Origin of the sequence: Xylophilus ampelinus (genome assembly GCF_003217575.1) — a bacterium.
In the GTDB taxonomy this organism is placed as follows: Bacteria; Pseudomonadota; Gammaproteobacteria; order Burkholderiales; family Burkholderiaceae_C; genus Xylophilus; species Xylophilus ampelinus.
This window is the reverse complement of sequence record NZ_QJTC01000004.1, coordinates 1-56892: the sequence shown is the minus strand read 5'-3', so window position 1 is coordinate 56892 and position 56892 is coordinate 1. Positions and strand designations below refer to the sequence as shown.

48 protein-coding genes and 2 pseudogenes (1 of these 50 only partly in view) are annotated in these 56892 nt (G+C 68.3%); 27 read left to right on the top strand and 23 right to left on the bottom strand.

Translation table 11 applies throughout. The features are described 5' to 3' along the window. Both DFQ15_RS04345 and DFQ15_RS04340 read right to left on the bottom strand, forming a co-directional pair. A protein-coding gene (locus tag DFQ15_RS04345) for a ribonuclease catalytic domain-containing protein (protein WP_110464802.1) crosses the window boundary here: on the bottom strand, positions 1-243 show its start. The gene continues 1833 nt to the left of window position 1, outside the view; the window shows 243 of its 2076 coding nt (coding positions 1-243); it begins with the start codon at positions 241-243; the stop codon falls past the left edge of the window. A 197-nt stretch (positions 244-440) separates the two neighbouring features. Further along, positions 441-1028: a YqiA/YcfP family alpha/beta fold hydrolase gene (locus DFQ15_RS04340; protein ID WP_110464801.1), complete on the bottom strand. Its 588-nt coding sequence runs from the start codon at positions 1026-1028 to the stop codon at positions 441-443. A gap of 297 nt (positions 1029-1325) precedes the next feature. On the opposite strand from DFQ15_RS04340, the pseudogene DFQ15_RS17680 reads away from it, so the two are divergent. The 4 genes and pseudogenes from DFQ15_RS17680 to tldD form a co-directional block, all read left to right on the top strand. Beyond that, positions 1326-1916, top strand: a pseudogene (locus DFQ15_RS17680) (HDOD domain-containing protein); the annotation flags it as partial. A gap of 535 nt (positions 1917-2451) precedes the next feature. Next, a complete protein-coding gene (locus DFQ15_RS18175) occupies positions 2452-2895 on the top strand; it encodes a GAF domain-containing protein (protein WP_374941005.1) in 444 nt (147 codons plus the stop codon). Positions 2896-2933: 38 nt separating this feature from the next. Beyond that, a complete protein-coding gene (rodA, locus tag DFQ15_RS17675; protein ID WP_233504280.1) occupies positions 2934-4088 on the top strand; it encodes a rod shape-determining protein RodA in 1155 nt (384 codons plus the stop codon). Positions 4089-4488: 400 nt separating this feature from the next. Next, the gene (tldD, locus tag DFQ15_RS04330; protein WP_110464799.1) at positions 4489-5949 is read left to right on the top strand and encodes a metalloprotease TldD; all 1461 of its coding nucleotides are present in this window, start codon (positions 4489-4491) and stop codon (positions 5947-5949) included. Positions 5950-5958: 9 nt separating this feature from the next. Here tldD and DFQ15_RS04325 read toward each other — a convergent pair whose 3' ends face one another. Then, positions 5959-7803: an acid phosphatase gene (locus DFQ15_RS04325; RefSeq protein WP_110464798.1), complete on the bottom strand. Its 1845-nt coding sequence runs from the start codon at positions 7801-7803 to the stop codon at positions 5959-5961. A 347-nt stretch (positions 7804-8150) separates the two neighbouring features. Between DFQ15_RS04325 and DFQ15_RS04320 the strand changes: the two genes are divergently transcribed. Next, positions 8151-9281 carry a 3-deoxy-7-phosphoheptulonate synthase gene (locus tag DFQ15_RS04320; RefSeq protein ID WP_110464797.1) on the top strand — a complete coding sequence of 377 codons (1131 nt, stop codon included), beginning with the start codon at positions 8151-8153 and terminating at the stop codon, positions 9279-9281. Between the two features lie 419 nt (positions 9282-9700). After that, entirely contained in the window at positions 9701-11269 is a 1569-nt protein-coding gene (locus DFQ15_RS04315) for a gamma-glutamylcyclotransferase (protein WP_233504273.1), read from the top strand. A gap of 127 nt (positions 11270-11396) precedes the next feature. Here DFQ15_RS04315 and mpl read toward each other — a convergent pair whose 3' ends face one another. Beyond that, positions 11397-12911: a UDP-N-acetylmuramate:L-alanyl-gamma-D-glutamyl-meso-diaminopimelate ligase gene (mpl, locus tag DFQ15_RS04310; RefSeq protein WP_110464795.1), complete on the bottom strand. Its 1515-nt coding sequence runs from the start codon at positions 12909-12911 to the stop codon at positions 11397-11399. 288 nt (positions 12912-13199) lie between these two features. On the opposite strand from mpl, the gene DFQ15_RS04305 reads away from it, so the two are divergent. The 7 genes from DFQ15_RS04305 to DFQ15_RS04275 all read left to right on the top strand — a co-directional run bounded on the left by DFQ15_RS04305 (position 13200) and on the right by DFQ15_RS04275 (position 19674). Continuing rightward, positions 13200-13790 (top strand): hypothetical protein, encoded by a 591-nt coding sequence (locus tag DFQ15_RS04305; protein WP_110464794.1) that lies wholly within the window; start codon positions 13200-13202, stop codon positions 13788-13790. Between the two features lie 29 nt (positions 13791-13819). Then, on the top strand, positions 13820-14413 hold the full coding sequence (locus DFQ15_RS04300) for a TlpA family protein disulfide reductase (protein ID WP_110464793.1): 594 nt from the start codon (positions 13820-13822) through the stop codon (positions 14411-14413). Between the two features lie 154 nt (positions 14414-14567). Then, complete coding sequence (gene accB / locus DFQ15_RS04295; protein ID WP_110464792.1) at positions 14568-15017, top strand: acetyl-CoA carboxylase biotin carboxyl carrier protein; 450 nt, start codon at positions 14568-14570, stop codon at positions 15015-15017. 15 nt (positions 15018-15032) lie between these two features. Next, the gene (gene accC, locus DFQ15_RS04290; protein WP_110464791.1) at positions 15033-16382 is read left to right on the top strand and encodes an acetyl-CoA carboxylase biotin carboxylase subunit; all 1350 of its coding nucleotides are present in this window, start codon (positions 15033-15035) and stop codon (positions 16380-16382) included. Between the two features lie 102 nt (positions 16383-16484). Further along, positions 16485-17375: a 50S ribosomal protein L11 methyltransferase gene (prmA, locus tag DFQ15_RS04285; protein ID WP_110464790.1), complete on the top strand. Its 891-nt coding sequence runs from the start codon at positions 16485-16487 to the stop codon at positions 17373-17375. 58 nt (positions 17376-17433) lie between these two features. Continuing rightward, entirely contained in the window at positions 17434-18741 is a 1308-nt protein-coding gene (locus DFQ15_RS04280; RefSeq protein WP_110464789.1) for a zinc-ribbon and DUF3426 domain-containing protein, read from the top strand. A gap of 48 nt (positions 18742-18789) precedes the next feature. Beyond that, a complete protein-coding gene (locus tag DFQ15_RS04275; protein ID WP_110464788.1) occupies positions 18790-19674 on the top strand; it encodes a carbohydrate kinase family protein in 885 nt (294 codons plus the stop codon). An 83-nt stretch (positions 19675-19757) separates the two neighbouring features. Here the strand turns inward: DFQ15_RS04275 and DFQ15_RS04270 are convergent, their stop codons facing one another. The 8 genes from DFQ15_RS04270 to DFQ15_RS04235 form a co-directional block, all read right to left on the bottom strand. After that, entirely contained in the window at positions 19758-20462 is a 705-nt protein-coding gene (locus tag DFQ15_RS04270) for a histone (RefSeq protein ID WP_110464920.1), read from the bottom strand. Between the two features lie 179 nt (positions 20463-20641). After that, positions 20642-21808, bottom strand: coding sequence for a ribonucleotide-diphosphate reductase subunit beta (locus DFQ15_RS04265; RefSeq protein WP_110464787.1), 1167 nt, complete (start codon positions 21806-21808; stop codon positions 20642-20644). Positions 21809-21974: 166 nt separating this feature from the next. Then, positions 21975-24848, bottom strand: coding sequence for a ribonucleoside-diphosphate reductase subunit alpha (locus tag DFQ15_RS04260; protein ID WP_233504279.1), 2874 nt, complete (start codon positions 24846-24848; stop codon positions 21975-21977). A gap of 314 nt (positions 24849-25162) precedes the next feature. Then, positions 25163-25789: a 1,6-anhydro-N-acetylmuramyl-L-alanine amidase AmpD gene (gene ampD, locus DFQ15_RS04255; RefSeq protein WP_110464785.1), complete on the bottom strand. Its 627-nt coding sequence runs from the start codon at positions 25787-25789 to the stop codon at positions 25163-25165. Beyond that, entirely contained in the window at positions 25776-27311 is a 1536-nt protein-coding gene (locus DFQ15_RS04250) for a sigma-54-dependent transcriptional regulator (RefSeq protein ID WP_110464784.1), read from the bottom strand. The genes ampD and DFQ15_RS04250 overlap by 14 nt, the downstream gene beginning before the upstream one ends. After that, positions 27308-29002, bottom strand: a complete 1695-nt coding sequence (locus DFQ15_RS04245; RefSeq protein WP_233504272.1) for a sensor histidine kinase — start codon at positions 29000-29002, stop codon at positions 27308-27310. Before DFQ15_RS04245 ends, DFQ15_RS04250 begins: the two co-directional genes overlap by 4 nt. After that, the gene (locus tag DFQ15_RS04240) at positions 28999-29238 is read right to left on the bottom strand and encodes a PP0621 family protein (protein ID WP_110464783.1); all 240 of its coding nucleotides are present in this window, start codon (positions 29236-29238) and stop codon (positions 28999-29001) included. Before DFQ15_RS04240 ends, DFQ15_RS04245 begins: the two co-directional genes overlap by 4 nt. Continuing rightward, the gene (locus DFQ15_RS04235) at positions 29235-30035 is read right to left on the bottom strand and encodes a cytochrome C assembly family protein (protein ID WP_110464782.1); all 801 of its coding nucleotides are present in this window, start codon (positions 30033-30035) and stop codon (positions 29235-29237) included. Before DFQ15_RS04235 ends, DFQ15_RS04240 begins: the two co-directional genes overlap by 4 nt. Before the next feature lie 133 nt (positions 30036-30168). On the opposite strand from DFQ15_RS04235, the gene ffh reads away from it, so the two are divergent. Beyond that, complete coding sequence (gene ffh, locus DFQ15_RS04230; RefSeq protein WP_110464781.1) at positions 30169-31548, top strand: signal recognition particle protein; 1380 nt, start codon at positions 30169-30171, stop codon at positions 31546-31548. A 135-nt stretch (positions 31549-31683) separates the two neighbouring features. Here ffh and mdoH read toward each other — a convergent pair whose 3' ends face one another. The 7 genes from mdoH to DFQ15_RS04195 all read right to left on the bottom strand — a co-directional run bounded on the left by mdoH (position 31684) and on the right by DFQ15_RS04195 (position 40157). Further along, positions 31684-33741, bottom strand: coding sequence for a glucans biosynthesis glucosyltransferase MdoH (gene mdoH, locus DFQ15_RS04225; RefSeq protein WP_110464780.1), 2058 nt, complete (start codon positions 33739-33741; stop codon positions 31684-31686). A gap of 276 nt (positions 33742-34017) precedes the next feature. Continuing rightward, on the bottom strand, positions 34018-35436 hold the full coding sequence (locus DFQ15_RS04220; protein ID WP_110464779.1) for a sigma 54-interacting transcriptional regulator: 1419 nt from the start codon (positions 35434-35436) through the stop codon (positions 34018-34020). An 11-nt stretch (positions 35437-35447) separates the two neighbouring features. After that, positions 35448-36182 (bottom strand): hypothetical protein, encoded by a 735-nt coding sequence (locus DFQ15_RS04215; protein ID WP_146228643.1) that lies wholly within the window; start codon positions 36180-36182, stop codon positions 35448-35450. Then, positions 36172-37644, bottom strand: a complete 1473-nt coding sequence (locus tag DFQ15_RS04210; RefSeq protein ID WP_110464777.1) for a sensor histidine kinase — start codon at positions 37642-37644, stop codon at positions 36172-36174. Before DFQ15_RS04210 ends, DFQ15_RS04215 begins: the two co-directional genes overlap by 11 nt. Next, positions 37641-39005 (bottom strand): tRNA (N6-isopentenyl adenosine(37)-C2)-methylthiotransferase MiaB, encoded by a 1365-nt coding sequence (gene miaB, locus DFQ15_RS04205; RefSeq protein ID WP_110464776.1) that lies wholly within the window; start codon positions 39003-39005, stop codon positions 37641-37643. The genes DFQ15_RS04210 and miaB overlap by 4 nt, the downstream gene beginning before the upstream one ends. Before the next feature lie 95 nt (positions 39006-39100). Beyond that, complete coding sequence (locus tag DFQ15_RS04200) at positions 39101-39535, bottom strand: hypothetical protein (protein ID WP_233504271.1); 435 nt, start codon at positions 39533-39535, stop codon at positions 39101-39103. Positions 39536-39593: 58 nt separating this feature from the next. Continuing rightward, the gene (locus DFQ15_RS04195; protein ID WP_110464775.1) at positions 39594-40157 is read right to left on the bottom strand and encodes a hypothetical protein; all 564 of its coding nucleotides are present in this window, start codon (positions 40155-40157) and stop codon (positions 39594-39596) included. Between the two features lie 514 nt (positions 40158-40671). Between DFQ15_RS04195 and DFQ15_RS04190 the strand changes: the two genes are divergently transcribed. From DFQ15_RS04190 to DFQ15_RS04150, 9 genes are all read left to right on the top strand, one after another. After that, positions 40672-41034 (top strand): hypothetical protein, encoded by a 363-nt coding sequence (locus DFQ15_RS04190; protein ID WP_110464774.1) that lies wholly within the window; start codon positions 40672-40674, stop codon positions 41032-41034. A 94-nt stretch (positions 41035-41128) separates the two neighbouring features. Beyond that, entirely contained in the window at positions 41129-44779 is a 3651-nt protein-coding gene (locus DFQ15_RS04185; protein WP_233504270.1) for a beta strand repeat-containing protein, read from the top strand. Between the two features lie 61 nt (positions 44780-44840). After that, the gene (locus tag DFQ15_RS04180; protein WP_199399808.1) at positions 44841-45305 is read left to right on the top strand and encodes a hypothetical protein; all 465 of its coding nucleotides are present in this window, start codon (positions 44841-44843) and stop codon (positions 45303-45305) included. A 78-nt stretch (positions 45306-45383) separates the two neighbouring features. Beyond that, positions 45384-46580, top strand: coding sequence for a CsgG/HfaB family protein (locus DFQ15_RS04175; protein WP_233504269.1), 1197 nt, complete (start codon positions 45384-45386; stop codon positions 46578-46580). Then, the gene (locus DFQ15_RS04170) at positions 46577-47350 is read left to right on the top strand and encodes an SEL1-like repeat protein (protein WP_146228642.1); all 774 of its coding nucleotides are present in this window, start codon (positions 46577-46579) and stop codon (positions 47348-47350) included. Before DFQ15_RS04175 ends, DFQ15_RS04170 begins: the two co-directional genes overlap by 4 nt. Before the next feature lie 52 nt (positions 47351-47402). Next, entirely contained in the window at positions 47403-47768 is a 366-nt protein-coding gene (locus tag DFQ15_RS04165; RefSeq protein WP_110464772.1) for a hypothetical protein, read from the top strand. 77 nt (positions 47769-47845) lie between these two features. Beyond that, complete coding sequence (locus DFQ15_RS04160) at positions 47846-48481, top strand: hypothetical protein (RefSeq protein WP_110464771.1); 636 nt, start codon at positions 47846-47848, stop codon at positions 48479-48481. Between the two features lie 104 nt (positions 48482-48585). Next, the gene (locus tag DFQ15_RS04155; RefSeq protein WP_233504268.1) at positions 48586-49281 is read left to right on the top strand and encodes an OmpA family protein; all 696 of its coding nucleotides are present in this window, start codon (positions 48586-48588) and stop codon (positions 49279-49281) included. A 21-nt stretch (positions 49282-49302) separates the two neighbouring features. Then, positions 49303-49524, top strand: coding sequence for a zinc ribbon domain-containing protein (locus DFQ15_RS04150; protein ID WP_110464769.1), 222 nt, complete (start codon positions 49303-49305; stop codon positions 49522-49524). A 105-nt stretch (positions 49525-49629) separates the two neighbouring features. Here DFQ15_RS04150 and DFQ15_RS04145 read toward each other — a convergent pair whose 3' ends face one another. Further along, the gene (locus DFQ15_RS04145; protein WP_310593112.1) at positions 49630-50397 is read right to left on the bottom strand and encodes a superoxide dismutase; all 768 of its coding nucleotides are present in this window, start codon (positions 50395-50397) and stop codon (positions 49630-49632) included. A 304-nt stretch (positions 50398-50701) separates the two neighbouring features. Beyond that, positions 50702-53104, bottom strand: coding sequence for a hybrid sensor histidine kinase/response regulator (locus DFQ15_RS04140; RefSeq protein ID WP_110464768.1), 2403 nt, complete (start codon positions 53102-53104; stop codon positions 50702-50704). 216 nt (positions 53105-53320) lie between these two features. Here DFQ15_RS04140 and DFQ15_RS04135 point away from each other — a divergent pair, with 216 nt between their 5' ends. From DFQ15_RS04135 to DFQ15_RS04120, 4 genes are all read left to right on the top strand, one after another. Continuing rightward, on the top strand, positions 53321-53626 hold the full coding sequence (locus DFQ15_RS04135; RefSeq protein WP_146228641.1) for a hypothetical protein: 306 nt from the start codon (positions 53321-53323) through the stop codon (positions 53624-53626). Continuing rightward, complete coding sequence (locus DFQ15_RS04130; RefSeq protein ID WP_110464766.1) at positions 53613-53954, top strand: 2Fe-2S iron-sulfur cluster-binding protein; 342 nt, start codon at positions 53613-53615, stop codon at positions 53952-53954. Before DFQ15_RS04135 ends, DFQ15_RS04130 begins: the two co-directional genes overlap by 14 nt. A 63-nt stretch (positions 53955-54017) precedes the next feature. Beyond that, complete coding sequence (locus tag DFQ15_RS04125; protein WP_233504267.1) at positions 54018-54497, top strand: CreA family protein; 480 nt, start codon at positions 54018-54020, stop codon at positions 54495-54497. Between the two features lie 271 nt (positions 54498-54768). After that, positions 54769-55677: an SMP-30/gluconolactonase/LRE family protein gene (locus DFQ15_RS04120; RefSeq protein WP_110464765.1), complete on the top strand. Its 909-nt coding sequence runs from the start codon at positions 54769-54771 to the stop codon at positions 55675-55677. A gap of 48 nt (positions 55678-55725) precedes the next feature. Here DFQ15_RS04120 and DFQ15_RS04115 read toward each other — a convergent pair whose 3' ends face one another. Further along, positions 55726-56352: a recombinase family protein gene (locus DFQ15_RS04115; protein WP_110464764.1), complete on the bottom strand. Its 627-nt coding sequence runs from the start codon at positions 56350-56352 to the stop codon at positions 55726-55728. Between the two features lie 219 nt (positions 56353-56571). Then, positions 56572-56892 (bottom strand): annotated as a pseudogene (locus tag DFQ15_RS04110) (rolling circle replication-associated protein); the annotation flags it as partial.

The following is a 56892-nucleotide window of genomic DNA, read 5'->3' as shown; positions in this document are numbered from 1 at the left end:
GGCGAAGCCGAATTCCTCCTCGGAGGCGAACTCCCAGGCCAGCTCCAGCTCGATCTCGGGCGCCAGCGCCTGGGCCTCGGCCAGCAGCGCCGCCGGCTGGGGTTTCTCGAACTTCAGCAGGATATGGGCGGCCTTGACCTTGACCCGCTTGCCGGAATCCAGCTCCACCTGCGCGGAGGACTCGGCCTCGGAGAGCACACGCCCGGCGAGAAATTTGCCGGCTTCTTCGAACAATGCATACATGGGGCGGGATTCTCCCATCCCTGGCGCCCGGAGGCTGGGCGGCAGAAGGCGTCGAAAGCGAGAAGGGGCCCCAGCGAGGACAGTTTTTGCCGGATTCGCCGCCGCATAGCAGCGCTATGGGGCAAGAAGCCGGTGAAAAATGGACCGCTGCGGTCGCTTCGCAGCCGACGATGCTTTTGCCGCCCAGTCTCCTAGGCTCATTCCAGGTCGAGGAACGCGCAGACGGCGTCGATATGCCGGTCGAAATCCGAGATCGCATGGTCTCCGCCGGGCAGCACGGTGCGGGTGGCGCCGGCGTAGCGGGCGTCCATCTCCCGCCAGCTCAGCACCTCGTCGCCCTGGGCGATCAGCGCGAACTGGCGTGCCGGGTCCACCAGCGGCGGCACCTGCAGCGCCCGCAGCTCGTCCACGTGGGCCGGGGCGAAATAGAAGTTCTCTTCCGGCGCATGCCAGGCGGTCTGCTGCCCGATGTAGCGGGCCAGGTCGCGCGCCGGGTCCACCGCCGGGTTGATGAACACCGCCCGGGCGCAGCCGGTGTGCGCTTGCACCCAGCTGGCATAGAAGCCGCCGAGCGAAGAGCCGACCACCGCCATCGTGTCGGCGGGCCAGCCGTGCACGCCCTCGGCCACCGTGCGCATCGCCTCGGTGGGGGAGGGCGGCAGCTGCGGGCACCACCAGCGCACCGCCGGATGCCGCCCGGCGATGCGCGCGGCCATCGCCCGCGCCTTGGCAGATTGGGGAGAGGAGCGGAAGCCGTGCAGGTAGAGCAGGTGGGTGGTGGGCATCGGGAAAGACTTCGTTAGAGTCCCAGTGGGGCCTCGATAGGGAAGGCCCGTCGGCAGCAGGGCATGCGCACGTTGCGGCGATACCGATCGCATCCAACCGCCGCCCACCGGCGTACAGGGGATATACGCTACGGCTAGGATCGGCGCCGGCCACGGCAAGATTCTGCCCCTGCTCACACCCGTTTCGCTCCTTTCGGGCCGCCACCGGCGGCGATCCTCTTGCCAGACATTGCCCCTTCGGATCCTGCCGCGCTGGCCCCTCCTGGCGACGCCGCGCTCGAATTCCTGCTGCGGCGCATGCGGCACCGCAGCGACTTCCCCGCGCTGTCCGAATCGGTGGTCCGGATCCTTCGGACGGCCGATTCCGACCGCGAGAGCCTTGCCGACCTGACCCAGGAGATCCTGAAGGACGTCGCCCTCACTCAGAAGCTGCTGCGCCTGGTCAACAGCGTGCAGTTCGCCCGGTCGGGGCAGGGCGCCATCGGCACCATCTCGCGTGCGGTGAGCCTGGTCGGGTTCAACACGGTGCGCAACCTGGCGCTCAGCCTGTTGCTGCTCGACCAGATGCAGAACAAGACGCATGCCCAGCAGATGAAGGAGGAGTTCGTGCGCGCGCTGGTGGCCGGGGCGGTGGCCAGCGAGATGTCGCCCGATCGCCGGGAGAGCGAAGCCGCCTTTCTCTGCGCCGTGTTCCAGCGCCTGGGCCGGATGTTGGTCCGCTTCTATTTCCAGGAAGAAGCCGACGAGATCGGGCGGCTGCTCGCGTTGCCCGGCGCACCCGCCGGCGAAGAGGCCGAGCAGGCCGTCTCGGCCCAGGTGCTGGGCCTGGGCTACGAAGACCTGGCCGTGGGCGTCGCCAAGGCCTGGGCCTTGCCCGACACGCTGCAGCGCGGCATGCGCCGGCCCGTCGGCCAAATGCCGGCCCGTGCGCTGGAAGACCCGGCCGAGCGGCTGCGCTGGGGGGCCGCCCTGGCCGGCGACGTGGCCGCTGTGGCCGTGGCCGCCGATCCCGCCAGCCTGCTCGACAGCCTGCGCGCGGTGGCGCGGCGCCATCCTGTATTGGCCAAGGGCGGCGCCAACGCCCTGGCCCGCGCGGCGGCCGAGGCCCGGCGCCGCACCTCCCAGCTGACCCGGGCGATGGAGCTGCGCCTGGAAGCGGGTTCCGCCACCGCGATCTGGCTGCAGCCCGAGCCACCGGCCGAGGAAGTGCCGGCGTCGGCCGAGCCGCTCACCGTGGAGCAGCTGCGCGGCAGCTACGCCCAGGCCCGCGCCGAGCGCGCCGCCGGTACCGCGCCGGCCGCAGAGCCTTCGCTGGCGGCCGCGTCCCCGGTGGCGCCCCGGCCCGCGCCATCCTCCGCCGAGGTGCTGTCCGCAGGCGTGCAGGAAATCGTCGACGCGATGGCCGGCAGCGGCATGCGGCTCGATGACATCGTGCGCATGGTCATGGAGACGATGCTGCGCGGCCTGGGCTTTCGCTGCGTGGTCTTCTGCCTGCGCGACAACCAGGCCAACGTGCTGCAGGGCCGCTTCGGCCTGGGCGAGGGCCAGGCCGCCGCGGTACGGGCGCTGCGGGTGCCGCTGGGGCACCCAGAGCGATCTGTTCGCGGCCGTCTGCCTGCGCGGCGGCGACCTGCTGGTGGCCGACACCACCTCGCCGCGCGAACTGCAGCGCATGCCGGCCTGGTACCGGCAGCACTTCGACGCCGGCGCCTTCGTGCTGCTGCCGCTGATGCGCAACGACAAGCCTTTCGCCCTGCTGTATGCCGACCATGCGCAGCCGGGCGGCATCGTGCTGGACGACCGGGGCTTCGCGCTGCTGCGCACCCTGCGCAACCAGGCGGTGATGGCGTTCCGGCAGGCCGGCTGATGGCCGCGGTGCTTCCCGGCGGGCGGGATAATCGCCGGATGTCCGCTGTCTTCGATAAGCCCTCCTGGGGCAAACGCCTGCTTCCGCTGTTCCAGGGCTTCGACTGGTGGCTGGCATCGGCGGTGGCGCTGCTCTGCGGTGCCGGCCTTGTGACGATGTATTCGTCTGGCTTCGACCACGGCACCCGCTTCCTCGACCACGGCCGCAACATGCTGCTGGCCGGCGGGATCATGTTCGTGGTGGCGCAGGTGTCGCCGCAGCGGCTGATGTCGTTGGCGCTGCCGCTCTACGCTCTGGGCGTGGCGCTGCTGGTGGCGGTGGCGATGTTCGGCATCACCAAGAAAGGCGCCACCCGCTGGATCAACCTGGGCATCGTGATCCAGCCGAGCGAGATTCTGAAGATCGCCATGCCGCTGATGCTGGCATGGTGGTTCCAAAAGCGCGAGGGCCAGCTGCGGCCGCTCGACTTCCTGGCGGCCGGCCTGTTGCTGGCGGTGCCGATCGGCCTGATCATGAAGCAGCCCGACCTGGGCACCTCGCTGCTGGTGCTGGCGGCGGGGCTCTCGGTGATCTTCTTCGCCGGCCTGTCGTGGAAGCTGATCCTGCCGCCGGTGCTGGTGGCGGCGGTGGGCATCCTGCTGGTCGTCTGGTACGAGCCGCAGCTCTGCGCCCAGGGCGTGCGCTGGTCGGTGCTGCACGACTACCAGCAGCAGCGCATCTGCACCCTGCTCGACCCCACCAAGGACCCGCTGGGCAAGGGTTTCCACATCATCCAGGGGATGATCGCGATCGGCTCGGGCGGCGTCTGGGGCAAGGGATTCATGGCCGGCACCCAGACCCACCTGGAGTTCATTCCCGAGCGCACCACCGACTTCATCTTCGCGGCCTTCTCGGAAGAGTTCGGCCTGCTCGGCAACGGCCTGCTGATGGCCGGCTTCGTGTTCCTGATCTTCCGCGGGCTGGTGATCGCGGCCCAGGCGCCGACGCTCTTCGCGCGTCTGCTGGCCGGTGCGATGACGATGATCTTCTTCACCTACGCCTTCGTGAACATGGGCATGGTCAGCGGCATCCTGCCGGTGGTGGGCGTGCCGCTGCCCTTCATCAGCTACGGCGGCACCGCGATGGTGACGCTGGGCATGGGCCTGGGCATCCTGATGTCGATCGCGCGGGCCCGGCGCCTGATCCAGACCTGATGGGGCGGGTCCCCACTGCCGAGGCCTCCACCGCCGCGGCCGTCGCCGCGCTCACCGGCGCACTGGCGCTGAGCCAGTTCTTGCGCAGTTGCCTGTCGGTGATCTCACCCGAGCGGTCTGCGCCCGATCGTGAGGGCCCACGGCCGCCGTCGATGCGCAGCCGCGGCTTGGGTATCCTCAACACCTTCGTCTTCCTGGTTCGGCCCTGGTCTGGGCCGGCCTCGGCCGAATCGCCGAGGCCGGGCAGCGCCACCGCTGGACGCCGATCACAACCTTCGGCTGGATCTTCGGTGCAGCCGCGCTGCTGCTGGTCTGCGGCGCGCTGTCTTACGCCTTCAGCCCGGCACGGCCATCGCCCCCACCGCCGGCATGTGCCGGCCCGAGTGCCTAAAATCCCGGGATGATCTCCCGCGAACCCACCCTCGAACGCCTCGCCGTCGCCCAGCACCTGCTGCTGGAGCCCTTCGGTCTGGACGAATCCCACCTGACCCGCGCCCTGAACGAGATCAAGGCGCACAAGGTCGACGACGCGGACCTGTACTTCCAGTACACCCGCAGCGAGGGCTGGAGTCTGGAAGAGGGCATCGTGAAGACCGGCTCGTTCAGCATCGACCAGGGCGTGGGCGTGCGCGCCGTCAGCGGCGAGAAGACGGCTTTCGCCTATTCCGACGACATCTCCGAGGCGTCGCTGCTGGATGCAGCGCACACCGTGCGGTCGATTTCGGGCGTAGCCGGCACCGGACGCGTCCGGATTGCTCCTAAAAAGATAGCAAAAAGCCGCTCGCTCTACCCCGAGCTGGACCCGATCGCCTCGCTCGACAGCAACGCCAAGGTGGCGCTGCTGGGCCGGGTGGAGGCCCGCGCCCGCGCCAAGGACCCGCGTGTGGCGCAGGTCATGGCCGGTCTGGCCGCCGAATACGACGTGGTGCTGGTGGCCCGGGCCGACGGCACCATGGCGGCCGACGTGCGGCCGCTGGTGCGGCTGTCGGTGACGGTCATCGCCGAGCAGAACGGTCGCCGCGAGGTGGGCTCCGCCGGTGGCGGCGGCCGCTTCGGCCTGGCGTACTTCGACGACGCGCTGATCGGCCAGTACGTGGACGACGCGGTGCGCCAGGCGCTGGTCAATCTCGAATCGCGTCCGGCCCCGGCCGGCGAGATGACGGTGGTGCTGGGTGCGGGCTGGCCGGGCATCCTGCTGCACGAGGCCATCGGCCACGGGCTGGAGGGCGACTTCAACCGCAAGGGATCGAGCGCCTTCACCGGCAAGATCGGCAAGCGGGTCGCGGCCAAGGGCGTGACGGTGCTCGACGACGGCACCATCGCCGACCGCCGCGGCTCGCTCAACGTCGACGACGAGGGCAACGCCAGCCAGCGCAACGTGCTGATCGAGGACGGCATCCTGCGCGGCTACATCCAGGACTCGATGAACGCCCGGCTGATGGGCGTCAAGCCCACCGGCAACGGCCGCCGCGAGAGCTACGCCCACGTGCCGATGCCGCGCATGACCAACACCTACATGCTGGGCGGCGACAAGGATCCGCGGGAGATCGTCGCCAGCATCGAGAAGGGCCTGTACGCCACCAACTTCGGCGGCGGCCAGGTCGACATCACCAGCGGCAAGTTCGTCTTCTCGGCCAGCGAGGCCTACTGGGTCGAGAACGGCAAGATCCAGTACCCGGTCAAGGGCGCCACCATCGTCGGCAGCGGCCCCGAGTCGCTCAAGAAAGTCACCCTGATCGGCAACGACATGGCGCTCGACCCGGGCGTGGGCACCTGCGGCAAGGAAGGCCAGAGCGTCCCGGTGGGCGTCGGCCAGCCGACGCTGCGGATCGAAGGCCTGACGGTCGGCGGCACCGCCTAGGCTGCGGCCTCAGCTGCCGAAGCTCAGCAGCACGCCGTTGTCCGTGTAGGCCACGCTGGCCGGCACGGTGCCGCCGACCTGGACCGCCGAGAAGGTGCCGCTGCGCAGGCCGGTGCCCAGCACGGTGATGCTCTGGCCGGCCGTGGGCTGGAAGCCGGCGGCGAAGCTGATCCGCAGCGTGCCATCGAGCGTGGCGGTGCCGGTGCCGGATATCGTGCCGCCGCCGGCGCTGCCCAGCACCAGGTTCAGCGTGCCTCCGGCGCGCTGGGTGAACTGGCCGCCCAGCGTCAGCACCGCGTTCGGCGAGGTCTGCAGGCTGCCGCCCGACAGGTACACGTCGCCCTTGCCCAGCGCGCTGGCCGAGCCCGCGACCAGCGTACCGCCCTGCAATTCGGTGCCGCCGGTGTAGCTGTTGGTGCCCGCCAGCGTCAGCGTGCCCGAGCCCTGCTTGGTCAGCTTGCCGGCGCCGGCGATGTCGTTGCGCCAGGTGTCGGCGGCGTGGAAGCCCCCCTTGGAAGCGTCCATCGACACCGTGGCGTCGCCGTTGAAGGCGCCATAACCGTCGGCCGCGGCGGCCAGGTTCAGCCGGCCCCAGCCTTCGGCATCGCCCAGTAGCGGGTGGCCCGAGGCGACCGCGGTGGTCTTGAGCACGATGCGGCGCTGCGCGGCGTCCAGGTAGGGCAGCCGGGTTTCCAGCAGCACTTCGGCGCCTTTCGGCACTGTGGCGGTCGCGGTGGGGGCGGCGATGGGCGGGAAGCCGTAGGTCATGCGCTGCAGGAAGGCCGCGCGGTTGGCGGCGGCACCGGCCTGCGGGTCGGTGGCGTTTGTCGCGCCGTGGGCGAAGGCGTCGAGGCTGTTGGCATCGGTTCCGGTGCGGGCCTGCAGGTAGCTCTGCGCCTGGGCATAGGCGGCGTTCTTGATCGCCGCGTTCGCACTGTCGTTCAGGATCGCCGCGGCCAGCGCGGTGCCCATGATGCGGCCGCCGATCACGTCGGTCGGCGAATGCATGCCGGCGACGACGCGGTTCTGGCCGAGCTGCGACGCGCGGGTCAGCAGTTCCTGGTAGCGCTGCGGCACTGCGTAGGCCAAGGCGTAGGAGGCCAGGTAGGCGGCGTTGGTGTGGCCGCTCGGGAAGCCGCCGTCGGTCGCCGGCATGGTGCTGATCGCGGGGCGCAGCGCCGGGATCACGATGCCGGTGTCGTTCAGCCAGCGGAACGGCCGCTGGTACTGGTAGAAGCCCTTGGCCGGATTGGTCGAGGAAAAGTTGCCGCGCAGGGTGGCGATCAGGGCCACCACGCTGCCGAGTTGCGAGGTGGCGGTGCCGGCACCGTTGCCCGCGTCGTCGTACTTGACGGTGGTGGCGTCGGTCGCGACGCCCGCGATGGTGGTGGTGGCGCCCGAGCCGGCGACGAAGGCCTGCTGCAGCGGACCCAGGCCGCTCAGCACGCTGAAGTTCTGGCTGCGGCGGTCGTCGAGGTAGGCCGCGTCCTGCTCGGCCTGGGTGCGGCTGGCGGCGATCGTGCGGTTCTGCTGGATATTGGCCGCCAGGATCGGCGCGCCAACAGCGGTGGCCGTGCCGTTGTTGAAGCTGCTGCCGGGCGTCCACAGCGTCGAGAAATCCGACAAAAGGCGCAGGCTGGCGTTGGTCGCGACGGTGGTGTTGGCGGCGACGTTGGTCTGGTAGGTGTCGACGAACGCGGTCGCGGACGGCAGCGGCGCGGTGTCGACCGTGCCCAGTCCGCCCGGGGCGGCAGGTGCGGCGGGACTGTCGCCGCCCCCGCCACAGGCGGTCAGGGCGAAGGCGGCCGTCAGGGCCAGGGCGAGAGGATGGCGGGCGAAGTGGAAGGCGGGCATGGGAAAGCGATGGAGGGAAAGGACAGGGGCTCTGCCGGAAGGGTTGCGACACGCCTGGAGCGCGCGGCCGGCGCAATCTACGGTGGCCGCATGACAACGGCGTGAAGCGCGCGTGGGCTCGACGCCACATGCGCTGCGTGGGCGCTGTGCTACATTGGCCGCCATGCAAGCCCGCCGCCACGCCGCGTTTTATTTTTGGTTCCGTTCATCCGGCGGATCAGAGGCGCGCGCGTAAAGCACACATAACCCCTCCAGAAACCGCCGAAGCTGAAAAGCCCGGCGGTTTTTTCGTTTCGGGCCCCGAGTTTTCCAAAGCCGATCTTTCCCACGATTCCCAGGAGCACACCATGAATGCAGTCCCGACCCAAGCCTCCGCTCTTTCCAGCGAGCCGTGGTATGCGCACATCGACAAAACCAGTACCACCGACGACGAACGCATCAAGGACATCACCGTGCTCCCGCCTCCAGAACATCTGATCCGCTTCTTCCCGATCCGCGGCACGCCGGTCGAATCGCTGATCGCGGGCACCCGCCAGAACATTCACAACATCATGGCCGGCACCGACGACCGGCTGCTGGTGGTGATCGGCCCCTGCTCGATCCACGATCCGGCCGCCGCGATGGAATACGCCCGCCGCCTGAAGGCCGAACGCGAGAAGTACGTCGGCACGCTCGAGATCGTGATGCGCGTCTACTTCGAGAAGCCCCGCACCACCGTCGGCTGGAAAGGCCTGATCAACGACCCGTACCTGGACGAGAGCTTCCGCATCGACGAAGGCCTGCGCATCGCCCGCCAACTGCTGATCGACATCAACCGCCTGGGGCTGCCGGCCGGCAGCGAGTTCCTGGACGTGATCTCGCCCCAGTACATAGGCGACTTGATCAGCTGGGGCGCGATCGGCGCGCGCACCACCGAGAGTCAGGTCCATCGCGAGCTGGCCTCGGGCATCTCGGCACCGATCGGCTTCAAGAACGGCACCGACGGCAACATCCGTATCGCGACCGATGCGATCCAGGCGGCAGCCCGCGGCCACCATTTCCTGTCGGTGCACAAGAACGGGCAGGTCGCGGTGGTGCAGACCGACGGCAATCCCGACTGCCACCTGATCCTGCGCGGCGGCAAGGCGCCCAACTACGACGCCGCCAGCGTGCAGGCCGCCTGTGCCGACCTGGAGAAGGCCGGCCTGGCGCCCTCGCTGATGGTCGATTGTAGCCATGCCAACAGCAGCAAGCAGCACGAGCGTCAGCAGGTGGTGGCAGAAGACATAGCAGCTCAGATCACGGGCGGCTCGCGCGGCGTGTTCGGCGTGATGATCGAGAGCCACCTTCAGGCCGGCGCCCAGAAGTTCACGCCCGGCAAGGACGACGTGGGCGCTCTGGAATACGGCAGGAGCATCACCGACGCCTGCTTGGGTTGGGACGCTTCGCTTCAAGCGCTGCAGTTGCTGTCGGACGCGGTGCGCGCGCGCCGCGGTTGAGTGCATGGCGTCGGAGCGGTGGCAGGTACCGACGCTCTTGCGAGAGTCGGTATGTAAATGAAATAAACAAATATTAATATGATTTTTTCGTGATTATCGGCTTCGTGTGCCGATAGTTATGTTCGCGTTTTCTTGTTGTTTTGGTGGGGCTGCGTTGGATATTCGCCCGGCGATATTTAATCGTAAATATGCCGACAAAGCTTCATCAACCACATGGAACGAGCCGAACGACCATGAAACTCACACCCACTGCCAACACGTGCGACAGTCCTGCCCTGCGTTGCGATCCCGAATTCCCCAGCTCCTCCGCACAGACGTCACGGGCCCGGCCCTCTTTCCCGGCAAGTCCGGATTCCGGTCTATCGCTCCAGCGCCGTGCCGTCGGAGATACCGGCGTGCAGGCCACGCGGCCTCCGCGTGTGGCGTTGGCCTCGACCGCGACGTCCTCGCCAACGGCGCTACCCGAAGGCGCCTGGGAGCGTCTGCAAAATTTGCCGCCGTCGTTGTCGGGGTGCCTCACGCCCAGCGAACAGAAACTGGTGGCCGATACCATCGGCGAGCTGCGTCACCATGTCGAGGCGGGCCAGCTGAATTTCGTGCCGGTGTTCGGGCACTGGTCGCTGCGCACCGACAACCACCGCGTACTCGGCAAAGCCAGCCAGGCCGACGTCGTCGAGGGCCGCGACACGCTGCCTGCGTCCATCAAGGACTACGGCATGGATTTCGTCAGCAGCACGGTATTTCGCGGTACCCCGCGGCATCCGGGAGCGGTGGCTTCCATCACCGCGCGGATCGATGACCAGGTAGCGGGGATCGTGCTCAAGCTGCCTCTCGCCCGGGCAGAAGAACTCCTGATGGGCTTGCTGGAACGCGAACTCCTCTCCGAGGCCGACCTGCGCGCAGTGGCCGACGTGGAGGGCCAGCCGCGTTCGAATCTCATGTACCGCCCGGCCGTGCGGCCCGTGGTCCTGGACGACGGCAGCACGGTGCACGCGCTGGTGTTCGAGACCAATCCTCATGGCGCTAAATCCCTGAGCCGGGTATTCGACGATGCCGATGGTTTGACTCCACCGCGGCTGGCGTATTTCATGACGGCCCAGGGTGGCTTCGAACACGCTGGTCAGCGGCTCGGGGGCTCCAGTCTCGACTATTGGCGTGCCGGGATGCAGCTGCTCGAAAAATCGGGGATACGGCCTCCCGCCCTGCTGGGCGAGGCCTACGACATCGCCAGCACGTCCGAATCACTTCCGGAGCCGCTGGAGATGATGTGCGGAGCCGCCACCCCGCGGGGTAGCTGGCATGAACAACGCGACCGGCTTGCGCGGGCCGAGAGGAGCCTGCCGCAGGTCTACACCACCCTGCAGGCCCCCGAGGCCCAGGCCCGCCACCACCAGCACCAGGAGGCCATGGACTCCGCACTCACGCGCCTGCGCTCCAGTACGCCGGCCCTCCAGCGGCAGGCCGACGGAGCGGATTTCCGCGATGTGGTGGCGGACGCTTTGCCGCAGCTCCTTCGGGACATCGGTTTTCAGCCCGAAATCTATGCGGCGAAGTCCAAGGAAACGCTGGGCTACGGCCGGTACCTGCTGCACAGCGACACGACACCTGAAAACAATTTCTGCCTGCAAATATTCGCGTTCGATCCCACCCAGAAGACGCCGATTCACAACCATCCGAACGAATGTGCGTCCTTCATTGCGCTTGGACAGCTTCGGGAGCGTCTGTACGACGATGGAAAGAACGCAGTGAAGCGCGACGACAAACGGTTCGTCAAAAAACTTGTCGGGAACGAGCGGCCGCAAAGCTCGTGGGCGGGCTTCAACGCCCAGGAGCTGGACATCCCGCACAGCCTGAAGAACAAGAGCGACAGCCTTGCTGTATCGGTGCATTTGTACCGCGACATGGATGGCATCTCGGGAGGCGCGCAGGTCGCCGCCAAGGACCGCTTCGAGCGGATGCCATCCCAAGAGCCCGAAGTGGTGCAGTAAAGCTCTTGTCCGGCGTTCCGCGACTGCGTGCCGGGACGCCAGGGCGGGCCTCTGCCAGGGCGTCTCCAGAATCCCGGTCGCGCGGGAAACCGGCACAGGGTCGAGCCGGCCGGGCTCGGCGGCGCTGTCAGCCCGGCGCCCGCGCCTGCAGCGCCTGCAGCAGCCGCGCATGGATGCCGCCGAAGCCGCCATTGCTCATGCAGACGACCTGGTCGCCCGGCCGGGCGGCGGCGGCCACCTGCGCTACCAGGGCGTCGATACTGGCGGCGGTCCGGGCCCGGGCGCCTAGCGGCGCCAGGGCGGCGACGGCGTCCCAGTCCAGGCCGGCGGTATGGCAGAACGACAGGTCGGCGTCTTCCAGGCTCCACGGCAGCTGCGCCGCCATGTGGCCCAGTTTCATCGTGTTGCTGCGCGGCTCGAACACCGCCAGGATGCGGGCTGCTCCACCGGCGCCCTGGCGGCGGCGCAAGCCGTCGAGGGTGGTGCGGATGGCGGTCGGGTGGTGGGCGAAGTCGTCGTACACCGTCACGCCGCCGGCCGTGCCGCGCACCTCCATCCGGCGCTTGACGTTGCGGAATTCGGCCAGCGCCGCCGCGGATGCCGCAGGCGCGATGCCGACATGCTCGGCCGCCGCGATCGCCGCCAGCGCGTTGTACTGGTTGTGCACGCCGGTCAACTCCCAGGCGACATGCGCGACCCGCCGGCCGTGCTGCAATACGTCGAACGCATGCGGCTCGCCCGCGGCGGCGAAGTCGTCGCCGGGCGCGCCGAAGCGGCGCACTTCGCTCCAGCAGCCCTGGGCCAACACGGTGGCCAGGGCCGGCTCCTGTCCGTTGACGACCAGCCGGCCGCTGGCCGGCACGGTGCGCACCAGGTGGTGGAACTGGCGCTGGATCGCCGCCAGGTCGTCGAAGATGTCGGCGTGGTCGAACTCGAGGTTGTTCAGCACCGCGGTGCGGGGCCGGTAGTGGACGAACTTGCTGCGCTTGTCGAAGAAGGCGGTGTCGTATTCGTCCGCTTCTAGGACAAAGGCTCCCCGGCTTTTCAGGCGCTGCCGCGCCTGTAATTCGCCACCCCCTGAGGGGGAGGCCCCGCCTGCGCCAGGGGGACCCTGGCGTGGCTCGGACTGGGAGATGCTGCTGGATTCTTCTGCCTGGTTGGGCGGGTTGCCCAGCCGGGCGGATACGCCGAAGTTCTGGGGGACGCCGCCGATCAGGAAGCCGGGGGCGAGGCCGGCGTGCTCCAGGATCCAGGCGAGCATCGAGGTGGTGGTGGTCTTGCCGTGGGTGCCGGCGACGGCCAGGACGTGGCGGCCCTGGAGCACGTTCTCGGCGAGCCACTGGGGGCCGCTGGTGTAGCGGGCGCCGGTGTCGAGGATCGCCTCCATCAGCGGGAATGTGGGCGTGCCGTCGGCCAGCCGCGCGCGGCTGACGACGTTGCCGACCACGAACACGTCGGGCGCCAGGGCCAGCTGGTCGGCACCGAAGCCTTCGATCAGGTCGATGCCGAGGGCGCGCAGCTGGTCGCTCATCGGCGGGTAGACGCCGGCGTCGCAGCCGGTCACACGGTGGCCGGCCTCGCACGCCAGGGCGGCCAAGCCGCCCATAAAGGTGCCGCAGATGCCCAGAATGTGAATATGCATGGCGCGCGATTCTAAGAGCGGCTAACACAACCCAGCGAAGCGGTTCTGGCTATGCGCCGCATCGCAGACAGTACGAGTAGTACGACAAGGTGCGGCAACGACGCCAGAAGGGTTGTGTTAGCCGCTCTAAAGGTGAGGGTCCGAGGTGCGGCCAGCCGTTATCCCGCTTCGACCAGTAGCTATAAATTTAATAGCGTTTTCCCCTGTGCCGCAATCGGGCGTGGCGTCGCCGGCGCGGCGCGGCGGCGGCTTCGCGCGAGAATGCAGGCCCGCCCACCGAGGATCGTTATGGACACACCCAAAGCCGAGATTGCCGCCACCGCAGCCCGGCTGGTGGTGGAGGAAGGGCTGGAGTACGGCGCGGCCAAGCGCCGTGCCGTCAAGCAGCTGGGCCTGCCCGGCCGTTCCGCGCTGCCCGACAACGACCAGATCGAGGACGCGGTGCGCGAATACATCGACCTGTTCTGCGCCGACACGCAGCCGGCCGAACTGCGGGCATTGCGGGAACTGGCCGTCGTCTGGATGGAGCGCATGGCGCAGTTCCGGCCGTACCTGGCCGGCGCCGTCTGGCACGGCACGGCCACCCGGCATTCCGACGTCTATATCCAGCTGTTCTGCGACGACTGCAAGTCGGCCGAGATCGCGCTGATCGACCACCGAGTCGACTACGAGCCGCAGACCGTCACCGGTCTTCACGGCGAGCCGGTGGAGGCGCTGACGCTGGCCGCCCGCTGCACCGAATTGCAGACAATGGTGGGAGTGCACCTGCTGGTCTACGACCTTGACGACATGCGCGGCGCGCTGCGGCCCGATTCAAAGGGCCGCTCGCCGCGCGGCGATGTCGCGGCGGTGCGGGCACTGCTGGCGCAGACCGGCTGACGCGCATTCCCTATATTCTGTTTCCCCGCATGACCGACCCGACCGACCGCCCATCGCCCACCGACTCTCCTGCCGGCGCAAGCACGGTCCCGGCACGCAAACGCCGTGGCCTGCTCGTGGTAGCCGCAGGCGGCGTGGCGGCTTTGACGGGTGCCGCGGTGTCGTGGCGGCACTGGATGCCGGGCGAAGCGGCAGGCGGCGCCGACGACGCGGCGGCGCTGTGGCAGCAGTCGTTCGAAACGCCGACCGGCGCGCCGCTCGACATGGCGGCGTTGCGCAACCGACCGCTGCTGGTCAACTTCTGGGCGACCTGGTGCCCCCCCTGCGTGGAAGAGCTGCCGATGCTCGACCGCTTCCACCGCCAGCAGGTGGCCGGTAACGGCTGGCAGGTGCTGGGCGTCGCGATCGACCAGCCGTCGGCCGTGCGGCGGTTCCTGCAGACGACGCCGGTGCGGTTTCCAGTGGCGATGGCCGGCATGCAGGGCACCGACCTGGCCAGGACGCTCGGCAACGATGCGGCCGGCCTGCCCTTCACCGTGGCCCTCGACAAGGGCGGTCGCGTGCTGCACCGTAAAATGGGCCAACTCAGCCAGTCCGATCTGCAGCGCTGGTCCGCAGCGTAGAGAGGGTCGGCACCCCTTCGAATACGGCCGAGGCATTCATAAACCTCGGCCGCTTTACGAGAAATTGAGGGGCAAAGCGCGCGGTATCTCCAAATTGGAGTAAATTCGCGCTCTATTTTTTACAGGCAGCTTACATCTGCCGGCTGGAGCATTCATGGATTTGCGCAAACTGAAGACCCTGATCGACCTGGTCTCCGAATCGAACGTTTCCGAACTCGAAATCACCGAAGCGGAAGGCAAGGTCCGCATCGTCAAGGGTGGCGGCGCGGTCGTCCAGCAGTTTGCCATGCCGGCACCGGTGGCCGCGCCCGCTGTCGGCCCCGCCCCGGTCGCGCCGGCCCCGGTGGCCGTCGAGCCCGACTTGCCGGCCGGCCATATCGTGAAGTCACCGATGGTGGGTACGCTCTACCACGCCGCCAGCCCGGGCGCGAATTCGTTCGTCGAGGTCGGCAGCCAGATCAAGGAAGGCGACACGATTTGCATCATCGAGGCGATGAAGATATTGAACGAGATCGAGGCCGACAAATCGGGCATCGTGACCCAGATCCTGGGCGAGAACGGCCAGGCCGTCGAATACGGTCAGCCCTTGTTCGTGATCGCCTGAGCCGGGTCCGCCTAGATGTTTAAGAAGATCCTAGTTGCCAACCGCGGCGAGATCGCCTTGCGGGTCCAGCGTGCCTGTCGGGAAATGGGCGTCACCGCCGTGATGGTCTATTCGGAGGCCGACAAGGACGCCAAGTACGTCAAGCTGGCCGAAGAGGCGGTCTGCATCGGCCCGGCCGCCTCGTCCAACTCCTATCTCAACATGCCGGCGATCATTTCGGCGGCCGAGGTGACCGATGCCGAGGCGATCCACCCCGGCTACGGATTCCTGAGCGAGAACGCCAACTTTGCCGAGCGGGTCGAGAAGAGCGGCTTCCAGTTCATCGGCCCCACGCCCGAGTCGATCCGCATCATGGGCGACAAGGTGTCGGCCAAGCAGTCGATGCTCAAGGCCGGAGTGCCCTGCGTGCCCGGCTCCGAGGGCGAACTGCCCGACGATCCGGTGGTGATCAAGCGGATCGCCAAGTCGATCGGCTATCCCGTCATCATCAAGGCCGCCGGAGGCGGCGGCGGCCGCGGTATGCGGGTGGTGCACACCGAGGCCGCGCTGATCAACGCGGTGCAGATGACCAAGGCCGAGGCCGGTGCCGCGTTCAACAACCCGGCGGTGTACATGGAGAAGTTTCTCCAGAACCCGCGCCACATCGAGATCCAGATCCTGGCCGACAAGCACCGCAACGCGGTGTACCTCGGCGAGCGCGACTGCTCGATGCAGCGCCGCCACCAGAAGGTGATCGAGGAAGCGCCGGCGCCGGGCATTCCGCGCAAGCTGATCGAGCGCATCGGCGAGCGCTGCGTGGCTGCTTGCAAGAAGATCGGCTACCGCGGCGCCGGCACCTTCGAATTCCTCTACGAGAACGGCGAGTTCTACTTCATCGAGATGAACACCCGGGTGCAGGTGGAGCATCCGGTGACCGAGCTGATCACCGGCGTCGACATCGTGAAGACGCAGATCATGGTCGCGGCCGGCGAAAGGCTGCCGTTCACCCAGCGCCAGATAGAGCTGCGCGGCCATGCGATCGAATGCCGGGTGAACGCCGAGGATCCCTACAAGTTCACCCCGTCTCCCGGCCGGATCACCACCTGGCACGCGCCGGGTGGCCCGGGCGTGCGGGTCGATTCGCATGCCTACAGCAACTACTTCGTGCCGCCGAATTACGACTCGATGATCGGCAAGATCATCACCCACGGCGACACCCGCGAGCAGGCCCTGGCCCGCATGCGCACCGCGCTGCTGGAGACGGTGATCGAAGGCATCAGCACCAACATCCCGCTGCACCGCGAACTGCTGCTCGACGCGCGTTTCCAGGAAGGTGGCACCAACATCCACTACCTGGAAGAGTGGCTGGTACAGCACAAGCGATGAGGACGCCTCCCCCCCGAAGCGCCTGCGGCGCCTCCCCCTCGAGGGGGCGCTACCTGCGGCCCGGCGAAGCCGGCTCCGCGGTTGCTCTGACGAAAGCACTGCATGTTTGAGATTCGGCTGCTCGTTCCCGAGGACCGCGTGGAGCCGGTCAGCGATGCTCTGGAGGCGCTCGATGCGCTGTCCGTCAGCGTCGAGGATGCCGATGCGCAGACCGATGCCGAGCAGGCCCTGTTCGGCGAGCCCGGCATGCCGCCGCCGAAAGACGGCTGGCAGCGCTCCCGGGTGATCGCGCTGTTCGCCCAGGACGCCGATGCCCGGGAACCGGCCACGCTGCTGTCGGCCCAGGATTTCTTCGCCGACTGCCAGGTGCTGGAGATCTCCGAGGTGGCCGAGCAGGACTGGGTGCGCCTCACCCAGTCGCAGTTCGCGCCGGTTGAGATCACACCCGATTTCTGGATCGTTCCCACCTGGCACGAGCCGCCGGCCGCCGCGCGTCACGTGATCCGGCTGGATCCGGGCCTGGCCTTCGGCACCGGCACCCATCCGACGACCCGCATGTGCCTGCGCTGGATCGCTCGCCAGGCTGCGCCGTTGGGCCGTGTGCTCGACTACGGCTGCGGCTCGGGCATCCTGGCGATCGGCGCGTCGCGCTACGGCGCGTCGGAGATCGACGCGGTCGATATCGACGAGGCTGCGGTGCAGTCGACTCTGCAGAATGCGGCCGCCAACGCTGCAGCGCTGCAGGCCGGCCCGCCGACACAGGCGCAGGGCGTCTACGGCACCGTGCTGGCCAACATCCTGGCCACGCCACTCAAGGTGCTGGCGCCGCTGCTCTGCGCCCATGTGGCGCCCGGCGGGTCGCTGGTGCTCGCCGGCATCCTGGCACGCCAGGCCGAAGAGTTGAAAGCCGCCTATGCGCCGTACCTGGCGCTGTCGGTGGCCGATACCGAAGACGGCTGGATCCTGATGACCGCGCGACGCGCACCGGCTTGAGCACGACGCGGACTCGGGGCCGGACACGCCTCGGCAGCTGCCTAGAATCCGGGCTGCCATGAGCCTCATCACCCGCTGCCCCAACTGCGCCACGATGTTTAAGATCGTGCCCGACCAACTCCGCATCTCGGATGGCTGGGTACGGTGCGGCCGTTGTTCAGATATCTTCGATGCGGCGCGGCATCTGCAGTCGCAAGAAGAAGTGGCGGGGGTCGCCGATGGCGCCAACGCGCCGGCGCCTGGGCCGGTGAACGATCCGGTAGCCGCTGCGACCGCTATGGCCGCTTCGCCCCTCGAAACGCCTGTGCTCGGTTCTCCGCCGCTTTCGGACGACCCGGGCGTGGTTCCGACGCCCCTGCCTGTACCCGCCAGCGCTGCAGCGCCGACAAAGGCACCGTCGGTATGGCTGCGCCGCTCCGGCGCCAGCGCACTGCTGCACCGGAGCAACGCACCCGAGCCGGTGGACGAGCAGGGCGAAGACGAATACGAAGACCTGTTCCATTCCCGCAGCGGCCACAGCACCGCCTGGCAAGAAACGCGGCAGGAGCCCTATGCAGGTCTCGCGCATGCACCCGCCAACCCTTTCGACGACACCGACCCCGAGCTCCTGCCGGCACAGCAGGCCCGCGCGCTGGCGGCGTCGGGCCGGCCGGTGTCCGCCGAAGGCCCGCTGGCGGTGCCGATCCTCACCGAGGACGTGCCGTCTGCGTTGCTGCTGCAGACGGCCGACAGCGACGTCGCGCAGAGTCCGCTCTACGATTCGGTTTTCGCGGTGCACGAGGTGCCGATGGCAGGCACCGCCGAGGCGGAGGCAGAATCCGATCCCGAGGAAGACGCCAAGCTGCTGGAGCTAGACTTCGTGCGCCTCGCCGAGCGCAAGGCTTTTTGGCGACGGCCGGCGATCGTCGCCGTATCGGCGCTGGTCTGCGGGCTGCTGGCTCTGGCGCTGGCCGGCCAGGCTGCCCTGCGGGAGCGCGACCGGCTCGCCGCCACGGTGCCTGCGCTGCGGCCGGTGCTGGCCGCACTTTGCGTGCCGCTGTCGTGCCAGGTGGGGCCGCGCCGGCAGATCGAGGCGATCGCCATCGAAGGCTCGGCCTTCAACAAGACCCACGGCAACCTCTACCAGCTGAGCATCGACCTGCGCAGCAGCGCCACCACGCCGCTCGCCATGCCGGCGCTCGAACTGACCCTTACCGATACCGACGGCCAGACGCTGGTGCGCCGGGTGCTGGAGCCGGTCGACCTGCGGGCGCCGCAACTGCTGCAGCCGCAGGGCGCCTGGAGCGGCACGTTGCCGATGCGGGTGCAGGACCCGGCGATGGCCTCGCGCATCGCGGGCTACGGCCTGCTGGCTTTCTATCCCTGACGGCGGCACGGCCGCCGTCGCTTTCTTACTCCTTCTACCCCCACACCCATGGCAGCCATCATTTGCGGTTCTCTCGCGTTCGACACCATCATGAATTTCGAGGGACGGTTCGCCGAGCAGATCCTGCCCGACCAGATCCACATCCTCAACGTGTCCTTCCTGGTGCCGTCGTTGCGCCGAGACTTCGGCGGCTGCGCCGGCAACATCGCCTATGCGCTCAAGCTGCTCGGCGGGACGCCGCTGCCGATGGCGGCGGTCGGCACCGACGGCGACGGCTACCTGCAGCGGCTGCGCGACCTGGGCATCAGCACCGAACTGGTCCTGACCTTGGACGACCTGCACACCGCCCAGTGCATGATCACCACCGACATCGACAACAACCAGATCACCGCGTTCCACCCTGGCGCGATGATGCAGGCTCACCGCAACCTGATCAAGGCGCGTCCCGACGTCGCCCTGGGCATCGTCTCGCCCGACGGCCGAGACGCGATGCTGCAGCATGCCGAACAGTTCGTGGCGGCCGGCATCCCGTTCGTTTTCGATCCGGGCCAGGGACTGCCGATGTTCGACGGCGAGGCGCTGCGCCGGTTCGTCGAGCAGGCCGACTGGGTCACCGTCAACGACTACGAAGGCCGCATGCTCACCGAGCGCACCGGCTGGAGCCTGGCCGACATTTCGCGCAAGGTGCGCGGCCTGGTCGTGACACTGGCCGGCGAGGGCTGCGATGTCTGGGTCGACGGAGCGGCCGTGCGCGTCGCGGGTGTTCCGGCCGAGGCGGTGGTGGACCCGACCGGCTGCGGCGACGCCTGGCGCGGCGCCCTGCTGCACGGGCTGGAGCAGGGTTGGGACTTGGTTCGCTGCGCCGAGTTGGGCAACCGCATCGGCTCGCGCAAGATCGCCCAGCGCGGACCGCAGAACTACACGCTCGACTGACCTGCCGGGCCGCTACCTACAACGCCCGGAAACAAAAAACCCGGCACCTTGCGGATGCCGGGTTGGGCGAGGCATGCCGAGGCTTAGGGCTTGCTTCCCGTCGGAAAAGGCCATGCGGCTTGGGGGTTCAGTGTGGTCTGGGCCGCAGGTGCTGCGGTGGCCGTCGCGCCAGTGGCGGCCTTGGCCTTCTTGGGGGCGGCAGGCTTGCTGGTGGTGGTCTTGGTCGCTGCCGGCTTGGCAGAAGGCTTCGGTGCCGGTGCAGCGGCCTTCTTGGCAGCAGCCTTCTTCGCAGGAGCCGGCGCTGGCGCAGGTGGGGCCTTCTTGGCAGCCGGAGCAGCCTTCTTGGCAGCCACGACTTTCTTCGCAGCAGCCTTCTTGGCCGGTGCCGGTGCAGCCTTGGCGGCTGCCTTCTTCGCAGGTGCGGCGACCTTCTTGGCAACGACCTTCCTGGCCGGGGTTGCCTTGGAGGTGGATGCCTTCTTCGCCGGCGTCGCCTTGGTAGAGGCCGACTTGGAAGCCGTTGCCTTGGTGGTCGCGGCCTTCTTGGTCGTGGCGGCCGTCTTGCTTACGGCGGCTTTCTTGACCTGGGGTGCCTTGGTGGCGGTGGTGGTCTTCTTGGCGGTGGCCTTCTTGGTGGTCGCGGCCTTGGACGTCGCTGTCTTGGCGGTCGTCGCGGCCTTCTTCGCCGCTACGGGCTTCTTCGTGGTCGTTGCCGCAGCCTTGGTCGCGGTGGCCGCCTTCTTCGTGGTGACGGCTTTCTTGGTAGCCGGTTTTTTCGCAGTTGCCATGACTTTCTCCTTGGTCATATTACAAAGAGCACTTCATGCGCAGCGCGCCGCACGAAGCGATTCATGGCGATGGAGGCGTTGCCCCAGTGCCATGAATGCGGGAACGCCCGCCTTGCACACTCTTATCGGTGTGTCCAAAAGCGGGCGTGTATTTGAATGCATGTGGTGAGCGAAGGCGCTCAGTCCCAGGACAGCGCTCCGCCGGACTGGTACTCGATGACGCGCGTCTCGAAGAAGTTGCGCTCCTTCTTCAGGTCGATCATCTCGCTCATCCAGGGGAACGGATTTTCTTCGTTCGGGAACAGCGGCTCCAGGCCGATCTGCGTGGCGCGGCGGTTGGCGATGTAGCGCAGGTAGCCCTTGAACATCGACGCGTTCATGCCCAGCACGCCGCGCGGCATGGTGTCTTCGGCGTACTTGTATTCGAGCTCTACCGCCTTCAGGAACAGGTTCTTGATCTCGCACTTGAATTCGGACGTCCAGAGCTGCGGATTCTCGAGCTTCAGCTGGTTGATCAAGTCTATGCCGAAGTTGCAGTGCATCGACTCGTCGCGCAGGATGTACTGGTACTGCTCGGCCGCGCCGGTCATCTTGTTCTGCCGACCCAGCGCCAGGATCTGGGTGAAGCCGACGTAGAAGAACAGGCCCTCCATCAGGCAGGCGAAGACGATCAGCGACTTCAGCAATGTCTGGTCGGTCTCGAAGGTCCCGGTGTGGAAGTTCGGGTCCATGATCGCCTCGATGTAGGGGATCAGGAATTCGTCCTTGTCGCGGATCGACGGGATTTCGAGGTAGGCGTTGAAGATCTCGCTCTCGTCGAGGCCGAGCGACTCGACGATGTACTGGTAGGCGTGCGTGTGGATCGCTTCCTCGAACGCCTGGCGCAGCAGGAACTGGCGGCATTCGGGCGCGGTGATGTGGCGGTAGGTGCCCAGCACGATGTTGTTGGCGGCAAGCGAATCGGCGGTGGTGAAGAAGCCGAGGTTGCGCTTGACGATGCGGCGCTCGTCCTCGGTCAGCCCGTTCGGGTCTTTCCACAGCGCGATGTCGCGCGTCATGTTCACTTCCTGCGGCATCCAGTGGTTGGCGCAGGTGGCCAGGTACTTCTCCCAGGCCCATTTGTACTTGAAGGGAACGAGCTGGTTGACGTCGGTCTTGGCGTTGATGATGCGCTTGTCGGCCGCGTTGACGCGACGGTGCACCGGCGCTGCGGTGGCGCTTGCGGGTGCGGCATCCGATGGCGTCGCAGCGGTGTTCGCAGAGGCCGTCGTGTCGCGCGAACCGGCCGTGGTGTCGGGCTGCGGTGTCGGCGTCGAGGGCTTGACTTCTTCGTCCCAGGTCAGCATAGGTTTTCCAGTGGTCGGATTATGAAAGCAGGCATGGGAAATGAAAAGGACCTGTCACAGGTCCATGCATTTCCACATGCCTCGATGTTGCTGCCGGGCATCGCGCGGAGAGGATTTCCACCGCGATGTCCGCGCGTTTTTTGGGGGCCGTCTTGCTGGGGCTTTTTTACTGGCACGCCTCGCAGGTCGGGTCGTCGATAGCGCAGAACTTCACGTCGGTCGCGGGCAGCGCACCGGCCTGGGCGGCAGCGGCTTCGAGCGCGCCGGACGCGGCCACCGCGTTGGCCTGGGCGACGTGCGGGTCGCCCGACGACACCGCATTCAGGCGGTCCGATTGCACCGTCGATTTCTCGGCATGCGTGGCGCTCTGGGTGCGCAGGTAGTAGGTGGTCTTCAGGCCGCGCAGCCAGGCCAGCTTGTAGGTGTCGTCGAGCTTCTTGCCCGATGCGCCGGCCATGTAGATGTTGAGCGACTGCGCCTGGTCGATCCACTTCTGGCGACGGGCCGCGGCCTCGACCAGCCAAGTGGTCTCGACCTCGAACGCGGTGCCGTAGAGCGCCTTGATGTCCTGCGGCACCCGGTCGATCGGACGCAGCGAGCCGTCGAAGTGCTTCAGGTCCATCACCATCACGTCGTCCCACAGGCCCAGGCGCTTCAGGTCGCGCACCAGATAACCGTTGATGACGGTGAATTCTCCCGACAGGTTCGACTTGACCGAGAGGTTGCCGAAGCAGGGCTCGATCGAGGCGTCGACGCCGACGATGTTGGAGATGGTGGCCGTCGGCGCGATGGCCACGCAGTTCGAGTTGCGCATGCCGTCGGCGGCGATCTTCTTGCGCAGCGCGTCCCAGTCGAGGGTCGAGGAGCGGTCCACTTCCACGTAGCCGCCGCGGGCCTTCTCCAGCATGTTGATGGTGTCGAAGGGCAGGATGCCGCGGTCCCACAGCGAGCCCTTGTAGCTCTCGTACTGGCCGCGCTCACGGGCCAGTTCGGACGAAGCCCAGTAGGCGTAGTAGCAGATGGCTTCCATCGACTGGTCGGCGAACTCCACCGCGGCCTGCGAGGCGTAGGGGATGCGCAGCTCGTACAGGCTGTCCTGGAAGGCCATCAGGCCCATGCCCACCGGCCGGTGGCGCATGTTGGAGACGCGGGCCTTCTCGACCGCGTAGTAGTTGATGTCGATCACGTTGTCGAGCATGCGCATCGCCGTCTTGATCGTCTTCTTGAGCTTCTCGTGGTCGAGGACCGAACCTCCGGCAGTGCCTTCGGGCGCCGGCTTCAGATGCTGCAGCAGGTTGATCGAGCCGAGGTTGCAGACGGCCGTTTCCTCGTCGCTGGTGTTGAGCGTGATCTCGGTGCAGAGGTTGGACGAATGCACCACGCCGACGTGCTGCTGCGGCGAGCGCACGTTGCAGGCGTCCTTGAAGGTGATCCAGGGATGGCCGGTCTCGAACAGCATCGAGAGCATCTTGCGCCACAGGTCGGTCGCGGGGACGGTCTTGGACGGCTTCAGCTGGCCGGCGGCGGCCTGGGCCTCGTAGGCGACGTAGGCCTTCTCGAAATCCTCGCCGAACTTGTCGTGCAGATCGGGCACGGTGGATGGCGAGAACAGCGTCCAGCTGCCCTTTTCCATCACGCGGCGCATGAACAGGTCGGGGATCCAGTTGGCGGTGTTCATGTCGTGGGTGCGCCGGCGGTCGTCGCCGGTGTTCTTGCGCAGCTCCAGGAACTCTTCCATGTCGAGGTGCCAGGACTCCAGGTAGGTGCAGACCGCGCCCTTGCGCTTGCCGCCCTGGTTCACCGCCACGGCGGTGTCGTTGACCACCTTCAGGAACGGCACGACGCCCTGCGATTCGCCGTTGGTGCCCTTGATGTGGGAGCCGAGCGAGCGCACCCGGGTCCAGTCGTTGCCCAGGCCGCCGGCGAACTTCGACAGCAGCGCGTTCTCCTTGATCGATTCGTAGATGCCGCCCAGGTCGTCGGGCACCGTCGTCAGGTAGCACGACGACAGCTGCGAGCGCAGCGTGCCGCTGTTGAACAGGGTGGGGGTGGACGACATGAAGTCGAACGACGAGAGCACTTCGTAGAACTCGATCGCGCGGGCTTCGCGGTCCTTTTCCTTCAGCGCCAGGCCCATGGCGACGCGCATGAAGAAAACCTGCGGCAGCTCGATGCGGCTCTTGCGCACGTGCAGGAAGTAGCGGTCGAACAGGGTCTGCAGGCCGAGGTAGTCGAAGCGCAGGTCGCGCTCGGCCTTCAGCGCCGCGGCCAGGCGGGGTAGGTCGTAGGTCAGCAGCGCCGGGTCGAGCAGTTCGTTGTCGACGCCCTTCTGCACGAAGCCGGGGAAGTAGTCGACATAGGCCGCGGCCATCTCCGACTGGGTGACGTCCTTGCCCAGGACTTCCCTGGCGATCGTGTGCAGCAGCAGGCGGGCGGTCGCGTAGGTGTAGTCGGGGTCTTTCTCGATCAGGGTCCGCGCGGCGAGGATCGAGGCCTTGTAGACCTCGTCGACCGGTACGCCGTCGTAGAGGTTGCGCATCGTCTCGGCCAGGATCGGATCGGCCTTCACGTCGGCGCCCAGGTTCTCGCAGGCGGCGCTTATCAGGCTGCGCAGCCGGGCCGTGTCGAGGACGAAGCGCTGGTCGCCGTCGGTGACGTGCAGCGACGGGGTGCTGGGCGCGGCCTCCTCCTGCTGGCGAGCGCGCTCCTGCGCATGGCGCTCGCGGTAGAGCACGTAGGCGCGCGCCACTTCGTGGTGGCCGCCGCGCATCAGGCCCAGCTCGACCTGGTCCTGCACGTCTTCGATGTGGAAGGTGCCGCCGCCCGGCCGCGAGCGCACCAGCGCGCGCGCCACGGATTGTGTCAACTCGTCGACCGTCTCGCGCACGCTGGCCGATGCCGCGCCCTGGGTGCCCCGCACCGCCAGGAAAGCCTTCATCAGCGCCACGGCGATCTTCTTCGGCTCGAACGGCACAACGGCGCCGTTGCGGCGAATGATCTGGTAATTGCCGACGACGGGGGACGTGACGCTGGCCGTCATCGGGGTGTCTGCTGCCAGGGGATGGCGGGTGGCGGTGGGCGCGAGGGCGGCGAGAAGGGCGGCAGGCTGCATTGAATTCCTCTGGAAACGGATGGAGGGCAGAAAACAAACGCGCCGAGGACATGGCTCGGCGCGTAGAACAGAGGCGGTGGAAACACGGTTTTGCAGGCCCCAAGCCCCATATATGGTGTATGGGTCAGGGCTCGTACGCTACCGGTAGTGGTAGCGTAAAGGCCAACGGCCAAATTGGCAAGGCTTGCACCGGCGCGGCTTGCAGGACGTTTTGGGCTGGAGAGGCGCGCGGATGGCCGGCCTCAATCGTTTGCATTTTTTATGGATTGGGCGACGACCGGCAGCGGCAGTGCCAAAGACGCCGGGGGCAACAGGGCATTGAGCTGCTGCCAATCGAACCCCGGCCCGGGATCGTGCTTGCGCCCCGGCGCGATGTCGCAATGCCCGGCGATGTAGCGGACCGGGTAGCGCTCCCGCAGGCCGGCGCAGAGTGCGGCCAGTGCGGTGTACTGTGCCGGCTCGAACCGGTCGCCCTCCAGGCCCTCCAGCTCGATGCCGACCGAGTCGTCGTTGCAGTTGTCGCGCCCCCGCCAGGCCGAGCGGCCGGCGTGCCAGGCGCGGGCATCGCAGTCGACGAACTGCCACAGAGCGCCGTCGCGGCGGATATAGAAGTGGGCGGAGACCTCGACGCCGCGCAGCCGGTCGAAGTAGGGATGGGCGTCGCAGTCGAGCGTGTTGCCGAACAGGGCGAAGACCTCGTCGCCGCCGTACACACCGGGCGGCAGGCTGATCGAGTGCACCACGGCCAGGTCGACGACCGCGCCCGCGGGCCGGAGGCCGAAGTTAGGCGACGCGAACCGCCGCGCGGGCCGGTACCAGCCGCCGTCCCACGGACCGGGCGCGCCGGCCCCGGCGTCAGCGGGAGGCATCGTCCAGGCCGGCGTCCTCGTCGGCAGGCTCGTGGCTGCCCTGCGGCGTCGCGATGCTGAGCCGGGCGATACGGTAGCGGATCTGGCGCAGGCTGATGCCAAGGTTGGCGGCGGTGGCGGTACGGTTGAAACCGGTCTGGTGCAGGGCGCGGACCAGGATCTCGCGTTCCCGGGCGTCGAGGTAGGCCTGCAGATCGTGCGGCAGGGGCGGCGGCTCGGCGGGGCCGCCGTCGGCCACGACCACCGGCACCGGCTCGGGCGGGGCGGCTGGCTGCTGCATCCCGGGCGCGCCGTGCTCCGCGTCTATCTGCAGCGTGTCGCCGTCGCTCAGCGCCACGGCGCGGTGCAGCAGGTTCTCCAGTTCGCGTACGTTGCCGGCCAGCGGGTGGCGCTGCAGCTGGGCCAGTGCGGCCGGCGACAGTGCGGGCACCGGCAGACCGGATTCCTGGGCAATGCGCGACAGCAGCGCGGCGCAGAGGGCGGGCAGGTCTTCGCGCCGCTCGCGCAGCGGCGGGATCGCGATCTCGATCACGTTGAGCCGGTAGAACAGGTCTTGGCGGAAGCGGCCGTCCCGCACGTCGGTCGACAGGTCGCGGTGGGTGGCGCTGACAATGCGCACATCGACCGGCTCTTCCTGCGTTGCGCCGATGGGGCGCACGCTGCGCTCCTGGATCGCGCGCAGCAGCTTGGATTGCATCGCGAGCGGCAGGTCGCCGATTTCGTCGAGGAACAGAGTGCCGCCGTGCGCCGCCTGAAAATAGCCGTCGCGGTCCTGCAGCGAGCCGGTGTAGGAACCCTTGCGAGCTCCGAAGAATTCGGCCTCGAGCAGGTTCTCGGGAATCGCGCCGCAATTGACGGCGACGAACGGGCCGTCGGCCCGGTGGCTGCAGGCATGCAGCGCCTGCGAGATCAGCTCCTTGCCGGTGCCCGATTCGCCTCGCACCAGAACCGGCGCCATGCTGCGCGCCACCTTCACCACCCGCTGCTTGACGCCCGCCATGGCCGGCGAACTGCCCACCAGCCGGGCCAGCGCCGCCGCGGAGCCGGTCGCGTCGGCGGTGCCCTCGCGCAGCGCCGCCGCGCCGCCGGCCGCGGTAGCGGCGGGAAGCGCCGCATCGTTGCGGCTGCCGCGCGTCGCCTGCAGCGCGGCGGCCACGACGGCGCGGAACTGCTTCAGGTCGACCGGCTTGGTGAGGTAGTCGAAGGCGCCGGCCTTCAGCGCCTCGACCGCGTTCTCGGCCGAGCCGTAAGCGGTGATGACGATGCAGCGCTCGGGCCGCTGCAGCGAGCGCAGCAGGTGCAGCACCTCCAGGCCGGAGCCGTCGGGCAGGCGCATGTCGCAGATGATCGCGTCGAAGCGGCGGGCCTGGAGTTGTTCGCGCGCCTGGAGCACGCTGTCGGCGGCCTCGACCCGGTAGCCCTCCCGCAACAGCGTCAGCTCGTAGAGGGTTCGCAGATCGGGTTCGTCGTCGATGACGAGGATGGCGCCGTCTGAGGCGGAGGTACGGGAAGAGGTGCTCACACGACTATTGTGTCAAAGGGCGAGTCGGCCGCCGCGTCGTGCGGCGTCCGGAAGGCCACGGTGAAGGCATTGCCTTCCACCGGACCCAGCGCGGTCGCCCGCTCCACCCGGCGGTAGCCGATGCCGGCACCGTGGCGCTCGCACAGTTCCCGGCAGATGTAGAGGCCCAGGCCGCTGGAGCGGCTCTCCGACGAGAAGAAGGGCTCGAACAGCCTCTGCTCGACCATCTGCTCCAGCGGCGCGCCGTCGCTCCAGACCTCCAGCAGCGTCTGTCCGCCCGCCGCCACCCAGGTGCGCACTTGCAGCGCGTCTCGGTCGGGGCCGATGTAGCGCAGTGCATTGTCCAGCAGGTTGACCAGCACCCGGCGCAGGTGGTCGGGGTCGAAATCCACCCGTACGCCGGCGCCCGCCTCTGTCGCGACCTGCAGGCCGCAGCCCTGGCCGGCATGGCCGTGCCAGTCGGTGCAGACCGAGCCGACGGTCTCGTCGAGCGGGATCGTGGGCGTGCCGTCGAAATCGAGTTGACGTTGGACACGCGAGACGTCCAGCACCTCCTCGGCGATCTTGGCCAGGCGCTGGGCGTTCTGCCGCACCAGGGCCGAGAGCTGCCGCTGGGCCGGATCGTGCAGGTCCTCGTCGAGCAGCGCATTGGCCTGCACGATGGCCGCCAGTGGGTTGCGGATCTCGTGCGCCACCGCGGCCGACATGCGGCCCATCGCGGCGAGCTTCTCGGTGCGCAGCCGGGCCTCGGTCTCGCGCAGATCCTGCAGGAACATCACGCAGAGCGTTTCCGAAGGGTGTTCGCGCAGCGGCGTGAGCCGGGTGCGCACATGCAGCCGCCGCGGACCGTGGCCCGGATGCACCAGGGCCACGTCGGTCATCTGCCGGCCGCCGTCGCCCACGGTGCGGCGGGCCAGCTCGGCCAGCGGCTCCCAGGCGGGCTGGTCGGCGAGCGAGAACGGTGGCGTGTGGGTGCCTGCGTCCAGCAGCACCCGTGCCGACGGATTGGCCGCGCGCACCATGCCGTTCGCATCGACTACCAGCACGCCGTCGGTCAGGGTCTCGATCACCAGCTCGTTGACCTGGGCCTGCAGCGCCGCCGCCCGCTGGCTGCTGCGGGCGATGGCCTCCTCGCGGCCCAGGCGCGTGACCAGCGGCTGCACCAGCACCGCGATCACGAAGTAGCCGAGCCCGGTGAGCCCCGCCTGCAGCAGCCGCGGCGTCGAGAATCCGGTGGCGTCGGGCCAGAGCAGGGTGGCGTCGGCCAGCAGCAGCAGCGTCACGCCGGCGGCAGTGCCCAGCGCCATGCGCCGGGTGCCCAGCACCGAGGCCATCAGCACCGGCAGGCCGAGCAGCGGCGTGTAGTTCATGCCGCCCGACTGCAGCACCTGCATCGCCGAATAGGCGAGCAGGTCCACGCCGATGGTAGGCAACCAGAGCGGGCCCAGCGTGGCGTCGGCCCGGCGCGGCCGCAGGCAGATGCGCACCGTGAACGTCGCGGCCAGGTAGGCGAAGCAGACAGCCACGAAGGCCGCGCCGTGCTGCTGGCCCATCGCCTGGATCAGGGCCTGCAGCAACAGCAGGGCCGCCGCGACCACCACCCGCGCGGTGGCGAAACCGTCCCAGATGCGCAGCAGGCCGGTGGGCGGCGCTGCGAGCCAGCGGCCGGCGAAGCCGAACCGCATCGTCATGGCGCGGCGTCGGGGTTGCGGCCCAGCCGCTGGTGCGCGGGCCCGCAGAAGGTGCCGTCGCGGGAGACCAGTGCATCGCCGCGCGGCAGGTGCAGGCCGCAGTGCTCGCACCGCACCATCGCCTCGGGCAGCGGCGGGCGGGAAGCAGGCGGCGGGGTGGCCGGCGGTGCACGGCGGCCGCTTCGCCACAGCCAGACGAACAGGGCGACCGCGACCAGGACGACGAGCAGCTTCATGCCGGTGCGCGGTGCAGGACGACCTCGAGCACGAAGCGCGAGCCCACGTAGGCCAGCAGCAGCAGGGTCGAGCCGATGTAGAGCCAGCGCAGCGCGTTGCGCCCGCGCCAGCCGAAGCGCGCCCGGCCCAGCAGCAGCACCAGGAAGGTGAGCCACGACAATACCGAGAACACCGCCTTGTGGTCCCAGCGCCAGGCGCGGCCGTAGAGCGTTTCGCCGAACAGCAGCCCGGCCGCGAGGGTGGCGGTCAACAGCACGAAGCCTGCGTTGACGAAGCGGAACGTCAGCCGCTCCAGCATCAGCAGCGGCATGCCGCTCTGCGGGTCGGCCGCCAGGCGCATCTGCTTCTCGGCCCGGGTCATCAGCCAGGCATGGACCAGCGCCGCGGCGAAGAGTCCGTACGAGGCGACGCCCAGCGCCAGGTGCAGGGGCAGCCAGGGCGAGTTCCGCGCATGCAGTGCGGTGCCGGGAAAGGCCAGTGCCAGCAGCACCGCCACCGCGCCCAGGCCGCACAGCGCCCAGCGCGCCCGCAGCCGCGGATAGAGCCGGCTCTCGACCGCATAGACGGTGAGCACGAACCATGCGGTGATCGAAAGCGCCGGCGCGAAGCCGAAGTGCGGCGGCGTGAAGACCAGAGCCGAGCAGAGTGCGGCACCGTGCAGCCCCCAGGCGGCGGCCAGTGCCGCGCGGCTCACGCGCGGGGCCAGCCGCGCGGCGAACAGGGCGGGCAGCGCGTAGGCGAGGGCGGCAGCAACACACAGCACGAGGCTGGCCGGGGACGCGCTGGGTAAAATCATGCCGACGAGTTTAGTGGCGTTCCCGCCCTCTGCCAGCGCCGGTGGCGCACACTGCCGGGCGCTTTCTTCACACCCTGCGACCGCCCGTCGTCCGGCCCCGTCCCCGCCCTTTCCTCCCTCCTCCATTCCGACCATGGCATCCGCACTTACCGACAAACTCACACGGCTCGTCAAGGAGATGCGCGGCCAGGCCCGCATCACCGAATCCAATGTGCAGGACATGCTGCGCGAGGTGCGCATGGCGCTGCTGGAGGCCGACGTGGCCCTGCCGGTGGTGCGCGACTTCATCGCCCGGGTGAAAGAGAAGGCGCTCGGCCAGGAAGTGCTGGGCTCGCTCAAGCCCGGCCAGGCGCTGGTCGGTATCGTCAACCGCGAGCTGGCCGCCACCATGGGCCAGGGGATCGCCGACATCAACCTGGCGGCCCAGCCGCCGGTGGTGATCCTGATGGCCGGCCTGCAAGGCGCGGGCAAGACCACCACCACCGCCAAGCTGGCCAAGCACCTGATCGAGAAGCGCAAGAAAAAGGTGCTGACCGTCTCCGGCGACGTGTACCGCCCCGCCGCCATCGAGCAGTTGAAGGCCGTGACCCGGCAGGCCGGCGCCGAATGGTTCCCCAGCACGCCCGACCAGAAGCCGCTGGCGATCGCGCAGGCCGCGCTCGACCATGCCAAGCGCCACTACTTCGACGTGCTGCTGGTCGATACCGCCGGCCGGCTGGCGATCGACGAAGCGCTGATGAACGAGATCCGCGAGCTGCACGCCTTCTTGAAGCCCACCGAGACGCTGTTCGTGGTGGATGCGATGCAGGGCCAGGACGCGATCAACACCGCCAAGGCTTTCAAGGAAGCGTTGCCGTTGACCGGCATCGTGCTGACCAAGCTCGACGGCGATTCGCGCGGCGGCGCGGCGCTGTCGGTGCGGCAGATCACCGGCGCGCCGATCAAGTTCGCCGGCGTGTCCGAGAAGATCGACGGGCTGGAAGTGTTCGACGCCGAACGCCACGCCGGCCGCATCCTGGGCATGGGCGACATCGTGGCCCTGGTAGAGCAGGTGACTGCCGGCGTCGACGTGGAAGCGGCCCAGAAGCTGGCCGCCAAGGTGAAGAGCGGCGAAGGCTTCGACCTCAACGACTTTCTGGGCCAGCTGCAGCAGATGAAGCAGATGGGCGGCCTCTCCAGCCTGATGGACAAGTTGCCGGCCCAGCTGTCGGCCAAGGCCGGTCAGGTCGACATGGACAAGGCCGAGCGCGACGTGCGCCGCAAGGAAGGCATCATCCAGAGCATGACCACGCTGGAGCGCCGCAAGCCCGAGCTGATCAAGGCCACCCGCAAGCGCCGCATCGCCGCCGGCGCGGGCGTGCAGGTGCAGGAAGTCAACCGCCTGCTCAACGAGTTCGAGCAGATGCAGACCATGATGAAGAAGATGAAAGGCGGCGGCCTGATGAAGATGATGAAGCGCATGGGCGGCATGAAGGGCATGGGCGGCGGTGGCATGCCCAAGTTGCCGTTCTGAGGCGTTTCACATATGAAAAAGGCCTGTAGCCGGCGAATGGCGCCGGCTTCTAGCTACTGAATAGATAGCAAAAGAAAAAGCCGACTCGCAAGTCGGCTTTTTCGTGGGCGGCCCCGGCAGGGGCATCGCTCGGTCTTAGGCGGCAGCCGCCAGGGGCGTCGCCAGCCGTGGGCGCGACAGGCGGTTGGCATGCAGGCGGGCACGGCGCAGCACAGAAGGCGACCAGCGCTCTTCGGGGATCAGCAGGAAGGCCCGGCTGCGCATCGCTGTACCCAGCTCGATGTGGCTGGTCCAGACGCTGACCGGGATCGCCAGCAGCAATGGCAGGCCGACCGGCACCAGCCAGACCAGGGCGCTCGGGTCGATCATCGCGATGCCGACGGCCAGCACGGCGACCACCAGGGACATCGGTGCGAGCGTAGCGGCGGCACCCTTCCAGGACAGCGCCAGCGCTTCACGGGGAGGCGACTTCCAGTCCAGCTTCATGCCGGTGATGGCGACCAGCACGAACAGCGAGTGGGCCAGCATGCGGACCGGCGACTGCAGCAGGGCCAGCACGCTTTCGAGGGCAGAGCTCTTCAGCAGCGCGAAGGTGCCGCCGAACATGCGTTGTTCGCCCTTTATCAGCACGGCGACGATGCCCAGGATGCGCGGCAGGAACAATACGCTGATCGTGAAGGCCCAGAGGCCCATCAGTTCGGCCGGCAGCACGTCCCAGTTGGTCGTGGCGATCTTGCTGCCCGACAGCCACAGAGCGGTCCCCAGGGTCATGAAGGCCAACCACAAGGGAGCCGACACATAGGACAGGGCGCCGGTGACGAACATGGCGCGGTGCACGCTGTGCAGGCCGGGCTCTGCCATCAGGCGGGCGTTCTGCAGGTTGCCCTGGCACCAGCGGCGATCGCGCTGCAGTTCCGACAGCAGGTCGGGAGGTTGCTGCTCGTAGCTGCCGACCAGGTCGGACACCAGCCAGACCTGGAAGCCGGCACGGCGCATAAGCGCGGCCTCGACGAAGTCGTGCGACATGATGCCGCCGGACATACCGCCCTTGCCTTCGATCGGGGCGAGTGCGCAATGCTGCATGAAGGGCTCGACGCGGATGATGGCGTTGTGGCCCCAGTAATGGGACTCGCCCAGTTGCCAGAACTGCATGCCCAGGGTGAACAGGCGGCCGGTCATGCGGGAGGCGAACTGCTGCGAACGGGCGTGCAGGGTGACGTGGCCGATCGACTGAGTGGCGGTCTGGATGATGCCGGCCTTGGGGTGGGCTTCCATCAGTTTGACCATGGTGGAGAGACAGTCGCCGCTCATCACGCTGTCGGCATCGAGCACTACCATGTAGCGATAGTCCTTGCCCCAGCGGCGGCAGAAGTCGGCCACGTTGCCGGCCTTGCGGTGGGTGCGGCGGGTGCGCAGGCGGTAGTACACCTCGATCTGCGGCTGGTCGGGGTTGGCGGCCAGCGCGGCGCGCAGGTCTTCCCAGGCGGCCCGTTCGGCCTTGGCGATGGCCGGGTCGTAGCTGTCGGACAGCACGAACACGTCGAACACCTTGGCGTTGCCGGTGGCGGCGACCGATTCGCAGGTGGCGCGCAGTCCGGCGAACACGGTGGCGACGTCCTCGTTGCAGATCGGCATGATGATCGCGGTGCGGGCATCTGCGTTCATCGCATGGTCGCGCACCTCCTTGGCGGAGATGGTGTGCTTGTCGCCGCGCAGGCTGACCCAGAAGCCCATCAGCGCGGTGGTGAAGCCGGTGACGACCCAGGCCGACAGCAGGGCGAACAGTGCGATCTGGCCGTATTGCAGTACGGCGCTGTCGTACACCGGCTGGATGCCAGCGAACAGCGTGGTGGCGATGGCGGTGGTGATCAGCGTGATCAGCAGGAACACGGCACGGCGGCGCGACGCGGCACGCTGCCAGGCTTCGGGCGCCATCTGCTCGGCTTCCAGCGGGGTTTGCACTTCGTGCGAACGGCCGGTGAGCGCCATCAGGGTGGAAGTGCCGAGGCTGTTCCAGAAGCCGCGCCATGGCTTCGCGGGCATCGAGCCGCGGTTGACCGGGGGGGCGGTCACGGAATTGGGGTGGCGCTCTTCGCGCAGGTCGCTGCGGAAAGACACGACAGGGATCGCGGCCGTGGCTGCCGGGGTAGGCAACGCGACGCGCGGGCTGGCAACGGGTCGAAGAGGATTCATGGTGTCACTCACTGGTCGGTCCCTAAACATCAGGAAGCAGCGAACCCGGAGCCATCGGCAGGACGGTCAACACGAGAGGCGGCGGGGCTGCACATGCGCTATGCAGTGCAATCCCTGTGCCACCATGAATAAATCATTTAATATCAAAGACTTAAGACGTATTTCTCGAAAAGTTTTGAGAGTTTTCAGCGTTAACCCTCAAAAAACATCCGTTTTTGTCGCCATGTGGCGACAGCGCAGCAGCTTTGCCTAGGTGAAGCCTTATGAATCAACAGCTTAGCCTTGTCGTCCTTCTGCGACACCGTCTGTGGAAACAGCGACACCGTCGCCTTTGAACTGCCCTGGCGTCAGCGCGTGCTTCTGCAGCAACCGGTAGAACTCGGTCCGGTTGCGGTCGGCCAGGCGCGACGCGTCGGCCACGTTGCCGTCGGTGAGCTTCAACAGTCCCACCAGGTAGTCGCGCTCGAACTTCTGCTTGGCGTCGGCGTAGTTCAGCACTTCGATCGAGGGTGTGCGGAGCGCGCGCTGGACCAGCGCCAGGGGCACCAGCGGGGTCGTGGAAAGCGCACACACCTGCTCCACCACGTTGAAGAGCTGTCGCACGTTGCCCGGCCAGGCCGCGGTGGTGAGGGCTTTGAGGGCTTCGGGCGCGAAGCCCGACAGACGCTTGCCGTACTTGCCGGCCAGCTTCAGCAGGAAGTGGTTGGCCAGGAGCGGAATGTCTTCCCGCCGGTCGCCCAGCGTCGGCAGGGTAAGCGTCACCACGTTCAGCCGGTAGTACAGGTCTTCCCTAAACTGACCGGTCTGCATCGCCGCGTCGAGATCGCGGTGGGTCGCGGAGATGATCCGCACATCGACCGGAATCGACTGGCTGGAGCCGACCGGCCGTACCGCCCGCTCCTGCAGCACCCGCAGCAGCTTGACCTGCAAGGCCGGCGGCATGTCGCCGATTTCGTCGAGCAGCAGCGTGCCGCCCTCGGCCGCCTGGAACAGGCCCTTGTGGTTGGCGCTGGCGTCGGTGAACGCGCCCTTGACATGGCCGAACAGCTCCGACTCCAGCAGCGCCTCGGGAATCGCGCCGCAGTTGACCGCGACGAAGGGTTTCCGGGCCCGGGGGCTGGCGCGGTGGATCGCGCGGGCCAGCATTTCCTTGCCGGCGCCGCTGTCGCCGCGCAGCAATACCGACGCGTCCGACTGGGCGATCATCCGGGCCTCGGCCAACACCTCGGCCATGCGGCTGGACCGGCTGACGATCTCCGAGCGCCAGGATTCGTCGGCATGGATCTCGCTGACGGTAGGAGCGCTCAATGCCAGGGCTTGCGAGATCTTGTCGAGCAGTTCCTTGCCGTCGAACGGCTTGGTCAGGTAGGTGAACACGCCGCGAGTGGTGGCCTCCACCGCGTCGGGGATGGTGCCGTGGGCCGTCAGCAGGATCACCGGCAGCGACGGATGTCGCGCGCGGACGATGTCGAACAGCGCCAGGCCGTCCTTGCCCGGCAGCCGCACGTCGGACAGCACCAGCTGCGGATGGGCGATGTCGAGTTGGGTCAGCGCCGACTCGGCCGAGCTGACTGCCGTGACCCGGTAGCCCGCCGCGGTCAGCCGCATCGACAGGAGCCGCAGCATGTCGGCATCGTCGTCCACCACCAGCAGGCTGGGGGCGTGGGTGGCCGGTGAGGGAGCGGAGGCGCTCATCGGATCGGCTCCTAGGGGTTCGGCTTGGCCGCCGGAGCGGGGGGCGGGTTGGCGGTCGCCGCGCCATTGGCGCCGGAGCGGGTCAGGCTGCGCTCGATGGCGCGCACCGCCTCCAGCCGTTCGCTCAGCTGGTCGATGCGGCGCTGGTTGTCGCGCAGCTGTTGGGACTGGCGCTCGACCATGTCCTCCAGCCGACGCTGGTCGCCGTAGCGCGAGGTGAGCAGGCGGACCAGCGGGTGCAGCCGGCGCGCGGCTTCGCTCTGGTTGTTCAGCAGGCGCTGCAGCAGCGTCTGGGCGCGCATCGTGTCCTGCGGGCTGCGGGTCTGTGCCAGGGCCACCGCCAGCTGCAGGTCCTGGAACGGCGTGCGCTGCGCGTCGCTGGAGGTATCGCCCAGCCGGGCGGTCTCCTGCGACAGCTCGGCCGGCGACATGGTGCGGATCCGGTCGGCATAGGCGAGCAGGGCCACGTTCCCCTCGGGCGGCGGCACCGGCGCAGCTTCCTGCGCCGCCGCAGTGGCGTCGCTGCGGGGCGGCACCGGCGGCTTGGCGCCGGTCACCGGCGGCACGACGACCACGTCGTCGACATCGGCGGCGATATTGGCCGCGGCGGCGGCCGAAGGAGGCGGTGCGGGCGGCGCGGCGGGGGCCGGCGCCGGCGCCGGGGTGGCGCAGCCGGCCGCCAGTGCCACGGCGCCTAGTGCGCCGGCGAATCGAAAGCGGTAGGGCAGGGTACGGCTAGATGACATGTGGCAGATCGATGCGGAAATGGGCGCCGGTGGTGCCGGCCATGAGTTCGATGTGGCCGCCGTGCGCAGCGATGTACTCCTGCACGATCGACAGGCCGATGCCGTTGCCGCGTGCGGCATCGGCGGGCTGGCGCTGCCCGCGGTAGAAGGGTTCGAAGATCCGGGGGCGGTCGTCCTCGGCCACGCCTGGGCCCTGGTCCTTGACCTCGATCGTCACGCCGTTGCCCAGGCGCGCCAGGCGCAGCACGATAATGCCGTTGCGGGGCGAGAAGCGGATCGCGTTCGACAGCAGGTTGGCCACCACCGTCGCCAGCTTGCCGGCGTCGACCTGGGCCGACACCGGCGTGCCCTCGACCTTCACCGCCAGCGCGTGCGCCTGCCACTGCAGCCGCTGTGCATCGACCTGGTCCTCCAGCAACTGCAGCAGGTCGGTCTTTTGGCGCTGCAGCTGGCGCGCCTCGAAGGCGGCTGCGTTGAATCGCAGCAACGCCTCGATCTGGCTTTGCAGCACGACGGTGTTCTGCTGCAGGATGCGCGCCACCTCGCGCTGGTTGTCGGTCAGCGGGCCGGCCACGCCGTCCTCGAGCAGGGCCACGCCCTCGCGCAGCGCGGCCAGCGGCGTCTTCAGTTCGTGCGAGATGTGGCGCAGGAAGCGGGCCTTGTCGGCATCCAGCTCGGTAAGCCTCAGCCGCAGCCATTCGAGCTGCTGTCCCACGCGGCGCACATCGGCGGGGCCGCGGATGTCGATCGGCTCTTCCAGCTCGTTCTCGCCCAGGCGGACGATCGCCCGCTCCAGCCGCTTGAACGGCCGCGCCAGCCACAGGCCGAAGGCCACCGCCAGCAACACCGCCAGGCCGATTGCCCCCACCACCATGCGGGTGAGCCGGGCGCGGCTGGTGTCGAGTTGTTCGGTGAGCGCGGTGTTGCGGCCCTCGATCGCGCGCTGCACCTCCTGCGCCACCAAAGCGTTGACCGATTCGAGCTCTCGGAATTCCGACGACATCGACCGCTCGCGGTCGAGCGCGGTCTCGGACGGGCCTGCGAACAGGCCGGTGATGGTGGCCAGCTGGGCGCGCCAGCGCTTGGCCACATCGGCCGGGACGTCGCCCGGCTCCAGCTGCGCGAGCAACTCGGTGCCATCGAGCGCCGCCTCGTCGAAGCGCTTGCGCAGCATCGCGTCGTTCAGGATCAGCGACTGGCGACCGGCGCGCTCCATCGTGGCGCTGCGGTTGGCTAGGTCTTGCACGATCGCGTTGAGCTGCAGCGCGCGGGCCGAGAAGCCGCGGCTCTGCGCCATCAACCCGTCGAAGGTGAAGACCGCGCGCAGCGAGATGCCGCCGAGCAGCGCGGCGATCAGCAGAAAGCCGACCAGCAGCAGCTGCTGGAACGATCCGCGGACCGGCCGTCGCCGCGTGCTGCCGGACGCCACCGGCAGTGCCACGGGCGGTGCGGTGGCACTCATGCTGCCAACGCCGGCAGGGACACGTCTTCCCGCGGCGCAACCGCGCCGCGCAGCGAATAGCCCTGCGCCTCGGTGATCCGCAAATCTACCATCTGCCCCACCAGCCGCGCCGGGCCCGCGAAGTTGACGACACGGTTGCACTCCGTGCGGCCCATCAGCTCGGGCGCTGAGGCCGACGACTTGCGCGACGGGCCTTCGACCAGGATGCGCTGGACGGTGCCGACCCGGCTGGCGCTGATCGCCCGCACGTTGTCGTCGATCGCCGCCTGCAATTGCTGCAGCCTGCGCAGCTTGACCTCGTGCGGCGTGTCGTCGTGCAGGTTGGCGGCCGGCGTGCCGGGCCGGGGGCTGAAGATGAAGCTGAACGAGGTGTCGTAGCCCACGTCGTGGATCAGCTTCATCATCTTCTGGAAGTCGTCCTCGGTCTCGCCGGGAAAGCCGACGATGAAGTCGCTGCTCATCGCCAGGCCGGGGCGGATCGCGCGCAGCTTGCGCACCGTGCTTTTGTATTCCATGGCGGTGTAGCCGCGCTTCATGGCCATCAGGATGCGGTCGCTGCCGTGCTGGACCGGCAGGTGCAGGTGGCTGACCAGCTTCGGCACCTCGGCATAGGCCTGGACCAGGCGTGGCGTGAACTCGTTGGGATGGCTGGTGGTGTAGCGGATACGTTCGATGCCGGGGATCTCGGCCACGTACTCGATCAGCATCGCGAAATCGGCGATTTCTGCCGTGCCGGCCATCGCACCCCGGTAGGCGTTCACGTTCTGGCCGAGCAGCGTCACTTCGCGCACGCCCTGGTCGGCCAAGCCGGCGACCTCCACCAGCACGTCGTCGAAGGGGCGGCTGACTTCCTCGCCCCGGGTGTAGGGCACCACGCAGTAGCTGCAGTATTTGGAGCAACCCTCCATGATCGAGACGAAGGCGGTGGCGCCGTCGACCTTCGCCGGCGGCAGGTGGTCGAACTTCTCGATCTCGGGAAAGCTGATGTCGACCTGCGGCCGGTCCTGCTGGTCACGCGCGGCCAGCATCTCGGGCAGGCGGTGCAGCGTCTGCGGACCGAAGACCACGTCGACATAGGGCGCGCGGGCGATGATCGCCGCGCCTTCCTGGCTGGCGACGCAGCCCCCCACGCCGATCTTCACGCCCCGGGTCTTCAGGTGCTTGACCCGGCCCAGGTCGCTGAAAACCTTTTCCTGTGCCTTTTCGCGTACCGAGCAGGTGTTGAACAGGATCAGGTCGGCCTCTTCCATGTCCTGCGTGGGCTCGTATCCCTGGGCCGCGCCCAGCACGTCGGCCATCTTGTCGGAGTCGTACTCGTTCATCTGGCAGCCGAAGGTCTTGATGAATACTTTTTTGCTCATGGGACTTGCCCGGCGGGGGCGGACGTGGGATCGTGCGATGCGGAAAAGGCGCAGCCCGCGTCGCCGCGATCCGGCGCGAGGGCTTGCGCTGCGGGTCAAGAGCCGAACAGGGATTCCAGCAAAGAACGCTGCTTGCCCGGACGCAGTGCCGCCTCTTCGGGCGTCAGCAGCCAGACCTCGGCGATCTCGCCGAACGCATCGCGCCGGTAGTTGACGGTGAGGTCCTGTTCGGCCAGCGTGGCGGACAGCACCGCGCGGCCCTGGGTGTCGCGGATCAGGCCGCCCACCGAAAGCCGATCCGGCCGTCCGTCCATCAGCACCACCGGCGGGTAGGTGACGCGCAGCTGGCCGCGCATCGCCGTCTCGGGGAAGTTGCGCACGGCCGCCATCGACGCCGCGGTCTGTGCCTGCAGGGAAAAGCACGCACCCCACGCGCAGCAGAGCAGCGCCAGGCCGGCGGCGTGCCGGCGGGCGGAGGACAGGAGCGGAGGAGCGGGCGTGGCGCCCAGGCGGCGTGCGCAGCGGGTCATGGTGTGCGTCCAGGGGCTGGTGCCGCCATTCTAACGGGCGCCGCCTGGCGCCAGGGTCTCACAGGGGCAGGCAGCGCAGCCGCAGCCGGGGAGATTCGAGCTTTTCCGCATACCAGCCGTCGCGGGCCGGAGAGATGAGCGCAGCCAGACCCTGCATCAGCAGCACGTCGTCGCCGGCCTTGGCGGACTTGTAGCACTCGTTCAGCGTGGCCAGCGAACGGCGCAGCGCGGCGGCAGGTGCGGCATCGGACTTGTCGTCCGTGGCCGCCTGGCCGGCGAGCCAGGTTTCGTAGGCTGCCAGCGTCTGTTCGGACAGCTTCTCTCGCACGTCCTTCGGAATCATGTTGCCGTAGAGCTGCTGCAGGCTGTCGGTGCCCGACCGAGAGAGATGCAGCGACACGTCGTACTGCGCTTCGAAGGCGCCCTGCCGGTAGACGACGCGCTGGACGCGGTAGTCGAGCCGGCCCTTTGCGCCGCCCAGCGTGGCGACGAGTTCGCGGGCGGACGCGTTGTCGGGATTGCCGTCGAAATCCGCTTTCAGTGCCTGACCGATCGCCGCGTCGTCGGGGAAGCCGACGGCTGAATGGCCGGCGCCGGGCCGGTCGCAGGCCGTGAGAAACAAAAGGAGGGTGCAGGCGACAAGAGCTGCGGGCCGGTAGACGAGCCGTGGGCGCCGGGAAGCAGTGGCAGGGAATGGATGCATGGACGTAATGGACCACGACCCGGTACTCAGACCGCCGAAAAATATATATAAGGGTGTAAATATGGGTCTAAAAACGTTCCAAACGTGCGACATCTCTGTCAGCAGTTACGCAGTCGTCCTATTGACACCTTCCTTCAAAACCTTTGTGGTACCGCCCGCCATCATCCGGCTTCAGCTTCCTGCGGGTCCTCCGGGGAAAGGTGCAACACGACGGAAGAAGTTCCGTCCTTTATGCCAACGGACGAAAGCTCGCACCACGATTTCAGCGCACGATGCGTATGCAATGGGTCGCATTTGGTGGCGAAATTGTAAGTTTTTTTGCCGGGTTTGTATTACAAATTCGTCAAGTGCCTGCCATAAATGGAATGTACAAACGGAGCCCTCCCACTCCGCCGGGCCTTCCGGTTTCATTCGTCAATCTTGAGGAGTTCCCATGCATAAGAAATTTGCTCTCGTCGGTATCGTCTCGCTGGCGTTCGTCTCGTCCACCGCTTTCGCCCAGTCGGGCTCCATCAGCATTCCCGGTGTCGCCAAGGCCAACGGCTCGATCGGCTCCACCGTGACCGACAGCCGCATCACCGTCGCGAACAACAACGCCAAGAACGTGACGGCCGGCGGCGGCGGCCTGAGCTTCAAGATCGGCGAGGTGACGATGGCGGGCCTGGCCAACGTCAACAACGTGAACATCACCGGCTCGACGGTGAAAAACTCCGACATTACCGTCAGCGGCAACGTGGCGGACAACGTCAACGCGATCGGCGGCACCGCCAACGTCAACTCGGTCAACATCAACTGATCGGCCTGACGCCAACGCCAACGCCGCACGGGCCCGCCAGCGGGACCGGTGCGCACCGCCCGGCCCCGCGCCGTGGCAACTTTCGGAGAAGCCCGTGCACTTCGCCCTGAAGAAAACCCTGCCGGCCATGGCGATCCTCGCCGGCGGCACGCTGGCCCCGCCGGCCCAGGCCCAGGAGAGCGTGCTGAACGGGCTGGGCTGGGTCACCGCACGGCCGGGATCATCGGTCGAAGCCTCTTCGGTGCAGTCGGTCGGCAATCGTGCGCCGGCGGATGTCAACGCCAGCGGCGCCAAGGCGAGCGCCGGGCTGGGCGTCGCCGGCTCGGTCGAGCTGATCTCCACGGCGCAGGCCAATACCGCCGGCATCAGCGCCCTGGCCGTCACCGGCTCGCGCGTGCTCGTGCTGCAGAACCAGGCCGGCGGCTTCGTGCGGGCGGTGGGCGGTGCGGCCACGGCCAACACGGCCCTTCTTGCGGGCGGCGGAGCGCGCCGGCCCTTCGCCGATTCGCGCATTACGGTCGCGGGCAACCGGGCCGACAACGTCGAGGCGATCGGCGGCAAGGGCGCCGTGCCGCTGGGCGCCGGGTCTCTCCAACTGCCCGGTCGGGCCACCGCCAACGGCGTCCTGATGGACGAGACGGACACCCGCCGCACCGAGGTGAGCAATCTCGGCAATCAGGCGCGCGGCATCGGCTCGGTGGGCGGCGCGGCGCTCGCCAATGCGCTGACGGCCAACCGCAGCACGCTGGAGGACCTGCGCCTCACGCAGAGCGGCAACCGCGCGTCCGACCTGCAGGCGGGCGGCGGCTCCATGAGCTCCGGGTGGGGCATGGTGGCTCAGACCGAACTGGCCGGCGTGTCGGCCGGCAACGCGGTGGCGGTGGCCGGCAGCCGTGTGCAGGGAACACGCATCGACCAGACCGGCAACACCGCCGAGGGTAGCCTGGCCGTGGGCGGCAGCGCCCTGGCCAACAGCGTCAACCTGGCGGACTACCAGGGCAGCGAGTTGCGGCAGTACCGTACGGTTCAGTCAGGCAACATCGCGCGCAGGGTCGATGCCTGGGGCGGGACCGCGTCGGTGCTGAAGGGCGCGCTGGCTTCTTCTGACAACGGCGCGATGGCGCTGGCCAACACCGTTTCGCTGCGGGCGGGTGACCTGTCGGGGGCGACCGAGCACCTGCTCTCTGGCAACACCGCCGACACGGTACAAGCCACGGGCGGCGGCGCGGCGGCCAACAGTGTCTGGCTCGACGACGTGCGCATCCGCAACAGTCGGGTGACGCTGACGGGCAACACGGCCAGCGGTGTGGACACCGCTGGCGGGCGGGGGAATATCGGTGGCGGCGTGGTCGGCGCATTCGAGCGGCGCGGCCGTGCGCTCGCCAACAGCCTGGTGTTAGACCAGCAGACGTCGCTGAAGGACACACCGGTCGTCCTGGCCGGCAACGAAAGCCGCGGCGTCCGGGGCCACGGCGGCCTGGCCGCGGCGGGCAGCGTGCTCGCGACGCAGTCGCAGATCGAACGGGGCAACATCACGCTGAGCGGCAACCGCGCCGACGGGGTCTCGGCCCAGGGCTACAGCGGCAGCCTGGGCGCGGGCCTGCTGTTCGACAGCCAGCAAAACGCGATGGCGCTGGCCAATACGGTCGGGGTGTTCAACTCCCGCACCGATGCCCGGCAGTTGCTGGTGGCCGACAACACCGCACGCCAGCTCTCGTCGCAGGGCGGGAAGTTGAATGCCAACAGCATCTCGGTGGAAAGCGGGGAGGACGGCGGACCGTCCTCGCTGTCGGCATCGGTACTCATGAGCGGCAACACCGCTACGGGCGTGTCGTCGGGCGCGGGCAGCACCAGCGGTCCGGGGCATGTCTTCAGCGGCGAGAGCGCCGCCCGTGCCGCCGCCAACGCGGTAGTGCTGAACCGTGGCGCACGCGCCGACCAGGCCTCGGCGATGAACCTGGTGGGCAACCGAGCCGAGCAGGTCGGTGCGACCGGCGGAACCGCGCTGCTGAATGCGCTGGCCGCCTATCGCCAGGCCACCATCGTCGCGAGTCCGGCCACGGTCGTGGGCAACCGGGCCAGCGACGTGCAGGTGGGCGGCAAAGCACAGCAGGCGGCGGGCGTCGGCAACGCGCGCAACGGGATCCTCGCGGCCAACGCGCTCTACATGGAGGGGCCGGAGGGCGTGCGGATGGCCAACACGCCGCTTACGCTGTCGGGCAACACCGCCACAGGCCTGCGGGCCGACGGCGGGCGGATCAACGCCAACGCGTTGGCGATCAACGGCGCCGGCGCGGTCGACGCGTCCACGGTGACGCTGGCCGGCAACACCGCGCGCGGCATGCGCAGCCAGGGCACCGAAATCACGGTGCTCGGCCATGCGATCGAAAAGAACGTCGGCAATGCCAGCGCCAACACGGTGCAACTGCTCGGCAGCCTGCGCGCCGGCAGCCTGCAGCTGCTGGCCAACACGGCCGACCGGGTGTCGGCGGAGAAGGGCCTGGCGCTCGCCAACAGTCTGGTCACCGAACAGGGCAGTGCCACGCAGGGCCTGAAGCTCACAGTGGCCGGCAACACCGCCCGGGACGTGGTGGCGCGCGACGGCAAGGCCGCCCTGGCCAACAGCGTGCTCAACGAAGGCCGCATCGGCGGCAGCACGCTGCAGATGGCCGGCAACTCCGGCAGTGCCACCACCGGATCGGCCGATGCGCTGGCCAACAGCCTGCGCAACCAGGGCGGCGCGGATTTCTCCGGCAGCAACGCCACCATCGCAGGCAACCAGGGCGCCGCGCTGCAGGGCGGATCGGTCAACAGCATCGCCAACGGCGGCCGCTTCGGCGGCGCGCGGGTCACCGTCGCCGGCAACCGCGGATCGGCGTCGGGCAAGGGCCGGGCCAACGGCCTCGATAACGGCGGCAGCCTGAACGGCAGCACCGTGACGGTATCGGGCAACAACGGAACCGCAGCGGGCCAGGGCAGCGCCAACATGGTCGCCAACGGCGGCACCATCGCCGGGTCGAACATCACCATCCTGGGCAACCAGGGTAGTGCGCAGGGCGGTGGCGCGGTCAACAGCCTGGTCAACACCGGCCGCGTCGCCGGCAGCCAGATCACGATCGTGAACAACCAGGGCAATGCCAGCGGAGGCACGCTCAACGGCGTGCGCAACAAAGGCTCGATCGCCGGCAGCCAGATCGTGGTGATGGGCAACCAGGGCAGCGCCGGCGGCGACGGCACGGTCAACAGCGTGTACAACCGTGGATCGGGTTCGATCGCCGGATCGCAAATCGCGATCACCCGCAACCACGGCTCGGCCACGGGCGGCGGCGCGGTCAACAGCGTCGACAACCGTGGCCGCATGACCGGCCGGGTGGTGATCGCCGGGAACCAGGGCACGGCCACCGGCGGCGGCACGGTGAACTCGCTGGTCAACCAGGGTTCCATGACCGGCTTGGTGACGATCACCGGCAACCGCGGGTCGGCCTTGCCGGGCGGTGCCTCGAATTCGGTCATCAACCACGGCGTGCTCACCGGCGCGGTGGCGATCGTCGGCAACGCCACGGCGGCCGGCCCGGCGATGACATCGGGCAGCGTTCGCAACATGGGGGCACTGGTGGGCGCCGCGGCCGTCACCGGCAACATTCCCTCGGTCGCAAACCCGGGCTACACGGTCCCACTGCCTTCTCCGGGTGTCGTGAACCAATCGGTAACGATTGTTCCCGGATTCAACATTACAAACATGTAGCCGCGCCGAGCCGACAGCGCCGGGCGGCCCGGTTGCGACTTCACTCTTCACAGGAAAAGCCATGCACCCCGCCGATCCGCTTTTTTCTCGTTCTTCCGCTTCCTCCTCGCACTTCCAGCTGCTGGTCACGGCCGCGCTACTGCTGCTCGGCACCGGCGCCAGCCACGCCCAGCTGGTCAACTACGGCGAGCAGCTGTCCAACTACAAAGACGTCCAGACCAGTGGCGTCAAGCTGATCGACGCCACCACCCCCGGCGTGACGGCCCGTGCCCGTGTGGCTCGCGCGCTGTCGCAGAACACGGTGGTCGACCAGTCGGCACTGGTCCAGCCCGACGGTACGCTGAAGCTGCCCGATGACCAGAAGAACGTCGTCATCCGCACCACCTACAACGACGTGACCCGCGCGGCCGACGGTACCCTGCGCGTGGCCAGCCCGACGATCCAGGGCAACGTGACCGGCAACGTCACGCTGTTCGTCGACGGCAAGGGCGTCGAGAACATCACCGTCCTCAACAACGGCCGTTGAGGCCGTGTCGCGGACGGAAACCGCTGCCTGCGGGCAGGGCGCGGCCGCGTATTCCAATCAAAAAAGCGAATAACAAAAATGGTTCTCCGTTCTTCGTTTCTCGGCCGTGCGACGGCCCTGGCCTGCACGGCCGCATTGCTGGCCGGCTGCGCGACCACACGCAATTCCCTGGACGATGCCCAGAAGCTGATGGCCGAGCGCGAGGCCGAGAAGCCGCTGCCCTCTGCCAACCTGAGCCAGTACGCGCCGGCCCTGGCGCGGCTCGGCCGCATGCTCGAGGTCTATAAGGACGGAGATCCGGTCATCTACATGCAGACCCGCAGCATTCAGGACGCGACCAACTTGTCGCACCCGCTGGTGGGCGCCGAGATCCCGGGCGACATCACCGAGATGGTCCGCACCGCGGTCAACCGCATCGGCGCGCGGGTGATCTACGTGCCCTACCACCCAGACTACCTGGTGTCGCAGGCGCAGCTCGGTGCCAAGTTCGGCGTCACGATGCCCGACTTCCTGATCACCGGCGCCCTGACCGAGTTCGACCGGGCCATCTCCGGCGCGGGCCGCTCCAACAATGCCGCGATCGAGTTCGGCCGCGGCAACGGCAACACCGCGCTGGGCTTCGACGCCAAGCGCACGGCCATCTTCTCGGCCCTGGCGCTCGACCTGAACCTGGTGAGCTTCAGCACCCAGCAGATGGTGCCGCGCATCCAGGCGTCCAACGTGGTGAAGGTGCTCAATTTCAGCTCCGAGGACAACGCCAGCCTGGGCTTCTACGGCGACGCGTTCGGCTTCAAGCTCGAAGGCAAGTACCTCCAGGGCCGGCACTCGGCGATCCGCACGCTGGTCGACCTGAGCGTGATGGAGATCGTGGGCAAGGCCACCAACACGCCGTACTGGCGCTGCATTCCCAACGGCCTGCCCGATCCGGTGGTGATCGACAACATGCGCTCTTCCTACGAGGCACTTTCGCCCGAGCTGAAGCTGGGCCTGGTGCAGGTGATGCTGCGCAAGTACGGCCAGCCGGTGAACGTGACCCAGCAGCTCGACGAGCCGACCAAGCAGGCCCTGCGTGCGGTCTATTCGCAGCGCTTCCCGCAGGTGGGCGACCAGGTCGACGTGCTGAGCTGGCAGGGCTTCGAGCCGTTGTTCTTCAACGTGCCGATGCCGTGGGACGCCGAGCTGCAGCGTGCGGCCGCCGAGGCCGCACGGCCGCTGCCGACGCTGGCCGCTCCGGCGGTCGCTCCGGTCAACGCGATGCCCGGAGGCCGGGCATGAGGCCTTTGCTGCGCGGCATCGTGGTGGCCGCCTGCTGCTGCGTCGGCGCCGGCATGGCGCTGGCGCAGGGCGCCGCCATCGGCATTCCCGGCGGAGGCGGTGCCGCGGTGACGGGCGCGCCCGCCACTGGTGCACCGGCCGCTGCGGCGGCGACTGCGGCCGGCCAGGCTTCGACCGGCGCGCGCTACGTCGAAGCATGCCAGCAGTCGATCGAGCGCGGCATCGGCGGGCTCGGCTGTCAGGGCCCGCTCTATTCCGGCGAGATCAACCGGCTGAAGGAGGAGGCGCTGCGCACCAACAACCCGTCGCTGCTCACGCTGCTGGGCGACGCCTACCATAGCAACCGCTCTTCGGTGTCGGATATCGGCCAGGCCTACCGCTGGTACCTGCTGGGCGCGGTGCGCGGCGATCCTCGCGCGATGGAGCGGCTCACCTCCTTCTACAAGGACGGCCGCGGCGGCGTGGCGCAGGACAAGGTGAAGGCGCTGGGCTACTCGCGGCTGACGCAGCGCCTGGCCATTCCCGGCTCGGTGTCGGCGCAGCAGGCGACCGACACGATCCGCTTGCTCGGCAGCGAGATGGCGGACGAGGAAATCGTGCTGGCGGAGCGTTTCGCCAGCGAATTCGAGGAGCGGCTGCGCGGCCGGGTCGGCGCGCGGCCCGACGGTGCCGCGCCGGCCGCCACCGGAGCAGGCCTGCCCGGCGTGGGGGCCGCCGGCAGCGGCGGGCCTGCGCCGGAGCCGACGGGCATCGTGCCCCTGCGGCCTTGACCTGCGCCGCGGCCCGGTGCCGTGGCCCATTTTTCAGCGGAGGAGCTGCCACATGCGACACATCCCGACCCCCTCTTTCGACTGGCGCCACGTGGCGGGTGCCGGCCTGGCGCTGCTCGCGCCTCTCGCCGGTGCCGGCACCACGGTGATCGAGCAGCCCGGCAGCGGTACCAACCGGATCGAGGTCACCGGCAACCGCGCGACGAACGTGCAGGTGCACTGCGCCGACGGCCGTATCGCGGCGGCGCCCACCGCCAACGTGAACAGCGTCGATATCGACGGCAAGGCGCTGGAGGGCCGCACGATCGTGGTGACCGGCCGCAACAGCCAGGACGTGCGTCTGTCGCCGCAGGACTGCAATGTACCGGCCGTGCGCGGCTCCGGCGACGTCAACGTCAACGGCGTCACCATCCGCTGACGGCCGGGGCATCGCCTGGCGCGCGACCTGCGGCCGCGATGTCCCGGCCTTCCTCCAATCCAGGGAAAGGACATTCCATGCGCTCCACCATTTCATCGCCGCTCCGCCCGGGCGCGGGCCTCGGGCTGATCGCCGCACTGGTCCTGGCGGCCGGCTGTTCCGACAAGGCGTCGGATTCGGCCGCGCCATCCGGGCCGATCGCATCGGCTCCGGTGGTCTCCGTGCCGGCCGCTCCGCCCGCGGCGGCGCCGGCCGCCGCCGTCACCGCGCCTGCCGATGCGGCGCCGCAAGCAGCGGCGCCCGCCACCGGCACCACGCCGTCGAACACCGCCGTGCGGCACGTCGCGGTGAATGTCCAGGGCGCCGCGCCGGCGGGTCTCACCGTGCGGGTGAAGGCGGTCGAGATGGCGGAGGATGCGACGCTGCTGACGGTCAGCGCATCGTTCTCCAGCCGGTTCGCCCATGCCACCACGCTGGCCGGCACCGAGACCTTCCTGCGTGACGCCGCCGGCAACCAGCTGATGCTCAAGCGGCCCACCGGCAACCAGCAACTCATGATCCGCAGCAACGACACTATGGAAGGCAAGCTGGTGTTCCTCGGCAGCGTGCCGGCCGACACCAAGGAGATCACGCTGGTGATCAACCAGGGTAACCAGCCGGACGACATCACCGGCCCAGGCATGACGATCAAGCTGCCTCTGTCGGGCGCATGAGGTTCGGCCTGCCAGCGTCGGTTTGGTGGTGGGGCGGCCGCGTGGGCGGCCTGCTCCTGTGTGTCGCCTGTGGGGCCGGTGCGCTGTCGATGTCCGCCCGTGCGATGACCGTGAGCCGCGTGGCCGGCAGCCTGCGCGACACGCCGAGCACCTTCGTCCCGGTGGCGGTTCCCGAGACGCGATGGACGCCGGTGGAGGGCGGCCAGGCCGTCGGTACGGGAAGCGCCGAGAGCACGCTGCAGCCGGTGGCCCAGCCCGCGGCGCTGCAGTCGCGCTCGCCCGACACGTCGTTCGGCGCGACGAATGGGGCCGATACCGAGTTCCGCATCTTCCGCGAGGCCGAGGTCCCCCGGGACCGCCTGCAGGTCACCCGCGAGGTGCTGGTGGCCCTGCAGGCGCGGCAGACACCGCAGCAGTCGATCGTGGTCGACCTGCCCGCCGACGTGCTCTTCGACTTCGACAGGGCCACTCTGCGGCCCGATGCCGCGCAGGCCCTGGCCCGGGCGGCCGAGCTGCTGCGCAGCTACCCCGGCGCACCGGTGCGGATCAACGGCCATACCGACGCGAAGGGCAGCGACGACTACAACGATGCGCTCTCGCTCAAGCGTGCCCGGACCGTGGCCGCTGCGCTGCAACAGGACCAAGGCCGGACGTTTCCGACCCAGGGCTTCGGCAAGCGGCGGCCTGTGGCGCACAACACCGCCGCCGACGGCAGCGACGATCCGGTCGGCCGCCAGCGCAACCGCCGCGTCGAGATCGTCATCGAGCCGATCGCTCCGCCTGCGGGCGCCACCCGCTGAACCTGTCCAGGAGACGAACCCATGGCCCTGATCCCCTGCCCGGAATGCAAGCGCGAGGTCTCCACCCGCGCGATCGCATGCCCCGCCTGCGGCTGCCCGATCGCCGGGGGCCGCGAAGGTCCTGCGGCTCTCGGAGCACGGCCCGCAGTGGATGCGGGCGTGCTCGGCAAGCTGGCCGCGGTGCTCGGCGCGTGGGTGGTGGCACCGCATGTGGAGCGCACCATCGGCGTCGTCGCGTTCTGACTGATGGCGGCGTTCGTCGGCTATTTCCTCTTTTCGGGCGGGCGCTGACGGGCCGCCCGCGAAAAAGGCCGGAAGAGCCGGCATCGGGTGCGGACGCGCGCGACCTCAGCGGGCAACCGCGGCGAAGCGGCGATTGACCTCGTTCCAGTTCACCACCTGCCACCAGGCGGCCAGGTAGTCGGCGCGGCGATTGTTGTACTTCAGGTAATAGGCATGCTCCCAGACGTCGTTGCCCAGCAGCGGCGTGCCGCGTGTCTCGGCCACGTCCATCAGCGGGTTGTCCTGGTTGGGGGTGGAGGTGACGGCCAGCCTGCCGTCCTTCATCACCAGCCAGACCCAGCCCGATCCGAAGCGGCTGGCGCCGGCACGGTTGAACTCCTGCTGGAACTGCGCGAGCGAGCCGAAGTCGGTCGCGATGCGGGCGGCGAGTGCCGGCGACGGCGATCCGCCCTGGCCCACCGGTGCCATGCTGGCCCAGAAGAAGGTGTGGTTCCACACGCCCCCGGCGTTGTTGCGCACCAGCGTCGGGTAACGCGAGACGTTGGCCAACACCTGCTCGATCGAGGAGTGGGCCAGTACCGGGTTGGTGGCCGCCGCGCCGTTGAGCGCGTCGAAGTAGGCCTTGTGGTGGCGGCCGTAGTGAATCTCCATCGTGGCCCGGTCGATCACCGGCTCCAGGGCGTCCGCCGCGTAGGGCAAAGGAGCCTGGCGAAAAACCTGGGCCGCGGCCGGGCCGGGTGGCAGTGGCGGAGGCGCCGGTGCGGCCATTGGGGCCGACGCCATCGGCGCGGCGGCGTTCGGGGCGACGGGCGTGGTCAGGGCGCAGGCGGTCAGCAGCGTTGCGGCGGCGGCGAGGGTGGCGATCTTGTACATGGATGCGGTTCCTGTGGAGGGGCAAAAGGGCGTGTCCAGGCATACCGAGGCGCCCGACACGCCGCCGATTGTGAGGACGCCGCCGCGATTGTCAGCCGGCCGATAGCCGTGGCGGCCCATGCGCCGGATGCCGCCGCCGCGCTCGGAACCTCTCGGGCCGTACCGGAGGTCGATACCGCAGCCGCCGAACCGGCACCGAAGACCTAGTCTACCGGCTGGCCGAGGGCCTGGAGCCAGCGCCGACCGCCGACTATTTGCTATAAAAATAGTAGCAACCATCCGAACGTGGCATGCGCCGTTGCTCTCAGCCCAGGCGCGACAGGATTTCGGTGATCGCGTCCGGGTCCACCGGCTTGGTCAGGTGGTGGTTGAAGCCTGCCTCCATCGCCCGCTTGCGGTCGTCAGCGCCGCCCCAGCCGGTCAGCGCCACCAGGACAAGGGGCGCGCCTTCGATCGGCGATTCGCGCAACTGCCGCGCGACCTCGTAGCCGTTGAGGCCCGGCATGCCGATGTCGAGAAACGCGATCTCGGGACGGTAGCTGCGGACCAGGTTCAGCGCACCGACGCCGTCGTTGGCGATGCGCACCTCGTGGCCGTCCAGCTCCAGCAGCGCGGCGAGCGTCTCGGCACCGTCCTCGTTGTCGTCGGCCAGCGCCACGCGGCGGCCCGTGGCATGCGGAATTTCGGGGGCCGCGGGTGGCAGCGGGGCCAGCTCGGGCTCCAGCCGCACCGCGTTCGGAATGCGCAACACGAATTCGCTGCCGAGCCCCGGCCCGGCGCTGGCGGCCGAAACGCTGCCGCCGTGCAGTTCCACCAGGCCCTTGACCAACGCCAGGCCGATGCCCAGGCCGCCCTCGGAACGATCGAGGGCCGACTCCACCTGCGAGAACATCGCGAAGACGCGCTGCAGCGCCGTCGGCGTCAGGCCGATCCCGTTGTCGCGCACCCGCAGTTCCAGTTGCGAGCCGTCGAGTCGTGCCATCAGCAGGATGTGACCGCCCGGGTCGGTGTACTTGGCGGCGTTGGTCAGCAGGTTGGAGAGGGCCTGCGCCATCCGCAGCGGATCGGCCAGCACCCGCACCGGCACGTCGCCCAGATCGAGCGCCAGGGTATGGCGGCGTGCTTCCAGCAGCGGACGCGCGGTCTCGACCGCCGAGTCGACGATGGTGTGGAGCCCGATCAGCTGGCGGCGTACCTCCAGGATCCCGCGGGTGATCCGCGACACGTCGAGCAGATCGTCGAGCAGCAATGCCATGGTGCGCACCTGTCGCTCGATCACCTCGTGGCTCCAGCGCAGTTGCTGGATGGTGGCGGCCGGGTCGCTGGAGATGCGGGCGGCGCTGCGGATCGGCGCCAGCGGGTTGCGCAGTTCGTGTGCGAGCGTGGCCAGGAAATCGTCTTTGCGACGGTCGGCCTCCTGCAGGGCCTGCTCTGCCTGCTTGCGGTCGGTGATGTCGACCAGCACGCCGAGCATGCGCGAACCGCGGCCGCTGGCATCGCGCTCGATCCGGGCGCGGGCGATCAGCCAGCGGTGGCTGCCGTCGAGTTGCACCAGCCGGTATTCGGCATGCCAGTCGCTGCCGGTGGCGCAGGCCGCGCGGAACGACGCGCGTACCTGGTCCTGGTCGTCGGGATGGGCGCCCAGCACGAAAGATTCGAGCGGCGCGCCTGTCTCGGTTTCTTCGTTCGGCACGCCGAACAGCATCGCCATGTTGTGGTCGGGTACCAGAACGTCGCGGGCTATGTCGTAGTCCCAGGTGGCGATGTTGGCGGCCTCCAGCGTGGCCGCCAGCCGCTCGCGCGTCTGTGCCAATTGCTGGCCGGCGCTGGCACGCTCGACCGCGGCCCAGGTACGCTCCGCCACGTCGTGGGCCAGCTCGACCTCGTGCGGCAGCCAGTGGCGGGACTCGGAATGGGCGATGAACAGGTACGCCCCCAGAGTGTCGTGCTTGACCAGAGGCACCATCACCAGGCTCCGAAGCCCGAGGCGCCGGCATTCCTCTACGGCCTCGGGCAGGATCCGGTGGGCGGCCGCCGCCACGTCGGGCAACACCACGTTGCGCCCCTGCAGCATCTCGTCGAACAGAAGCGGCAACTGGCCGAGCGGATTGCGCCGGCCTTCGAGCGGCAGCAGGCGGCCGTCGTCGTGCCCCGAGGTGACCGCCGCGTGGCGGCCCTGCGCGTCGACTTCGGCGTAGCCGATCTGCGCCACCTGCAGCTGCTCGCTGAGCATCGCGGCCGACAATGCCTTGATCGCCTCCGGATCGTCCAGTGCCCGCAGCCGGTCGCCCAGGTGCAACTGGAAAGCCAGCATCCGCTCGGTCAGGATGCGGGCGGTAGTTTCGGCGCAGGTGCAGAACATGCCGACCACGGTGTCGGTGCTTTCCCCGCTGGCCGGATCGGTGCCGTGCACCGGAATATAGGTGAACGAGAAATGGGTTTCCTCGGCGTATCCGTGGCGGTCGAACATCGTGAAGCGGATGTCCTCCATGTGCACCACTTCACCGGCGTAGGCGCGCGCCATGATGGGCCCGACGTCCTGCAGGATGTCGGCCCAGATGCGGTCGAACGGCTGGCCCATCGCCCACGGATGCTTGTCGCCGCAAAGATCGGCGTATCCGTCGTTGTAGAGAACCGTCTTTTCGGGGCCCCATGCGATGAAGCGCGGTTCGGGCGCGGCCAGCATCAGCTCGATCAGGGTCCGCAACGCGGCGGGCCAGGTGTGCGGGGCGCCGAGCGGGGTTTTCGCCCAGTCGAACGTCCGGATCAGCGCACCGGTGGCACCGCCCCCACGGAGAAAAGGTAACGCGGCGGCTGAACGGAGAGGAGGGGAGGCTGGGGCGTCCAAAATTGTGGGCAGTCGGCGTCCAGCGGTGCCGGACCGGCAATCGAAGAATTATTGCAGGTGCTTCAGACCATGCGTGTGGGTGTGCAAGCAAGCGGACGTAGGACGGAATCCAGGCTGCGGGGTAGGACCGAGGCGGGTCGCGTCGCATGGCGCGCCAGGCTGGCGCTGCTGGTGCCGGCCTGCCTGGGAGGACGCCGCGTCGGCGACGTGCTGCTGCGCACTTCCAGCCACAGCGCCCGGCTGGAGCCGGCCCGGCGCAACATCCCGCTCGTGAAGTTCGGCGGCCTGAAAATCCCGGAGACCGCGCCAAGACGTGGCGGTGTGCCGCAGCGCATGGCGGTCGGCGTGCGGGAACAACGGGCGCGCGATGCCTGGAAGTAGCGTGGTGGAGCCGGACGACCGCGTCTTCGCCCTGCGCCTCGACCCGCAGGGCTGGACGGTGGAGGCGCCCGCAGCGCTCACGCTGGCCGAGGCCGCCGCCTTCGCCGGCATCGAACTGCCGACCTCGTGCCGCAACGGCACCTGCCGCGCCTGCCTGTGCCGCATGCCGCAAGGCAGCGTGCGCTACGCGATCCCGTGGCCCGGCGTGAGCCTGGACGAAAAGCGCGAAGGCTGGGTGCTGCCCTGCGTGGCGTATCCGGCGGCCGACGTGGTGCTGACCGTGCCGCGTGCACGGCGGGTGCCGCCCCCGGACGACAACACGCGCTGACAACCGCGCGCGAAGGGCATGGGAAGATCCGCACCCCTTTCCACCTTTGCGGAACAAAGCGCTATGAAGACGACGATCATGACGAAGGGTCTGGCCGCCGCCACTGCCCTGCTGCTGGCCGGCGCCGCGCGGGCCGAATCCATCGGCGAGGTGGACACCGTTTTCAAGTTCATCGGCCCCGACCACAAGATCGTCGTCGACGCCTACGACGATCCGAAGGTGCAGGGCGTGACCTGCTACGTCTCCCGCGCCAAGACCGGCGGCGTCAAGGGCGCGCTGGGCCTGGCCGAAGACAAGGCCGAGGCGTCGATCGCCTGCCGCCAGGTCGGCCCGATCAGCTTCGTCGGCAAGCCGCTGGAGCTGCAGGAAGAGGTGTTCACCGAGCGCATCTCGCTCGTCTTCAAGAAGCTGCGGGTGGTGCGCATGGTGGACCGGAAGCGCAGCACGCTGGTCTACCTGACCTATTCCGACCGGGTGATCGAGGGATCGCCGCAGAACGGGGTGACGGCGGTGCCGGTGGGGGCGGCCATCCCTGTGAAGTAGAGCTCTCCCCCAGGCTGCGCGCTACGCGTCTCCGCCCACCTCCTTCCGGGGGCAACACCGGTGGACCGGCGGAGCCGGATCCACGGTGTTTCTGGGAGATCGCGGCGCTGGGTTGCCGGCCCGCCGCTTAGAGCGGCTAACACAACCCTTCTGGCGTCGTTGCCGCACCTTGTCGTACTACTCGTACTGTCTGCGATGCGGCGCCTAGCCAGAACCGCTTCGCTGGGTTGTGTTAGCCGCTCTTAATTGTCGTCTCTGTTTTTTACACACCATGACCATCACTGCCAGCGCTCTCGACGCCCTGCCCATCCCCGCCAGCCTCTTGGGCGAATCGCCGCTGTGGCATCCGCAGGAGCAGGTGCTGTACTGGTGCGACATCTCGGGTCGCAAGCTCAACCGCTGGGACCCGGTATCTGAGCGGCACGACGCCTGGGACTTCGAGACCGACGTGGCCTGCTGCGCGGCGCGGGAGGCCGGCGGCCTGCTGCTGGCGCTGCGCACCGGCGTCGTCGCATTCGATCCGGCGACCGGCGTGCGCACGCCGCGGGCCGATGCGCCCTACGACCCTTCGACCGAGCGCTTCAACGACGGCAAGACCGATCCGCAGGGACGCTTCTGGGCCGGCACGATCTACGAGCCGCGCGATCCGCCCGACGCGGCGCTCTACCGCCTCGACGGCGACCGGATGACGCGGATGCAGGACGGCATCACCAACAGCAACGGCCTGGCCTGGAGCCCGGACGGCCGCACCATGTACTGGGCCGACACCCGCGGGCACCGGGTGCAGGCGCTGGATTTCGACGGCGCCACCGGCAGCGTGTCGAACCGCCGCACCTTCGTGCAGTTTCCGACGAAGCAGGACGGGCAGGACCTCTCGACCTACGGCGGCCGCCCCGATGGCGGCGCGGTCGATGCCGAGGGCTGCTACTGGGCGGCGATGTTCGAGGGCGCCCGCCTGGTGCGCGTCTCGCCGCAGGGCGAGATCGTCGGCACGCTGGCCCTGCCGGTGCGCTGCCCCACCATGGCCTGCTTCGGCGGGCCGGACCTGCGCACGCTCTACATCACCACCAGCCGCGAGAAACGGCCGGCCGACGAGCTGGCGCGCGAGCCCTGGGCGGGCCAGGTGCTGACGGCGCGGGTGGATGTGTCGGGGCTGCCGGCCGTACTCGCGCGCGACTGAGCGGTCTTCAGCCGCCGAGCGCGCGGTTGAGCGACGGCTGCACGATCTCTATTGAGTCGCCGATGGTGGAAGAAACGTACGAAGGACCGGCAAGCGTAATTCCCCCTTCCGGCGCATGCGTGACCGCTCCGGATAGATGACCCAAGCGATCGTACGGCGCGAGACCCCAAACCATTCGCCTAACTGCTGCATCGTCCACCACCCCGACGCGTAGCACTTACGAACCTCGTCCCAATGCTCACGCGGCAGGCGTGAATCCTTACCTCCCCATCGCTTTCCCCTCTGATACGCAGCCACCTGCCCCGCTAGCGTCCGCTCCCGAATCATCGCCTTCTCCAGCTGGGCAACCGCCCCTAAGACCTGCACCATGAATTCGCCGATGGGGGAGGTTGTATCGATGGGCTCAGTCAACGAGCGAAGCCCGATGCCAGCCTCTTTCAGCTTGGCAAGGATGGCAAGCAGATCAAACAAACTACGGGCAATTCGATCTAGTTTCCAGACCACCAACGTAGAACCCGGCCGCATGCTGGCCAAGGCTTTTTGCAACTGCGGGCGCGTGCCTACAGAGCTAGTTTTTTCAGAAAAAACGCGATGGACTCCTGCCCTGCCCAGCGCATCCATTTGCAAAGCTGTGTCCTGTTCCACGGTGCTAACTCTTGCGTATCCGACGAGCATCACTTCCCCCAAATCAGACCCTGTTTTTTCCAATCGCGATTCGTAAGCGCAAAGCGCAGCAGCGAGTTCACGACCTCGGTTTTCGATGCATCGAATTCCGAGCTTAGGCCGGCGATGGTTTCGGCGATCCGGTGATCAACAGCGATATCTAGGCGTGCATGAGCGGCTCGGTGTTTCGCTAGCCTTCGAGCATTTCCGGAAACGTTTTTCTCAGAGGGGTCAGTGCATGGTGGCATGGCTTGCCCCCTTGTCGGGCTCTGTGACGAGCCAGTACGAGCCTCTATCGGAATCCACGGCGTGACTCACGATCACATGCCCGTCGGTGCATTCGAAGGCTAGCTCCAGCACATCCCAGACGGTGCCGACGCCGGCGAATCGGAGCAGCTTGGACTTCTGAATGACGAGGCCATTCGAGCGGCTGTAACGGTTGCTTTCGAGCGGCGCGTCCTCGAAGTCTTTGAGGATGTATTTAGAGACGTAGGCGGCCATCTTGCCTATCGACATGTTGCGACGATAGCCGCCGTTCTTTGTGCGCCCACC

Excerpts from the sequence above, each read along its gene's own strand:
- DFQ15_RS04265 (WP_110464787.1), bottom strand. The coding sequence starts at position 21,808 with ATGCTGACCTGGGACGAAGAAGTCAAGCCCTCGACGCCGACACCGCAG.
- DFQ15_RS04325 (WP_110464798.1), bottom strand. The coding sequence starts at position 7,803 with ATGCCCGCCTTCCACTTCGCCCGCCATCCTCTCGCCCTGGCCCTGACG.
- DFQ15_RS04160 (WP_110464771.1), top strand. The coding sequence starts at position 47,846 with ATGCGCTCCACCATTTCATCGCCGCTCCGCCCGGGCGCGGGCCTCGGG.
- DFQ15_RS04260 (WP_233504279.1), bottom strand. The coding sequence starts at position 24,848 with ATGACGGCCAGCGTCACGTCCCCCGTCGTCGGCAATTACCAGATCATT.
- mpl (WP_110464795.1), bottom strand. The coding sequence starts at position 12,911 with ATGCATATTCACATTCTGGGCATCTGCGGCACCTTTATGGGCGGCTTG.
- miaB (WP_110464776.1), bottom strand. The coding sequence starts at position 39,005 with ATGAGCAAAAAAGTATTCATCAAGACCTTCGGCTGCCAGATGAACGAG.
- rodA (WP_233504280.1), top strand. The coding sequence starts at position 2,934 with ATGTCCGCTGTCTTCGATAAGCCCTCCTGGGGCAAACGCCTGCTTCCG.
- accC (WP_110464791.1), top strand. The coding sequence starts at position 15,033 with ATGTTTAAGAAGATCCTAGTTGCCAACCGCGGCGAGATCGCCTTGCGG.
- DFQ15_RS04300 (WP_110464793.1), top strand. The coding sequence starts at position 13,820 with ATGACCGACCCGACCGACCGCCCATCGCCCACCGACTCTCCTGCCGGC.
- DFQ15_RS04320 (WP_110464797.1), top strand. The coding sequence starts at position 8,151 with ATGAATGCAGTCCCGACCCAAGCCTCCGCTCTTTCCAGCGAGCCGTGG.
- DFQ15_RS04210 (WP_110464777.1), bottom strand. The coding sequence starts at position 37,644 with ATGAGTGCCACCGCACCGCCCGTGGCACTGCCGGTGGCGTCCGGCAGC.
- DFQ15_RS04125 (WP_233504267.1), top strand. The coding sequence starts at position 54,018 with ATGAAGACGACGATCATGACGAAGGGTCTGGCCGCCGCCACTGCCCTG.
- DFQ15_RS04170 (WP_146228642.1), top strand. The coding sequence starts at position 46,577 with ATGAGGCCTTTGCTGCGCGGCATCGTGGTGGCCGCCTGCTGCTGCGTC.
- DFQ15_RS04120 (WP_110464765.1), top strand. The coding sequence starts at position 54,769 with ATGACCATCACTGCCAGCGCTCTCGACGCCCTGCCCATCCCCGCCAGC.
- DFQ15_RS04245 (WP_233504272.1), bottom strand. The coding sequence starts at position 29,002 with ATGACGATGCGGTTCGGCTTCGCCGGCCGCTGGCTCGCAGCGCCGCCC.
- ffh (WP_110464781.1), top strand. The coding sequence starts at position 30,169 with ATGGCATCCGCACTTACCGACAAACTCACACGGCTCGTCAAGGAGATG.
- DFQ15_RS04180 (WP_199399808.1), top strand. The coding sequence starts at position 44,841 with ATGCACCCCGCCGATCCGCTTTTTTCTCGTTCTTCCGCTTCCTCCTCG.
- DFQ15_RS04165 (WP_110464772.1), top strand. The coding sequence starts at position 47,403 with ATGCGACACATCCCGACCCCCTCTTTCGACTGGCGCCACGTGGCGGGT.
- DFQ15_RS04280 (WP_110464789.1), top strand. The coding sequence starts at position 17,434 with ATGAGCCTCATCACCCGCTGCCCCAACTGCGCCACGATGTTTAAGATC.
- DFQ15_RS04145 (WP_310593112.1), bottom strand. The coding sequence starts at position 50,397 with ATGTACAAGATCGCCACCCTCGCCGCCGCCGCAACGCTGCTGACCGCC.
- DFQ15_RS04200 (WP_233504271.1), bottom strand. The coding sequence starts at position 39,535 with ATGACCCGCTGCGCACGCCGCCTGGGCGCCACGCCCGCTCCTCCGCTC.
- DFQ15_RS04150 (WP_110464769.1), top strand. The coding sequence starts at position 49,303 with ATGGCCCTGATCCCCTGCCCGGAATGCAAGCGCGAGGTCTCCACCCGC.
- DFQ15_RS04175 (WP_233504269.1), top strand. The coding sequence starts at position 45,384 with ATGGTTCTCCGTTCTTCGTTTCTCGGCCGTGCGACGGCCCTGGCCTGC.
- DFQ15_RS18175 (WP_374941005.1), top strand. The coding sequence starts at position 2,452 with ATGACATCGTGCGCATGGTCATGGAGACGATGCTGCGCGGCCTGGGCT.
- DFQ15_RS04130 (WP_110464766.1), top strand. The coding sequence starts at position 53,613 with ATGCCTGGAAGTAGCGTGGTGGAGCCGGACGACCGCGTCTTCGCCCTG.
- DFQ15_RS04155 (WP_233504268.1), top strand. The coding sequence starts at position 48,586 with ATGACCGTGAGCCGCGTGGCCGGCAGCCTGCGCGACACGCCGAGCACC.
- DFQ15_RS04340 (WP_110464801.1), bottom strand. The coding sequence starts at position 1,028 with ATGCCCACCACCCACCTGCTCTACCTGCACGGCTTCCGCTCCTCTCCC.
- DFQ15_RS04115 (WP_110464764.1), bottom strand. The coding sequence starts at position 56,352 with ATGCTCGTCGGATACGCAAGAGTTAGCACCGTGGAACAGGACACAGCT.
- tldD (WP_110464799.1), top strand. The coding sequence starts at position 4,489 with ATGATCTCCCGCGAACCCACCCTCGAACGCCTCGCCGTCGCCCAGCAC.
- accB (WP_110464792.1), top strand. The coding sequence starts at position 14,568 with ATGGATTTGCGCAAACTGAAGACCCTGATCGACCTGGTCTCCGAATCG.
- prmA (WP_110464790.1), top strand. The coding sequence starts at position 16,485 with ATGTTTGAGATTCGGCTGCTCGTTCCCGAGGACCGCGTGGAGCCGGTC.
- DFQ15_RS04190 (WP_110464774.1), top strand. The coding sequence starts at position 40,672 with ATGCATAAGAAATTTGCTCTCGTCGGTATCGTCTCGCTGGCGTTCGTC.
- mdoH (WP_110464780.1), bottom strand. The coding sequence starts at position 33,741 with ATGAATCCTCTTCGACCCGTTGCCAGCCCGCGCGTCGCGTTGCCTACC.
- DFQ15_RS04305 (WP_110464794.1), top strand. The coding sequence starts at position 13,200 with ATGGACACACCCAAAGCCGAGATTGCCGCCACCGCAGCCCGGCTGGTG.
- DFQ15_RS04270 (WP_110464920.1), bottom strand. The coding sequence starts at position 20,462 with ATGGCAACTGCGAAAAAACCGGCTACCAAGAAAGCCGTCACCACGAAG.
- DFQ15_RS04220 (WP_110464779.1), bottom strand. The coding sequence starts at position 35,436 with ATGAGCGCCTCCGCTCCCTCACCGGCCACCCACGCCCCCAGCCTGCTG.
- DFQ15_RS04240 (WP_110464783.1), bottom strand. The coding sequence starts at position 29,238 with ATGAAGCTGCTCGTCGTCCTGGTCGCGGTCGCCCTGTTCGTCTGGCTG.
- DFQ15_RS04235 (WP_110464782.1), bottom strand. The coding sequence starts at position 30,035 with ATGATTTTACCCAGCGCGTCCCCGGCCAGCCTCGTGCTGTGTGTTGCT.
- DFQ15_RS04215 (WP_146228643.1), bottom strand. The coding sequence starts at position 36,182 with ATGTCATCTAGCCGTACCCTGCCCTACCGCTTTCGATTCGCCGGCGCA.
- ampD (WP_110464785.1), bottom strand. The coding sequence starts at position 25,789 with ATGCCTCCCGCTGACGCCGGGGCCGGCGCGCCCGGTCCGTGGGACGGC.
- DFQ15_RS04275 (WP_110464788.1), top strand. The coding sequence starts at position 18,790 with ATGGCAGCCATCATTTGCGGTTCTCTCGCGTTCGACACCATCATGAAT.